The organism is Chromobacterium sp. Panama (assembly GCF_003052555.1).
Classification (GTDB): domain Bacteria; phylum Pseudomonadota; class Gammaproteobacteria; order Burkholderiales; family Chromobacteriaceae; genus Chromobacterium.
This window is the reverse complement of sequence record NZ_QARX01000001.1, coordinates 702,253-757,184: the sequence shown is the minus strand read 5'-3', so window position 1 is coordinate 757,184 and position 54,932 is coordinate 702,253. Positions and strand designations below refer to the sequence as shown.

Annotated in this window: 56 protein-coding genes and 1 tRNA gene (2 of these 57 only partly in view); 29 read left to right on the top strand and 28 right to left on the bottom strand. The window is 66.4% G+C overall.

The annotated features are described in order from the left end of the window. The 9 genes in view from DB032_RS03605 to gspG are tightly spaced (at most 49 nt apart) and all read right to left on the bottom strand, a layout consistent with a single transcriptional unit that may run on beyond the window. Positions 1-1,628: the 5' portion of a secretin N-terminal domain-containing protein gene (locus DB032_RS03605; RefSeq protein WP_146176571.1), read on the bottom strand. Its footprint begins 211 nt before the window's first position; only the first 1,628 of its 1,839 coding nucleotides appear in the window; it begins with the start codon at positions 1,626-1,628; its stop codon lies beyond the left edge, outside the window. Positions 1,629-1,677: 49 nt separating this feature from the next. Next, complete coding sequence (locus DB032_RS03600; protein WP_107798283.1) at positions 1,678-2,121, bottom strand: hypothetical protein; 444 nt, start codon at positions 2,119-2,121, stop codon at positions 1,678-1,680. Beyond that, positions 2,118-2,708 carry a GspMb/PilO family protein gene (locus DB032_RS03595; protein ID WP_146176570.1) on the bottom strand — a complete coding sequence of 197 codons (591 nt, stop codon included), beginning with the start codon at positions 2,706-2,708 and terminating at the stop codon, positions 2,118-2,120. The genes DB032_RS03600 and DB032_RS03595 overlap by 4 nt, the downstream gene beginning before the upstream one ends. Then, positions 2,705-3,238 carry a hypothetical protein gene (locus tag DB032_RS03590; protein ID WP_107798281.1) on the bottom strand — a complete coding sequence of 178 codons (534 nt, stop codon included), beginning with the start codon at positions 3,236-3,238 and terminating at the stop codon, positions 2,705-2,707. The genes DB032_RS03595 and DB032_RS03590 overlap by 4 nt, the downstream gene beginning before the upstream one ends. Beyond that, positions 3,226-3,948, bottom strand: coding sequence for a hypothetical protein (locus tag DB032_RS03585; protein ID WP_146176569.1), 723 nt, complete (start codon positions 3,946-3,948; stop codon positions 3,226-3,228). Before DB032_RS03585 ends, DB032_RS03590 begins: the two co-directional genes overlap by 13 nt. Positions 3,949-3,955: 7 nt before the next feature. After that, on the bottom strand, positions 3,956-5,536 hold the full coding sequence (locus tag DB032_RS03580) for a GspE/PulE family protein (RefSeq protein ID WP_199225802.1): 1,581 nt from the start codon (positions 5,534-5,536) through the stop codon (positions 3,956-3,958). A 9-nt stretch (positions 5,537-5,545) separates the two neighbouring features. Then, positions 5,546-6,727, bottom strand: coding sequence for a type II secretion system F family protein (locus DB032_RS03575; protein ID WP_107798279.1), 1,182 nt, complete (start codon positions 6,725-6,727; stop codon positions 5,546-5,548). A gap of 1 nt (position 6,728) precedes the next feature. Next, positions 6,729-7,196, bottom strand: coding sequence for a transglycosylase SLT domain-containing protein (locus DB032_RS03570; protein WP_107798278.1), 468 nt, complete (start codon positions 7,194-7,196; stop codon positions 6,729-6,731). Further along, entirely contained in the window at positions 7,186-7,614 is a 429-nt protein-coding gene (gspG, locus tag DB032_RS03565) for a type II secretion system major pseudopilin GspG (RefSeq protein WP_107798277.1), read from the bottom strand. The genes DB032_RS03570 and gspG overlap by 11 nt, the downstream gene beginning before the upstream one ends. A 337-nt stretch (positions 7,615-7,951) precedes the next feature. On the opposite strand from gspG, the gene DB032_RS03560 reads away from it, so the two are divergent. From DB032_RS03560 to DB032_RS03550, 3 genes are all read left to right on the top strand, one after another. Continuing rightward, complete coding sequence (locus DB032_RS03560) at positions 7,952-8,614, top strand: cytochrome b (RefSeq protein ID WP_107798276.1); 663 nt, start codon at positions 7,952-7,954, stop codon at positions 8,612-8,614. A gap of 99 nt (positions 8,615-8,713) precedes the next feature. After that, positions 8,714-9,226 (top strand): superoxide dismutase family protein, encoded by a 513-nt coding sequence (gene sodC / locus DB032_RS03555; protein WP_107798275.1) that lies wholly within the window; start codon positions 8,714-8,716, stop codon positions 9,224-9,226. Positions 9,227-9,315: 89 nt separating this feature from the next. After that, positions 9,316-9,768 carry a DUF4442 domain-containing protein gene (locus DB032_RS03550; protein WP_107798274.1) on the top strand — a complete coding sequence of 151 codons (453 nt, stop codon included), beginning with the start codon at positions 9,316-9,318 and terminating at the stop codon, positions 9,766-9,768. 11 nt (positions 9,769-9,779) lie between these two features. Here DB032_RS03550 and DB032_RS03545 read toward each other — a convergent pair whose 3' ends face one another. The 3 genes from DB032_RS03545 to DB032_RS03535 all read right to left on the bottom strand — a co-directional run bounded on the left by DB032_RS03545 (position 9,780) and on the right by DB032_RS03535 (position 11,472). Next, a complete protein-coding gene (locus DB032_RS03545) occupies positions 9,780-10,208 on the bottom strand; it encodes a hypothetical protein (protein ID WP_107798273.1) in 429 nt (142 codons plus the stop codon). Further along, positions 10,205-11,143, bottom strand: a complete 939-nt coding sequence (locus DB032_RS03540) for a Nudix family hydrolase (RefSeq protein ID WP_107798272.1) — start codon at positions 11,141-11,143, stop codon at positions 10,205-10,207. Before DB032_RS03540 ends, DB032_RS03545 begins: the two co-directional genes overlap by 4 nt. A 125-nt stretch (positions 11,144-11,268) precedes the next feature. Then, the gene (locus DB032_RS03535; protein WP_107798271.1) at positions 11,269-11,472 is read right to left on the bottom strand and encodes a hypothetical protein; all 204 of its coding nucleotides are present in this window, start codon (positions 11,470-11,472) and stop codon (positions 11,269-11,271) included. A 513-nt stretch (positions 11,473-11,985) separates the two neighbouring features. Here DB032_RS03535 and DB032_RS03530 point away from each other — a divergent pair. Beyond that, on the top strand, positions 11,986-13,695 hold the full coding sequence (locus DB032_RS03530) for a potassium/proton antiporter (protein WP_107798270.1): 1,710 nt from the start codon (positions 11,986-11,988) through the stop codon (positions 13,693-13,695). Here the strand turns inward: DB032_RS03530 and DB032_RS03525 are convergent. Continuing rightward, positions 13,687-14,559, bottom strand: a complete 873-nt coding sequence (locus tag DB032_RS03525; RefSeq protein ID WP_107798269.1) for an ATP-binding protein — start codon at positions 14,557-14,559, stop codon at positions 13,687-13,689. The genes DB032_RS03530 and DB032_RS03525 overlap by 9 nt on opposite strands. Positions 14,560-14,649: 90 nt before the next feature. Beyond that, positions 14,650-15,585 carry a cysteine synthase A gene (cysK, locus tag DB032_RS03520; protein WP_107798268.1) on the bottom strand — a complete coding sequence of 312 codons (936 nt, stop codon included), beginning with the start codon at positions 15,583-15,585 and terminating at the stop codon, positions 14,650-14,652. Positions 15,586-15,779: 194 nt separating this feature from the next. Here cysK and DB032_RS03515 point away from each other — a divergent pair, with 194 nt between their 5' ends. After that, positions 15,780-16,655, top strand: coding sequence for an ion transporter (locus DB032_RS03515; protein ID WP_107798267.1), 876 nt, complete (start codon positions 15,780-15,782; stop codon positions 16,653-16,655). On the opposite strand, the gene DB032_RS03510 is transcribed toward DB032_RS03515, so the two are convergent. The 4 genes from DB032_RS03510 to DB032_RS03495 all read right to left on the bottom strand — a co-directional run bounded on the left by DB032_RS03510 (position 16,648) and on the right by DB032_RS03495 (position 20,331). Then, entirely contained in the window at positions 16,648-17,172 is a 525-nt protein-coding gene (locus tag DB032_RS03510) for an O-acetyl-ADP-ribose deacetylase (RefSeq protein ID WP_107798266.1), read from the bottom strand. The genes DB032_RS03515 and DB032_RS03510 overlap by 8 nt on opposite strands. 93 nt (positions 17,173-17,265) lie before the next feature. Then, positions 17,266-18,630 (bottom strand): amino acid permease, encoded by a 1,365-nt coding sequence (locus DB032_RS03505; RefSeq protein ID WP_269326035.1) that lies wholly within the window; start codon positions 18,628-18,630, stop codon positions 17,266-17,268. 344 nt (positions 18,631-18,974) lie between these two features. Next, the gene (locus DB032_RS03500) at positions 18,975-19,436 is read right to left on the bottom strand and encodes a DUF4136 domain-containing protein (protein WP_146176568.1); all 462 of its coding nucleotides are present in this window, start codon (positions 19,434-19,436) and stop codon (positions 18,975-18,977) included. A gap of 4 nt (positions 19,437-19,440) precedes the next feature. Further along, positions 19,441-20,331 (bottom strand): LysR family transcriptional regulator, encoded by an 891-nt coding sequence (locus DB032_RS03495; RefSeq protein ID WP_107798264.1) that lies wholly within the window; start codon positions 20,329-20,331, stop codon positions 19,441-19,443. A 185-nt stretch (positions 20,332-20,516) separates the two neighbouring features. On the opposite strand from DB032_RS03495, the gene aceB reads away from it, so the two are divergent. From aceB to DB032_RS03475, 4 genes are all read left to right on the top strand, one after another. After that, a complete protein-coding gene (gene aceB / locus DB032_RS03490) occupies positions 20,517-22,112 on the top strand; it encodes a malate synthase A (RefSeq protein WP_107798263.1) in 1,596 nt (531 codons plus the stop codon). Between the two features lie 235 nt (positions 22,113-22,347). Next, on the top strand, positions 22,348-23,541 hold the full coding sequence (locus DB032_RS03485; RefSeq protein ID WP_107798262.1) for a GGDEF domain-containing protein: 1,194 nt from the start codon (positions 22,348-22,350) through the stop codon (positions 23,539-23,541). 63 nt (positions 23,542-23,604) lie between these two features. Continuing rightward, a complete protein-coding gene (locus DB032_RS03480; RefSeq protein WP_107798261.1) occupies positions 23,605-24,294 on the top strand; it encodes an SIMPL domain-containing protein in 690 nt (229 codons plus the stop codon). 97 nt (positions 24,295-24,391) lie between these two features. After that, positions 24,392-25,003 carry a glutathione S-transferase gene (locus DB032_RS03475; RefSeq protein WP_048415078.1) on the top strand — a complete coding sequence of 204 codons (612 nt, stop codon included), beginning with the start codon at positions 24,392-24,394 and terminating at the stop codon, positions 25,001-25,003. Between the two features lie 225 nt (positions 25,004-25,228). Here DB032_RS03475 and DB032_RS03470 read toward each other — a convergent pair whose 3' ends face one another. The 7 genes from DB032_RS03470 to treR all read right to left on the bottom strand — a co-directional run bounded on the left by DB032_RS03470 (position 25,229) and on the right by treR (position 32,618). Further along, the gene (locus DB032_RS03470; RefSeq protein WP_368651267.1) at positions 25,229-25,561 is read right to left on the bottom strand and encodes a YnfA family protein; all 333 of its coding nucleotides are present in this window, start codon (positions 25,559-25,561) and stop codon (positions 25,229-25,231) included. Positions 25,562-25,586: 25 nt separating this feature from the next. Beyond that, positions 25,587-26,273, bottom strand: a complete 687-nt coding sequence (locus DB032_RS03465; protein WP_233246644.1) for a DUF1345 domain-containing protein — start codon at positions 26,271-26,273, stop codon at positions 25,587-25,589. A 73-nt stretch (positions 26,274-26,346) separates the two neighbouring features. Then, the gene (locus tag DB032_RS03460) at positions 26,347-27,138 is read right to left on the bottom strand and encodes an arylamine N-acetyltransferase (protein ID WP_107798260.1); all 792 of its coding nucleotides are present in this window, start codon (positions 27,136-27,138) and stop codon (positions 26,347-26,349) included. Between the two features lie 122 nt (positions 27,139-27,260). Further along, the gene (locus DB032_RS03455) at positions 27,261-28,481 is read right to left on the bottom strand and encodes a carbohydrate porin (RefSeq protein ID WP_199225801.1); all 1,221 of its coding nucleotides are present in this window, start codon (positions 28,479-28,481) and stop codon (positions 27,261-27,263) included. Between the two features lie 96 nt (positions 28,482-28,577). Beyond that, complete coding sequence (gene treC / locus DB032_RS03450; RefSeq protein WP_107798258.1) at positions 28,578-30,230, bottom strand: alpha,alpha-phosphotrehalase; 1,653 nt, start codon at positions 30,228-30,230, stop codon at positions 28,578-28,580. Between the two features lie 16 nt (positions 30,231-30,246). Then, complete coding sequence (treP, locus tag DB032_RS03445; protein WP_107798257.1) at positions 30,247-31,677, bottom strand: PTS system trehalose-specific EIIBC component; 1,431 nt, start codon at positions 31,675-31,677, stop codon at positions 30,247-30,249. Between the two features lie 233 nt (positions 31,678-31,910). Continuing rightward, positions 31,911-32,618: a trehalose operon repressor gene (gene treR / locus DB032_RS03440; RefSeq protein ID WP_199225800.1), complete on the bottom strand. Its 708-nt coding sequence runs from the start codon at positions 32,616-32,618 to the stop codon at positions 31,911-31,913. A gap of 190 nt (positions 32,619-32,808) precedes the next feature. On the opposite strand from treR, the gene DB032_RS03435 reads away from it, so the two are divergent. Then, the gene (locus DB032_RS03435) at positions 32,809-33,285 is read left to right on the top strand and encodes a nuclear transport factor 2 family protein (RefSeq protein WP_107798255.1); all 477 of its coding nucleotides are present in this window, start codon (positions 32,809-32,811) and stop codon (positions 33,283-33,285) included. Between the two features lie 161 nt (positions 33,286-33,446). On the opposite strand, the gene DB032_RS03430 is transcribed toward DB032_RS03435, so the two are convergent. Next, complete coding sequence (locus DB032_RS03430) at positions 33,447-34,139, bottom strand: M24 family metallopeptidase (RefSeq protein WP_107798254.1); 693 nt, start codon at positions 34,137-34,139, stop codon at positions 33,447-33,449. Positions 34,140-34,176: 37 nt separating this feature from the next. Then, positions 34,177-35,241, bottom strand: a complete 1,065-nt coding sequence (locus DB032_RS03425) for an FAD-binding oxidoreductase (protein ID WP_107798253.1) — start codon at positions 35,239-35,241, stop codon at positions 34,177-34,179. Positions 35,242-35,364: 123 nt separating this feature from the next. On the opposite strand from DB032_RS03425, the gene DB032_RS03420 reads away from it, so the two are divergent. The 4 genes from DB032_RS03420 (at position 35,365) to DB032_RS03405 (ending at position 39,745) form a co-directional block, all read left to right on the top strand. After that, positions 35,365-36,813: a PLP-dependent aminotransferase family protein gene (locus DB032_RS03420; protein WP_107798252.1), complete on the top strand. Its 1,449-nt coding sequence runs from the start codon at positions 35,365-35,367 to the stop codon at positions 36,811-36,813. A 44-nt stretch (positions 36,814-36,857) separates the two neighbouring features. After that, a complete protein-coding gene (locus DB032_RS03415) occupies positions 36,858-37,337 on the top strand; it encodes an SRPBCC family protein (protein ID WP_107798251.1) in 480 nt (159 codons plus the stop codon). A 120-nt stretch (positions 37,338-37,457) separates the two neighbouring features. Then, positions 37,458-37,531, top strand: a tRNA-Gly gene (locus DB032_RS03410). A 63-nt stretch (positions 37,532-37,594) separates the two neighbouring features. Next, on the top strand, positions 37,595-39,745 hold the full coding sequence (locus tag DB032_RS03405; RefSeq protein ID WP_107798250.1) for an AsmA family protein: 2,151 nt from the start codon (positions 37,595-37,597) through the stop codon (positions 39,743-39,745). 78 nt (positions 39,746-39,823) lie between these two features. On the opposite strand, the gene DB032_RS03400 is transcribed toward DB032_RS03405, so the two are convergent. After that, the gene (locus tag DB032_RS03400; protein WP_107798249.1) at positions 39,824-41,797 is read right to left on the bottom strand and encodes a cation:proton antiporter; all 1,974 of its coding nucleotides are present in this window, start codon (positions 41,795-41,797) and stop codon (positions 39,824-39,826) included. A 119-nt stretch (positions 41,798-41,916) separates the two neighbouring features. Here DB032_RS03400 and DB032_RS03395 point away from each other — a divergent pair, with 119 nt between their 5' ends. From DB032_RS03395 to DB032_RS03325, 15 genes are all read left to right on the top strand, one after another. Next, complete coding sequence (locus DB032_RS03395) at positions 41,917-42,897, top strand: KpsF/GutQ family sugar-phosphate isomerase (RefSeq protein ID WP_107798248.1); 981 nt, start codon at positions 41,917-41,919, stop codon at positions 42,895-42,897. A gap of 25 nt (positions 42,898-42,922) precedes the next feature. Next, positions 42,923-43,447 (top strand): HAD family hydrolase, encoded by a 525-nt coding sequence (locus DB032_RS03390; protein ID WP_107798247.1) that lies wholly within the window; start codon positions 42,923-42,925, stop codon positions 43,445-43,447. Next, positions 43,444-44,013, top strand: a complete 570-nt coding sequence (gene lptC, locus DB032_RS03385) for an LPS export ABC transporter periplasmic protein LptC (protein ID WP_107798246.1) — start codon at positions 43,444-43,446, stop codon at positions 44,011-44,013. Before DB032_RS03390 ends, lptC begins: the two co-directional genes overlap by 4 nt. Further along, positions 44,003-44,557: a lipopolysaccharide transport periplasmic protein LptA gene (lptA, locus tag DB032_RS03380; protein WP_107798245.1), complete on the top strand. Its 555-nt coding sequence runs from the start codon at positions 44,003-44,005 to the stop codon at positions 44,555-44,557. Before lptC ends, lptA begins: the two co-directional genes overlap by 11 nt. Continuing rightward, complete coding sequence (gene lptB, locus DB032_RS03375; protein WP_107798244.1) at positions 44,554-45,282, top strand: LPS export ABC transporter ATP-binding protein; 729 nt, start codon at positions 44,554-44,556, stop codon at positions 45,280-45,282. Before lptA ends, lptB begins: the two co-directional genes overlap by 4 nt. A gap of 3 nt (positions 45,283-45,285) precedes the next feature. Beyond that, a complete protein-coding gene (locus DB032_RS03370) occupies positions 45,286-46,707 on the top strand; it encodes an RNA polymerase factor sigma-54 (protein WP_107798243.1) in 1,422 nt (473 codons plus the stop codon). A 67-nt stretch (positions 46,708-46,774) separates the two neighbouring features. Further along, positions 46,775-47,089 (top strand): ribosome hibernation-promoting factor, HPF/YfiA family, encoded by a 315-nt coding sequence (gene hpf, locus DB032_RS03365; RefSeq protein WP_019104259.1) that lies wholly within the window; start codon positions 46,775-46,777, stop codon positions 47,087-47,089. A 121-nt stretch (positions 47,090-47,210) separates the two neighbouring features. Further along, positions 47,211-47,672, top strand: a complete 462-nt coding sequence (gene ptsN, locus DB032_RS03360) for a PTS IIA-like nitrogen regulatory protein PtsN (protein ID WP_107798242.1) — start codon at positions 47,211-47,213, stop codon at positions 47,670-47,672. After that, the gene (hprK, locus tag DB032_RS03355) at positions 47,665-48,621 is read left to right on the top strand and encodes an HPr(Ser) kinase/phosphatase (RefSeq protein WP_019104261.1); all 957 of its coding nucleotides are present in this window, start codon (positions 47,665-47,667) and stop codon (positions 48,619-48,621) included. The genes ptsN and hprK overlap by 8 nt, the downstream gene beginning before the upstream one ends. Next, entirely contained in the window at positions 48,602-49,444 is an 843-nt protein-coding gene (rapZ, locus tag DB032_RS03350; protein WP_107798241.1) for an RNase adapter RapZ, read from the top strand. The genes hprK and rapZ overlap by 20 nt, the downstream gene beginning before the upstream one ends. Before the next feature lie 34 nt (positions 49,445-49,478). Next, on the top strand, positions 49,479-50,114 hold the full coding sequence (locus DB032_RS03345) for a flavin prenyltransferase UbiX (protein ID WP_107798240.1): 636 nt from the start codon (positions 49,479-49,481) through the stop codon (positions 50,112-50,114). Between the two features lie 45 nt (positions 50,115-50,159). Then, positions 50,160-51,650: an NAD(P)H-hydrate dehydratase gene (locus DB032_RS03340; RefSeq protein WP_107798239.1), complete on the top strand. Its 1,491-nt coding sequence runs from the start codon at positions 50,160-50,162 to the stop codon at positions 51,648-51,650. Positions 51,651-51,765: 115 nt separating this feature from the next. After that, positions 51,766-52,683, top strand: coding sequence for a DMT family transporter (locus tag DB032_RS03335; RefSeq protein ID WP_107798238.1), 918 nt, complete (start codon positions 51,766-51,768; stop codon positions 52,681-52,683). Positions 52,684-52,760: 77 nt separating this feature from the next. Then, complete coding sequence (locus DB032_RS03330; RefSeq protein ID WP_107798237.1) at positions 52,761-54,305, top strand: sensor histidine kinase; 1,545 nt, start codon at positions 52,761-52,763, stop codon at positions 54,303-54,305. Next, on the top strand, positions 54,302-54,932 hold the 5' portion of the coding sequence (locus DB032_RS03325) for a DUF3369 domain-containing protein (RefSeq protein ID WP_107798236.1). The gene runs 968 nt beyond the window's last position; 631 of the gene's 1,599 nt are visible here — the first part of the coding sequence; it begins with the start codon at positions 54,302-54,304; its stop codon lies beyond the right edge, outside the window. Before DB032_RS03330 ends, DB032_RS03325 begins: the two co-directional genes overlap by 4 nt.

The window sequence follows — 54,932 nt, the reverse complement described above, 5'->3', positions numbered from 1 at the left end:
CGCTTCTGGCTGCCGAACAGGCCGCCCAGCCAGCTCAGGGTGCTGAGACCGGGCAGGCCGCTGCTGCTGCGGTCGTGCTGCTGTTTGACCAGGCCGGCCAGCACCTGGGTTTCGCCATCGCGCGCGGTCATCACGGTTTCGGCGTTGCGGGTGCTCATCGGGTAGACGGTGCCGCCGCCGGCGGTCTTGACTTCGCTCTTGAGATTGCTGACTTCCATATTGACCTTGACGCTGACCTCGTTGCTGAGGCTGATCCGCGGCTCCACTTGCAGGATCAGGCCGACGTCCTGGTAGTTGACCGATTCCGTCACCACGCCGTTGGCGTTGGTGGTGGTGACCACCGGCACTTTCTCGCCTATCTTGATGCTGGCCTTTTCCATATTGCGCACGCGGATCTTGGGGTTGGCCAGCACCTTGGTCTTGCCCTGTCTTTGCAGCAGTTTGATCGCCGCGCCCAGATCGCCGCCGTTGCTGCCGCCGACGCCGACGCCGTCGCGGTTCAGGCCCAGCAGATCGCCCACCGTCACCCTGTCCGAGCCCTCTTTCGGCAGCACCGAAAACCGCAGTTCCGCCGGATAGTCGACGCCGACGTCGAGCACGTCGTTGGTGTTCACTTCCAGCACTTGCACGTCCATGGTGACTTCGGACTGGGCGATGTCCAGGCTGGCCACCAGCCGCTCTATCACCGCCATCACTTCCGGCGTGTCGCGCACGATCACCGCATTGGTGCGCTCGTCCAGATGCACGTTCTTGGGCGAGCTGATCTGGCGCAGTGCGGCCAGCACCTGGCTGGCGTTGGCCTGGCTCAGGTAGAAGGCGCGGGTCATGAGCTCCCGGTATTCCTTGGCTTTTTCCGAGCGCGCCGGATAAATCAGCATGCTGTGCCGGCTGAGCACTTTTTTCTCCAGCTGATGGGTGCGCAGCAGCAGATTGATGGCGTCTTCCGCCGTGGTCCGGCTGGCGACGATGCTGGCCGGGGCGGCGACGGGCACTTCCGGATCGAACACGAAATCGATGCCGGCCAATTGCGAGATGGCGTCGAAGATGCTGGAAATCGGCTGAACCTTGAAGTTCAGCGTCACCGGCTGGCGCAACGCCTCGGCCAGGCTGGGACGCGCGTCGCGGCGGGCGGCCTCCCGGCTTTGCAGCTCGTCGCGCAAGGCTTGCGCCTGCCGGTAACCGGGCTGCTCCTGCAGGATGCGGCCCAGCCGCTCCAAAGCCTCTTGCGGGCGCTGCGCGCCGATTTCGGCGGCGGCGTCCAGCTCCAGTTTCAGCCGCAGCCGGCGCTCCAACTGCCGTTTCAGCTGCTGGGCGCGCATGTGCTCCGGCGCCAGCGCCAGCAGCCGGCTCACCTCCGCCAGCGCGGCCGCGTCGTCGCCGGCGTCCATCTTGGTCTTGGCCGCCCGCAAGGCCTCCTCCGCCAGCGCCGCGCTCTTGGCCACGACGTTTTTGCGGCGTTCCACATCGTCGGGCTTCTGCCGCAAGGCGGTTTCGGCCGCGCGCAATTGTTCTTCCGCGCCGGGCTGATCGGCCGGGCCGAAGATTTTCTTGACCGGTCCGGGCAGCGCGCATCCGCCCAGGGTCAAACCGAGGGCGAGGGCCAGCAGTGTGGGTTTGCAATGTTTCATGATGCCTAATGCCTGGTGAAAACGGCGTCGTCGCGGTGGCGGCGACGCCTCAGTGAGCCAATGGAGTCAGCGGGATCGAGTGCTCCCGCCCTTCGGCGTCCAGCAGCAGCGCGCGCTCCGCCTCCAGGGCCTTGAACGTGTATTGCTCCGTCAGCCGGGCGCCCGGCTGCAGCGCATTGGGCGTCTTGCAGCCGACGCAGAGCAGGTAGCTGCGCGCCCGGCCTTCCAGCACCACCACGCGCTGGCCGTCCTGCCGCCATTCGCCCACGGCGCTGAACGGCGGCGGCGCGGCTTCCAGCGGCGGCGGCGGCAAGGGCGCCGCCAAGACCGGAGCGGCGTCCGCCGCCGGGACGACGGGCTTGGCCTCTTCGCGCAGCGACGCCCAGCTCTGGACCGGAAACAGGTCGACGCCGTCGGCCCGCGGCTCTTGCGCCTGGGTCAAGGCCGCCCAGGCCAGCGCGAGGCCGCTCAGCCAATGGGCCCGCCGCCTCATTGTCCGGCTCCCAGCAGGCTGAAGCGCATGCGCATGCTCAAGGTCGCGGTATCGGTTCGCGCCCGGTCCAGCGTCAGCGCCTCCAAGCGCAACAGAGGCTGCGCCGTCAGCGCGCCCAGCGCCGCCGTCAGTTCCGGATAGCGCCCGCTGGCGCTCAGCTCCACCGAGACGCGGCGCAACGCGCCGCCGGCTTCCGCCTCTTCGCGATAACTGGCCTCATGCACGCTCAGGCCGGACTGGCGCAGCTGCTCCAGCAAGGCCAGCTTGCGCGGGGCCAGCGCCAGCCGCAGCTGGGCCTGCCATTGCCGCTCGCGCCCCGCCGTCGCCGGCAAGGCGGGCGTCGGCGCGCTCAATTGCTGGCGGCGCTGTTGCAGATCCGCCTGCCGCGTCTCTTGCTCCAGCGCGCCAAAGACCAACAGCAGGCCGCAGGCCGCCAGCGACAGCCGGCCGCCGCGCCCCAGCCGGCAGGCCAGCGTCTGCCGATGCCAGCGCAGCCGGGCCCGCCAATGACTTCCGCCGCCGGCCGGCCGGCCGCCGCGTTTAAAGGCCGCCAGCCGGCGGCCGGCGTCTCGCATCCAGGCCCTCATCGCTCAGCCACCTGCACCGTGGCCAGCACCGCCTGATTGGGATCGCCGGGCTTAAGCCCGTGCCGCAGCAGCCGCGCCCGACCATGGCCGGACGGCTGGTTCAGCCTCTCGACGAAATGGAACACTTCCCGCACGTCCGCCGCGCTCAGTTCCAGCCGGGCCTGCTTGCCCCCGCCCTCAAGATGCAGGGACAAGATGCCCAGCCGCGGCGACCAGGCTTGTTCTATCGCCCGCAGCAGCGCCGGGCGCAGCCGGGTTTGATCGTCGCCCTGGACCAGCAGCAACGCCTGGGCCTTGCGCGCCTCCGGCGAGGCGGCCTGGGCGCGGCGCTGTTCGCGCTCGCGCAGAAACCGCTGTTGCTCCTGCCGCCGCTCCCAGGCCGCGGTGTCCTCCGCCAACCGTTCCAACTCCCACTGCCGCCAGCCCAGCGCCGCCAGCAGCATCAACAAAAGCATGGCGGCGACGCCGGCCAGCGGCGCGCTCGCCTCGGGGCGGCTGAAGTCCAGACCGCGGGCGTTCAGGCGGCGCATGGCTGGCTCGCAAGCAGGGGATGGGCAAAGCCCAGCCAACGCGCCCGCGCCGCCGGCGGCTGTGCCTCCGGGCCATGGGTCGCGCACCAATCGTAGTCGCCGCCGGGCTCGCGGCCGCACAGCGCCTCCGCCGCCGCCACGCCCTCGGCCGCGCTCTGTCCCGGCGCCAGCGCCAGGGTGATCAGATCCTCCCAGCCGCGCTCGCCGCGCCACAGACAGGTGACGGCCCCGGCCTCCGCCAACACCAGCGCGTCCGACGCCAACGCGCGCGGATGGGCTTGCAGGCAGGACGACAGCAGATCGCGGCAGCCGGCCAAGCGCCAGCCGGCCGCCCGCGCCGCCGCGCTCAAATCGGCCAGCAGCGGGGCCTGGGCGGCGAAAGCCAGCCGCGCCGCGCCGTAAGCCCCCGCCGCCAGGCGGATGTCCAGTTCGCCCGCGACGCCGCGCTCGCGCAGCAGACCCCGCGCATAGGCGCGCCACTGGGCGCGCTGCCCGGACAAGCCGTCTTGCCACGGCAAGAGCTGGCTGTGCGCCCACGGATAGCCCAAGAGCAGCCGCACGCGGTTGCGCCAGGCCGGACGCCGGCGCGCGGCCCCGCCCAGCAGCATGGCCAGCGCCTCCGCCGGTTTGCCGTGATGGCGGCAACGCCGCGGCTGGGCCGGGGCGCCGGCCGGCGGCAGCAAGGTCGCCAGTTCGGCGTCGATCAACACGGTTCTGTCATTCCATGGCCACGGCACGGCTGACCTCCTGATAGGTGGTGAGTCCGCGCGCCACCGCCTCGAGGGCGGCGTCGCGCAGCGATTGATAATCGGCGCATTGCGCCAGCGCCTGCAGGCGCTTCTGCGGCGAGCGCTCCAGCAGCGCTTCCTTGAGCCGGCTGTCCAGGCGCAGCACTTCCGCCAGCGCGATGCGGCCGTGGAAGCCGCCGCCGCGGCAGTGCTCGCAACCGGCGCAGGCGCAGGCGACGCACAACCGGCGCACCAGGCGCTGCGACACCACGCCGTTGAGCGCTTCCAGGAAAGTGGCCGCTTCCACGCCCATGTAGAGAAAGCGGTCTATCACGCTGAAGGCGTCGTTGGCGTGCACCGAGGACAGCACGCGGTGGCCGGTCAGCGCGGACTGCACCGCGATGGCCGCGGTTTCGGCGTCGCGGATCTCGCCCACCAGAATGGTGTCCGGATCGTGGCGCAGGATGGAGCGCAGGCCGCGGGCGAAGGTCAGGCCCTTTTTCTCGTTGACCGGGATTTGCAGAATGCCGGCCATCTCGTACTCCACCGGGTCTTCGATGGTGATGATCTTTTCCTCGCCGGTATTGATCTCCGCCAGCGCGCCGTACAAGGTGGTGGATTTGCCGCTGCCGGTGGGCCCGGTGATCAGGGTCAGGCCATAGGGCAGTTGCGCCAGCGCGCGCACGCGGCGCGCGGTTTCGCCGTGAAAGCCCAGGCTGTCCAGGTTCAGGCTGTCGCCGCGCTGGGATTTGTCCAGCAGGCGCAGCACCGCGTTTTCGCCGTGGGCGCCCGGCATGATGGACACGCGGAAGTCCACTTCGCGGCCTTGCAGCGCCACCTTGAAGCGGCCGTCCTGCGGCACGCGCTTTTCCGCGATGTCCAGGCTGGACAGCACTTTCAGCCGCGACATGGTCTGGCTGGCCGCCAACTGCCCCGGCACCTTGCGTATGGCCTGCATCACGCCGTCGATGCGGTAGCGTATCTGCAGCCCGTCGTCGCGGGACTCCAGGTGGATGTCGCTGGCGCGGCTTTGCAGCGCGTCGTACAAGGTCATGTTGACCAGGCGGATCACCGGGCTTTCGTCCTTGGCCAGGCTGGTCAGCGAGATAGACTCCACCGCCTTGGCCAGGCTGTCCTCGGCCAGGTCCACCGCCGCGCCGTCCATCACCCGCTCGCGGGCCTCGGCCTGTTTCAGCCAGGCGTCGGCCACGCCGGGCAGGCTGAGGGCGAAGCGCTGGCCGCGGCCCAGCAGCCGGTTTTGCAGGCCGAGACGCGCGTCCAGCCGCAGCGGTTCGGCCAGCAGCAGGTACAATTCGCCCCGCCACTCCAGCGGCGCCGCCCGGCAGGACAGCGCTTCCGGCAGCGGCAGCAGATCGAAGCGCGCCGCCGCCTCCCCCACCTGGGCCTCGCTCAGCGCGGCCAGGCCCAGCAGCCGCGCCGCCTGCGGCAGGCTGGCCGGCTCGCGCTCCAGCTGCCGGTTCAGCAGCTCGGCCATCGGCAGGTCTTCCTCTCCGCTCTCGCGCCGCCATTGCCAGCCGGCCGTCGTCGTCGGGTCCATCAATGCTCGCATCACGTCTCCTCAGCCCATGCCGCCGGCCAGTTCGAATATCGGCATATACAGCAGGGCGACGATCAGGCCGACCAGGCCGCCCACCGCCAACATCAGAATCGGCTCGAACACTTTGCTGAACACCTCGATCGCCTGATCCAGCGCGCCGTCGTGGAACTGGGCGATGCGCTCGCACATGCCGCCCAGATCGCCGCTTTGTTCGCCGACGCGCAATAAGCGCTCCGCCACCGCCGTGGTCAGTTGGTGGCGCGCCAGGGTGTCCGCCACCGGCCGGCCGGCGCGCAACTCCTCCAGCGCGCGCGCCAAGCGCTGCGCGTAGGCGTCCGGCAACAGCCCCGCGGACAAGTCGAAAGCCTGCAAGGCCGGCGTGCCGCCGGCGATCAATAAGCCGGCGGTGCGGTAAAAGCGCGCCAGCACGAACAGGCGCGCGACATCCCGCAGCCGGGGCAGCGTCCACAACAAGCTCAGCAGCGCGCGCTGGGTTCGCCGGGCGCGCAGCAGCAGGCACAGCGCCGTCAGGCCGACGGCCAGGCCCGCGCCCAGCAAGCCGCCGTGAGCCTGGACCAGGCGCGCCCACCACAGCATGGCGGCGGCGCTGGCCGGCAGTTCGCGCAGCGATTCGAACACCACGGCGAAACGGGGAATCACGAAGAACAGCATGAACAGCAGAATGCCGAAGCCGACGGAGAGCACCAGCGCCGGATAAACCAGGGCGCCGGTCACCCGCTTGCGGATGGCGACGATGCGCAGCTCGTAATACTGATAGCGCTTGAGCGCCGCCGGCAGCTGGCCGCTGCCTTCGGACGCGGCCACGGTGGCCGCCAGCAAGGCCGGGAAGGCTTCCGGCTGGGCCTCCATCGCGCGCGACAGCGGCTGGCCCTGGTACAGCGCTTGCAATAGCCGGTCCAGCACGCCCTGCAAGGCCTTGTCGCCGCCGCCGGCCTTGTCGCGCAGCGCTTCCAGCGCCTCGATCAGCGCCAGGCCGGCCTCCAGCAGCGCCGACAGCTCCTGCAGCAGCAAGCCCAGCGCCGCGCCCTTGAGCGCGCCCTCCGCGCCGGCCTCGCGCCTCGCCTCCAGCACCAGGCCGTCGTCCGCGCCCAGCTGGGCCCGCGCGGCGGCCTCGTTGTCCGCCCGCACCAGGCGCGTCCTCACCTCGCCCTGAGCCAGGACGCTGATCCGGTAGGCCGCCATCTCAGCCCCTCGCCTCGCGCTCGGCGCGCAATTGCAGATACTGCCGCCACACCTTGTCCACATAGCGCTTGCGCGCGCCTTCGCGCGTCGCCGCGCCGCCGGCGTTGTAAGCGCCCACCGCGCGCCAGGTGTAGCCGTAGCGTGCGATGAAGTCCGCCAGGATGGACGCGCCCACCTGTATGCTCAGACAGGGCTCGTCCAGCAGGCGCTGACGCGTGATGCCGCGCTTGGCCAGCCCCGGCAGATGAAGGCTGTTGATCTGCATCAGGCCGATGTCGTGGCTGCCGTCCTTGTTGTAATTGACGGCGCGCGGATTCAGCGCCGATTCCACCTTGGCGATGGAATACAGCAGCAGCGGATCCACCCGGTGGCGCGCGCCGGCCTCGCGCCAGCAATTGGCCGCCGCCTGCGCGCCGTCGGCCAGCGCGGCGCAGGCGGCCAGCAGCGGCAGCAGTCCCTTACAGCGCATGGACCAGTTCACCGTCGCCTCCCGCCCGCCCGGCCTCGCCCAGGGATACGATCTCAGCCTCGCTCTCGCCGCCGGGCACCCGCCATTGATACGGCCGGCCCCAGGCGTCCATCGGCACATCCTTGGCCAGATAGGGCCCATGCCAGCCGGCCACGCCCGGCGGCGCCTTCAGCAGCGCGCCCAGCCCCTGTTCCGCGCTGGGATAGCCGCCGACGTCCAGCCGGTATTGCGCCAAGGCGTCGCCCAGGGTTTTCATTTGCGCCTGGGTGGCCTTGACCTTGGCCTTGTCCACCTGGGAAAACAGCTTGGGCCCGACATAACCGGCCAAGAGGGCGATGATCAGCAGCACCACCAGCAATTCCAGCAGCGTGAAGCCGCCTTGTCCGGCGGAGCGCCGTCTAGCGTTCATCGTCGTCATAAGATTCGCTTGTCCAAAAAACCGCGCCGCAAGAGCGTGCGCTGGAAGATATAAGCGGCGTCCGCGCCGGACCCCGGCAGGGACGGCGACGGTTCCGCCCCTTGCCAGCGCATGCTCACACGGGGCTTTCGCCGTTCTCAATATTTCTGAAAGGAATCTAAAACGGCCGCGGCGGGGCCCGACGGCCGGCGCCGGGAAGGGCGTTCGGCGGCGCGGACGGGCGACTTGAGAATGGTTTCAGAATCATGGCGCCGTCGCCGGCGGCGGCGCTTGAATAGCGTTTTTAATCGAACGCGCCGCGGGCATCCGTCCCAGCGGCCGCGCCTTGGAGAAACGCATGCCCTCTTCCGCCCCGGCCGCCAACCCTGGCTATCCGCGTCTGCAAATCCTGTTTCACTGGCTGAGCGTGCTCTTGATGGCCGCCCTGGCGCTGGCCGGCGGCTTGCGTCACCTGCTGGCCGGCCACGCCGTCGCCGACATGCGCAGCGTGATGATCGTGCACATAGGCTGCGGCATGGCCCTGCTGTTCCTGACCCTGCTGCGCGCCGCCACGCGGCTGGCCGGTCCGGCGCTGCCGCCGCTGGCCGGCAGCAGCCGCGCGCAGCGCGCTTGCGCCCATGCCGCCCATCTGGCCATCTACGGCCTCATTCTGGCGTCCTGCCTGCTGGGCTGGATCATCGTCAACGCCAAGGGGCTGGCGATCCCGATGCCGCTGCTGGGCTTCGACTTCCCGCGCCTGGTCGCGGCCGACCCGGCCCTGGTCGCCGCGACGGTGGGCCTGCACGAATGGCTGGGCTGGATCTTCTACGGTCTGCTCGCCGTCCACATCGCCGCCGCCGTCTGGCACCATGTCGCGCTGAAGGACGACACGCTGCGGCGCATGAGCTGGCGGCGGCCGGCGCCGGCGGCGGCTCCCGCCGCGGCCGACTGCCACCGTTGCTCGCCGGACACCCTGGCGCAGAACGAGGAACTGACGTCCGCGGACCGGCTGGCCTCCTGACGCGCGCGCGCCCCACCCGAACAGCCAGGCTCCGGCCTGGAACCGGGATGGCACAATCGAGGTCTTGACTGTTCCCCCGCCTATACGGAGAACCTACCCATGTTACGTCCCCTATCCGCCGTCTTGTGCTGTCTGCCCGCCCTGGCCCTGGCGCAAAGCGTGGAGCTGTCCTTCGTCGACGCCAAGGGCGACGCCGGCCCGGCCGGCAGCGTCCTGATCGAGGACACGCCCTACGGCGCGCTGTTGACGCCCAAGCTTGAAAAACTGCCGCCCGGCGTGCACGGTTTCCACGTCCATGAAAAACCCTCTTGCGCGCCGTCCGTCGGCGCCAACGGCGCGGTCACGCCGGCCGGCGCCGCCGGCGGCCACTGGGACCCGGACAAGACCGGCGCGCACGCCGGCCCTTACGGCCGCGGCCACAAGGGCGATCTGCCGGCGCTGTACGTGGGCGCCGACGGCAAGGCGAGTTATCCGGTGCTGGCGCCGCGGCTGAAAGCGGCGGACTTCTCCGGCCGCGCGCTGATGGTGCACGCCGGCGGCGACAATCACAGCGATCATCCGCAGCCCTTGGGCGGCGGCGGCGCGCGCATGGCCTGCGGCGTGGTCGAATAAACCGTACTCGGCAAGGAAAAACCGGCGCGATTGACAAGGCCGGTTTTTTTATTGACGATGACAGAATTCAAACGACCGTTTCAACAGAGATGAAACCACCCGCCTGGCTGTTCCGATTCCTGCTCAATCTGTGGCCGCCCTTCCTGGGCGCCGGCATCCGCGTCAAACGGCTGGCCGCCGATTTCAGCGATATCGAAGTGCGGCTGAAACTGGGCTTCAGCAACCGCAACTATGTCGGCACCCATTTCGGCGGCAGCCTGTACGCGATGACCGATCCCTTCTTCATGCTGATGCTGATGCACCAACTGGGGCGGGACTACTATGTGTGGGACAAGAGCGGCAGCATCGACTACGTCAAGCCGGGCCGCGGCACGGTGAGCGCGCGCTTCCGGCTGGCGCCGGGCATGCTGGAGGACATCAGGCTGCGCACCGCCTCGGGCGACAAATACCTGCCGCAATTGCAGGTGGACATCGTCGATCAACAGAACGAGCTGGTGGCGAGGGTGTTCAAGACGCTGTACATCAAACGCAAGAAGAAATGAGGCGCCGCGCTTCAGCGCGCGGAAAACGCCAGCAGGTAGCGCTTGCCGTCCAGACTCAGGACGGCCAGCCAGTCGCGGCTGCCGCTGACGCACAGCGGCAGCGTCACCGTCGCCTTCCAGTCCGCGCCGTCGCGCACAAAGGTGTAACGGTTGAAGCCCATGTCCATGTCGGCCATATTGAACTCCACCTGCGGCGCTTCCCGCGCCGCGACGCCCTGCAAGCGGATTTCAAACGGTCTGCCGTGCTGCGGCGGCGAGGCGAAACGCCAGACGCCGCCGCCCGGCAGGGCGCAGCTCGCCTGGCCGGCGACGCAGGCCAAGGGCGACGGCTTGACCGCTTGCCGCTCGCTGTACCAGCGGTAAATCAGGCCGAACTTGATACAGGCCAGCAGCAGCAAAACGCCGCCCAGCGCCAGCCATTTACGCTGTTTGGCCGTCATCGCCAAGCCCCCCGCATCAGCGCCACCCCATGCGCGCCGTGGCGGCGGGCGGCCTCCAGATCATCCATGCTCATGCCGCCCAGCGCGTAGACCGGCGTCGGCGCGCCGTCCGCCAGACAAAGCCGGAAACCGTCCCAGCCCAAGGGCGCCGCGCCGGGATGGCTGGCGGTGGCGGCCACATGGCCGAGCAAGGCGTAATCCAGGCCCAGTTCGCCTATCCGCGCCACCTGCGCCGCCTCGTGCGCCGAGGCGCCCACCCAGGCGAACGCCGGGCGCTCCTTCAGCGAGGCCAGCCGCGCCGCGTTCAGATGCACGCCGTCCACCGGCCATTCCGCCGCCCAGGCCGGATCGGCGTTGACCATCAGCTTGCCGCCGCGCTCATGGACGATGGCCGCCGCCTTGGCGACGAAATCGGCGAGCTCGGCGCGCGCCATCTGCGGCTCGCGCACCTGCACCATGCCCCAGGCCGGCCCCTGCTCCAGCCGCCGCAATTGGGCGTCCACGCCGATTTCGTGCGCGCAGGTGATCGCGTAGGCCGCCGGCAATTCCAGCGATTTGAGAATGGGCCCGTTGGCCGGCAACATGGGCTGCACCGTGCAAGCGCCTGGCTTCTGCCAGGCGAAGCTTTGGCCTTCCCGCGGCTGCGGCTCGCCGCGCCAGGACCAGACCCGGAAGAAACGCAGCCGCACCGAGGCGTGCTCATAATGATGGACCTTGCTCAGCCACGGCGTCGCGGCCAGCGTTTCAATGCCCATTTCCTCGTAGAGTTCGCGCGCCAGCGCCTGTTCTCCGCTTTCGCCCAGCTCCACCTTGCCGCCGGGAAACTCCCAGTAACCGGCGTAAGGCTTGCCCTCCGGCCGGCTGCCCAGCATGAAACTGCCGTCCGGCCGCATCAGCGCGCCGGCCACTACCTCGATGATCTTGCTGTCGCTCATTGCTTGGTCTTGCCCGGTGAATATCGTTCCGGCTCTCCGCGGCCGGCAGCGCATTCTACCGCAAGCGCTCCCCAGCAATAAGGGCGCCGCGGCGCCCTTATTGACTCAACCAACTGTCTAAGACCTCAACCCGGGCGGCCCGGCTTGGTGCAGCCGGCGTCCTTATAAGGCTGGGAGCTGAACTGCGTCCAGCCCGGACCCAGGGAGAATTGCGAGCAAGCGAGCTTGCCGTCGAGCTTGCTTTGCCACAGATACCAGGGCGCCGGCGCGGCCAGGGTCATCAAGGGGAAGGACAAGGCCGCCAGGGCCAGAATGATTTTGCGAGTCATTGCGCATACCTCAGACAAAGTGAAGGAGAACATGGTCCGAATCTGCCGTGACCATGCGCATAAAATGCCAAACAAATATACAACACAATACTGTTGGCATAAAGCGCGATTTGCCGCCGGCATAAAGTCGCCTGACACGACGTTTTTTGCAAAAAATGCGTCCAGCGGGCAGATCCATCCCGGCCAATCGGTAACAAAGTGTTACCATTAGCCCTGTAAGGCAGCGAATTCAACACATTTGTCCCCATTGTCATGAACCCTCCGCCATGAGAAGGCGTTCAAGGACGCGCGCACGGAACAGAGACAAGACGAGAACGGCCTGAGACGAGGGAATGTTCAACAAGAGCATTCCGCAGGCCTTCCGCCATGTCGGCTTTGGCTCCGCGCAGCGGACTTTGAACCCCGTCTTGCGGCGCGGCAGTCGGCTTCATCTCGCCCCGGCAAGTCCCGATTCGCAGCATCCCCCGCTCGCATCATCGATGCGGCCCCGCCACCGCCAGAAGGAGATTTTGCTTGGACACCCTGAATTCACTCATTCTGGCCGGCTCGCTGGTATTCCTCGCCAGCCTGGTGGTGTCCTCCATCGCCTCCCGCTTCGGCGCGCCCCTGCTGCTGGTCTTCCTCGCGCTGGGCATGCTGGCCGGCGAGGACGGCCCCGGCAAGATCGTATTCAGTAATTACCAGCTCAGCTATGTGGTCGGCACCATCGCCCTGGTGGTGATCCTGTTCGACGGCGGCCTGCGCACGCGCCAGGACAGCTTCCGCATCAGCCTGAAGCCGGCCGGAGTGCTGGCCACGCTGGGCGTCTTGATCACCACCGGCGTGACCGGCCTGTTCGCCGCCTGGGTGCTGAATCTAAGCTGGCTGGAGGGCTTGCTGATCGGCGCCATCGTCGGCTCCACCGACGCCGCCGCGGTGTTCGCCCTCCTGTCCGGCCGCGGCCTGGAGATCAACCGCCGCGTCGGCAGCGCGCTGGAGATAGAATCCGGCAGCAACGATCCGATGGCGGTGTTCCTGACCTCGGCGCTGATCGGGGTCTTGGGCCAGCAGGGCCAGGACGCCGGCGTCGCCGCCATGCTGTGGCTGTTCGTCAAACAGATGGGCCTGGGCGCCTTGGCCGGCTGGGCCGGCGGCAAGGCCATGGTCTGGCTGTTCCAGCGCCTGGGGCCGCGCGGCGCGATGTTGGCCCTGTTCAGCCTGGGCACCGCCGGCGCGCTGTTCAGCCTGACCACGGCGGCCGGCGGCAGCGGCTTCCTCGCCATCTATCTGGCCGGCATCGTGGTGGGCAACGCCCGGGTGGCGGACTTGCCCAATCTATTGAATATCCACGACGGCTACGCCTGGCTGGCGCAAGTGACCATGTTCCTGGTGCTGGGCCTCTTGGTGACGCCGTCCAATCTGCTGCCGGTGGCGCCCTACGCGCTGGCGATCTCCATCGTGCTGATGCTGGTGGCGCGGCCGCTGGCGGTCTGGCTGTGCATGCTGCCCTTCCCGGTGCCCAAGGCGGAAAAGCTGTTCATGAGCTGGGTGGGCCTGCGCGGCGCGGTGCCGGTGATTCTGGCCATCTTCCCGCTGATGGCGGGGCTGCCCAATAGCCAGCTCTTCTTCAACGTGGCCTTCTTCGTGGTGATGATGTCGCTGCTGTTCCAGGGCTGGACCATCGCGCCGCTGGCTGAAAGGCTGAAGTTGAAACTGCCGGCGCGGCCGGACGTGGAGCACCGGGTGCCGGTGGTCAGCGGCCAGGAAGCCCGCTATGAGGCGGCCTCCTGCCAGGTGCGCGCCGACAGCCCGGCCGAAGGCCAGCTGGCCGGCGAGCTGGCCTTGCCCAGCGGCGTGCGGCTGGCGGCGCTGTACCGCGACGAACAAGCGCTGGAACCGACGGCGAGCCAGACGCTGCGCGCCGGCGACTGGGCCTGCCTGATCGGCCCCGGCCCGGCGCTGGAAACGGCCGGCGAAGCCTTCCACCCGCCCGGCGAAGACCCCTATTACGGCTACTTCACCGTGTCCGGCCTGGCGCGGCTGGCCGATCTGGCCGACAGCTACGGCCTGAATCTGAGCGACCGCGACCGCGCCGACAGCATCGCCGACTACTGCAAGCGCGCTTGCGGCTACCCGCTGGTGGCCGGCGACGTGCTGCGGCTGGACCGGCTGGAGATGGTGATACGCGCGGCCGCCGACGGCCAGGTCAAGAGCGTGGGCCTGCGCTATTTGAAATCACAATAAGGCTTTGCGCTCCTTGGCGCCGCGCCCGGCCCAGTCGCAGGCGAACTGCCAGGCGACGCGGCCGGAGCGGCTGCCGCGCAGATGGCTCCAATGCAGCGCCGCCTTTTCCGCCTCCGCGTCCAGCTTCAGGCCGAAATGCGCCAGCCACTCCGCCGCCGCCGCCAGATAGGCGTCCTGATCGAAGGGATAGAAGGACAGCCACAGCCCGAAACGGTCGGACAGCGACACCTTTTCCTCTATCGCCTCGCCCGGATGGATTTCGCCGTCCTGCACCCAGCCTTCGCGGTTTTCGCTCATTTTTTCCGGCATCAGATGACGGCGGTTGGACGTCGCGTACACCAGCACATTGTCGACGCGGCGCGCCAGGCCGCCGTCCAGCGCGGTCTTCAGCGCCTTGTAGGCGTCGTCGCCCTGCTCGAAGGACAGATCGTCGCAGAACAGGATGAAACGCTCCTTGCGTCCGGCCACCATCTCGACGATGCGGTTCAGATCGCCCAGCTGCGCCTTGTCCACCTCGATGATGCGCAGGCCCTTGGCGGCGAAGGCCGGCAACAGCGCCTTGACCAGCGAGGACTTGCCGGTGCCGCGCGCGCCGGTGAGCAGCACATTGTTGGCCGGCCGCCCCTTGACGAACTGGCGGGTGTTGCGCAGCAATTGCGCGCGTTGAGCGTCGATATGGGTCAGCCGCTCCAGTTCCGGCGCGTGCGGCTCCGCCACCGCCTCCAGCCAGCCGGCCATGCCCTGGCGCTGCCAGCGGAAAGCCAATGCGCTCCAATCCGGCTCCGGCCGCGCCGGCGGCAGCAAGGGCTCCAGGCGCGCCAGCATGGCTTCGGCCCGGGCCAGGAAGGCTTGCAACTGCTCCATGATTTCCCCTCGATGCGAAACGACAAAAACAAACAGCCTGGCAGAAAGCCGCCAGGCTGTCGATATTCGCGGCCGCGGCCGCGGCCGAACTCAGTCCGCCAGATGTTGGAACAAGGGCGTGGACAGATAGCGCTCGCCAAAGGAGGGAATCACCACCACGATCAGCTTGCCGGCGTTTTCCGGACGCTTGGCCAGTTCCAGCGCCGCCCACACCGCCGCGCCGGAAGAGATGCCCACCAGCAGGCCTTCGCGCGCGGCCACCGCGCGCGCGGTCTCCATCGCGTCCTCGTTCTTCACGCGGATGATTTCATCGTAAATGCCGGTGTTGAGGATGGCCGGCACAAAACCGGCGCCGATGCCCTGGATCGGGTGCGGGCCCTTGGCGCCGCCGGACAGCACCGGCGAGGCGTCCGGCTCCACCGCCACGATCTGCACGCCGGGCTTGCGCGCCTTCAGCACTTCGCCCACGCCGGTGATGGTGCCGCCGGTGCCCACGCCGGCGACGAAGATGTCGACCTGGCCGTCGGTGTCGTTCCACACTTCTTCGGCGGTGGTGTTGCGGTGGATGGCCGGGTTGGCCGGGTTCTCAAACTGCTGCGGCATGAAATGGCTGTCCGGATTCTGCTCCACCAGCTCGCGCGCCTTGGCGATGGCGCCGCCCATGCCGTCCGGCCCCGGGGTCAGGATCAGCTCGGCGCCGTAGGCGCGCAGCAGCTGGCGGCGTTCGCGGCTCATGGTTTCCGGCATGGTGATCACCAGCTTGTAACCCCGCGCGGCGCAGACCATGGCCAGGCCGATGCCGGTATTGCCGGAAGTGGGTTCGACGATGGTGGTGTCCGGGCCGATTTTGCCGGCCTGCTCGGCGGCGTCTATCATCGCCACCGCGATGCGGTCCTTGACGCTGTGAGCCGGGTTGAAGAACTCCAGCTTGGCCGCCACGGTGGCGCCGCAGCCGTCGGTCACCCGGTTAAGCCGCACCAGCGGGGTGTTGCCGATCAAATCCGTCACTGCATTGGCAATTCGCATCTTTATTCTCCACAGACAGTTTTGAAGAAAACCATATTACCCAGCATCATAAACAAGCCGAGCGACGATCCAAAATATTGTTTGCTTATAATCGACAAACTTGGCAGTCTCAGCCGGCCACGCGCTCTCCGCGGCCCGGCGGCTACACTGAAACCATCGCCCATCACCCGCAGACCAAGGTCCATTCCCCGCCTATGCCCACACAGGAAACCCTGATCCCGCTCACCGGCTGGCGCCGCAAGCTCTACATCATCATTTACGAGGCAGACACCCGGCCCGGCCGCATCTTCGACCTGGCGCTGATCGTCGCCATCCTGCTGTCGGTGCTGACGGTGATTCTGGAGAGCGTGCAAAGCATACAAGCGGCCTGGGGCGTCCAGCTCAAGATTCTAGACTGGTGTTTCACCATTCTGTTCACTATTGAATACGCCTTGCGGCTGATCTGCATCCATAAACCGATGCGCTATGTGAAAAGCTTCTTCGGCGTCATCGATCTGATGGCGGTGCTGCCGATGTATCTGGGTCTGTTCATCCCGGAAAGCCGCTTCCTGGCGGATATCCGCATCCTGCGGCTGCTGCGCATGTTCCGCATCCTCAAGCTGACGCGCTATATCGGCGAGGCCAGCGAACTGAAACGGGCGATGCTGGCCAGCCGCCGCAAGATCACGGTCTTCCTGGTCACCGTGGTCTTGCTGGTGGTGATTCTGGGCACGCTGATGTTCGTGATCGAAGGACCGGAGCACGGCTACACCAGCATCCCGGTCAGCATTTACTGGGCCATCGTCACCCTGACCACGGTGGGCTTCGGCGACATCACGCCCAAGACGCCGCTGGGCCAGGCGCTGGCCAGCGTGGTGATGATCACCGGCTACGGCATCATCGCGGTGCCCACCGGCATCGTCACCGCCGAAATCGCGCGCGGCAGCGGCGCCAAGAGCAAGACCGCGGAGGCGGTGTCCGGCACCCGGTTGTGCCCGCACTGCTTCACCGAGGGCCACGACTGGGACGCGCGCTTCTGCAAGCACTGCGGCGGACAGTTGCCGCGTCCGTCCAAGGGCGAGGTCAGCTAACGCCGGCCAGCAACTGCCGGTAGCGGCCGGCCATCGCGTCGTCGAAGGCCACCAGCAACACCCGCCGCAGGCCATGCGGCTCGCGCGCCAGCCAAGCGCGCACCGTCTCCACCGCGATGGCGGCGGCCTGCTGCTGCGGATAGCCGTAAACGCCGCAGCTGATCGCCGGGAAGGCGATGCCGTCCAAACCATGCCGCGCCGCCAGTGCCAGGCTGTTGCGGTAGCAAGCGGCCAGCAGCTCCGCCTCGCCGTGAGCGCCGCCCTGCCACACCGGGCCCACGGTGTGGATCACATGCCGCGCCGGCAGCCGGTAGCCGGCGGTGAGCTTGGCCTCGCCGACGCGGCAACCGTGCAAGCTCCGGCATTCCGCCAGCAGTTCCGGTCCGGCGGCCCGGTGGATGGCGCCGTCCACGCCGCCGCCGCCCAGCAAGCGGGTGTTGGCGGCGTTGACGATGGCGTCCAGCGCCAGCGTGGTGATGTCGCCCTGCCATGCCGTCAATTCGGTCTTCGCTTCCATTGCGTCCCCTCCTTCGTCCAAGCCGCCATTATCCGCCCGCCGGCGCCGGGCGCAAAAAAAGCCGGCTGACGCCGGCTTTTTCCTTTTTCCGCCTTAAGCAGGATTGTTCAACAGCGAATTGCGCCGCGAATAGCCAAAGTACACCACCAGGCCGATCAACAGCCAGGCCATGAAGCACAGCCAGGTCAGCAGCGACAGCTGAGTCATCAGGAAGCCGCAGCACAGGATGGCCAGCGTCGGGATGTAGGGCACGCCCGGGCAGACGAATTTGCGCGGCAGATCGGGCTCGCGCTTGCGCAGCACGATCACCGACAGCGCGATCAGGGTGAAGGCGGCCAGGGTGCCGATGTTCACCAGCTCGGCCAGGGTGTGCAGCGGCACGAAGCCGGCCAGCAAGGCGATGATGGTGCCGATCAGCCAGGTGGCCTTGTACGGGGTGCCGTACTTGGGGTTCACCTCGGAGAAGATCTTGGGCAGCAGGCCGTCGCGCGACATCGCGAACAGGATGCGGGTCTGGCCGTAAGTCATCACCAGGATCACCGTCATCATGCCGAGGATGGCGCCCAGGTCGACGAAGCCGGCGAACCAGTCCAGCTTGGCCACTTGCAAGGCCAGCGACACCGGGTGGTCGACGCCGGCGAACTGCATATAAGGCACGATGCCGGTCATGATGGCGGCCACCACCACATAGAGCAGCGAACACACGCCCAGCGACCAGATCACCCCGCGCGGGATGTCCTTGGCCGGGTTCTTCACTTCCTCGGCGGCGCAGGTCACCGCGTCGAAGCCGATGAAGCTGAAGAACACGATGGCGGCGCCGTGGAACACGCCGGAGAAGCCGAAGGGCAGCGCCGGCTGCCAGTTCACCGGCTTGACGTGCCACACGCCGATGCCGATGAACAACAACACCACGCCCACCTTGATCAGCACCACCACATTGTTGACGCGCTTGGATTCCTTGATGCCGAAGGCCAGCAAGGCGGTAATCACCATCGCCACGCAGAAGGCCGGCAGATTGAACAGCGTCTGCTTGCCCGGCAGCGAGCCGGCGGCGGCGGTCAGGTATTCAGGCAGGGTCACGCCGAAACCGGACAACAGGCTCTGGAAATAACCGGACCAGCCCACCGACACCGCCGACGAGGCCAGCAGGTATTCCAGCAGCAAGTCCCAGCCTATGATCCAGGCGATCATCTCGCCCAGCGTGGCGTAAGCGTAAGTGTAAGTGGAGCCGGAAACCGGCAGCATGGAAGCGAACTCGGCGTAGCACAGCGCGGCGAAGCCGCAGGCGAAGGCGCTGATCACGAAGGAAAGCACCAGTCCGGGGCCGGCCACCGTGGCGCCGGTGCCGGTCAGCACGAAGATGCCGGTGCCGATGATGGCGCCGATGCCGAGCATGGTAAGGTCGAAAGCGGAAAGCTCCTTGCGAAGCCCACGCGAGGTCTGAGCGGTAGCCAGCATTCCCTGGACGCTCTTTTTGCGCATCAAACTCATTTGTTTCACTGTCCCGTAACGGCCGTCCGGTACAACGACAAAGCGCCCGCTGTCCCGGCGGGCGCTTCATACTCGGATAGGGCCTGTATGATCTGTTGTGTCCTCTCCCCGCTGCTCTGTCTGTCGTTGGCTTTAAATAAACGCGATAACAAGGGCTTGCCGTTGTCGAGCGTGGTGCTTAAGCCGCCGATCCACGCAGTTCATGCCGGGGAAGAATGCGATAGTACCGCAGGGCCGGCCGCCGGCAATACGGGAAACCCCATATAGCCCGCGGCCATCAAACCCTGCGTGTCATCATAGCGCAAAACAAATCATGGCAATGGCATTAAATCTATCAATTTGCGCGCGGCGTTCTCCAATTGCTGACGGCCGTTGTCGCCGTCGCCCAATTCCTGCTGGCCCTGCCACAGCACGGCGCCGTCGGCGCTGTTGACCACTTCCAGCGCCAGCGTGCGCACCGTGCGCACCTGATAGTCCGGCGACCAATACATGCCGCCGCCGTAACGCCAATCGCGCCAGCCGCCGGCGTACCAGCCGTCCGCCGGCCAATACACCTGGCGCTGCTGGCTTTGCTTGAAGCACAGCTTCCATTGCGGACGCGCCTCGTCCACCGCCGCCCCCTTCAACACCAAGCGGTCCAGCAGCCACTCGCGCATGTCCACGCCGGCGCCGGCCGACGGCAGGCAGCTCAGTCCCACCGTGCCCGCGCCGGCCCAGGACGGGCCGGCCGCCAGCAGCGCCAAGAGCGCCGCCATCGCTGTTTTCATCTTCATCGCCTCAATTCCAATAAGCCGCGTCAGCATACACTGACCGCAAATAGTCGACGAAGTGCCGCACCCGCGCCGGCAGCAGGCGGCGCTGCGGCACCACCGCGCACACCGGATAGTCCGGCGCGGAGAATTCATCCAGCACCGTCACCAGCCGGCCGTCGGACAAATCGTCCTTCACCTCCCACAGCGAACGCCATGCCAGGCCCAGGCCCTGCAAGGCCCAGTCGTGCAGCACCGCGCCGTCGTTGCACTCCAGCCGGCCGCTCACGCGCAGGTTCACCGCCTCGCCGTCGCGACGGAACGCCCAGCCTCGGCTCTGGCTCTCGCCCAGCGACAGGCAGTTGTGCCCGGCCAGATCCTCCAAACGGCGCGGCAAGCCGTGACGCGCCAGATAGGCAGGCGCCGCCACCACCACGCGGCGGTTTTCCGCCAGCCGGATCGCCACCAGCGAGGAATCGGCCAGGTCGGAGATGCGGATCGCGCAATCGACGCGGTCGCGCTGCAGATCCACCAGCCGGTCCGACAGATCCAGCGTCACCTTGACGTCCGGATGGCGTAGCTGGAAACCGGCGATGTGCGGCGCCACATGCTTGCGGCCGAAGCCGGCCGGCGCCGACACCCGCAGATGGCCGCGCGCGCGGCCGCTGCCGGAAGCCACCGCCGCTTCGGCGTCCTCCAGGTCGGCGAGGATGCGCTGACAGTCTTCGAAAAAGGCCGCGCCCTCCTGAGTGAGCGCCAGGCTGCGCGTGCTGCGGGTCAGCAGCTTGACGCCCAGCCTCTCCTCCAGCGCGTCTATGCGCCGGCCGATGATGGCCGGCACCACGCCCTCCTGGCGCGCGGCGGCCGACAAACTGCCCTGCGACACCACGGCGACAAAGGTCTCCAATTGTTTCAACATCCGGGCCGCCCCACGATTAGCTAACAAAAAGTAAAAGATGATATGTCTATATATGCATTTTTTTTTACGCTTTGCCTAGATAGACTAGCCAGGTCCCGTTTCACTGTCCCAGGTCCGGACGCGGGCGCCGCCCGTCCCGGCGCGTCCGCTCGCCGCCCCGTCCAACGATGCAAAGGAGTCCCAGCATGGCAGCCGCGCTTCCCCAGGGGATGGAAATCCTCGCTACGCTCACCCCGGCCTACGCCGACATCCTCAGCCACGACGCGCTGGCCTTCGTCGCCAAGCTGCACCGCCGCTTCGAGCCGCGCCGCCGCGAGCTGATGGCCGCCCGCGCCGCGCGCCAGGCGGAACTGGACGCCGGCAAGCTGCCGGACTTCCTGCCCGACACCGCCGCCATCCGCGCCGGCGACTGGAAGATCGCTCCGCTGCCGGACGACTTGCTGGACCGCCGCGTGGAAATCACCGGCCCGGTGGACCGCAAGATGATGATCAACGCGCTCAATTCCGGCGCCAAGAGCTTCATGGCGGATTTCGAGGACTCCAACTGCCCAAGCTGGGACAACCAGATCAACGGCCAGATCAATGTCCGCGACGCCTACCGCAAGACCATTTCCTTCGCCAACCCGGACGGCAAGCAATACCGGCTCAACGCCGACACCGCCACCTTGCTGCTGCGGCCGCGCGGCTGGCATTTGATGGAAAAGCACGTCAAGGTGGACGGCGACATCGTCTCCGGCGCGCTGTTCGACTTCGCCCTGTCCTTCTTCCACAACATCGAATTCTTGCGCGGCTCGGGCAGCGCCACTTATTACTACCTGCCCAAGATGGAAAGCCATCTGGAAGCGCGGCTGTGGAACGAGGTGTTCGTCTTCGCCCAACAGGAGCTGTCCATCCCCCAGGGCACGATCAAGGCCACGGTGCTGATCGAAACCATACTCGCCGCCTTCGAAATGGACGAAATCCTGTACGAATTGCGCGAGCACAGCGCCGGCCTCAACGCCGGCCGCTGGGACTACATCTTCAGCTGCATCAAGAAATTCCGCCAGAACCGCGACTTCTGCCTGGCCAACCGCGCCCAGATCACCATGACGGTGCCCTTCATGCGCGCCTACGCGCTGCTGCTGCTGAAAACCTGCCATCGCCGCGCGGCGCCGGCGATAGGCGGCATGGCGGCGCTGATTCCGATCAAGAACGATCCGGAGGCCAACGAGAAGGCGCTGGCCGGCGTCCGGGCGGACAAGGAACGCGACGCCGCCGACGGCTACGACGGCGGCTGGGTGGCCCACCCCGGCCTGGTGCCCATCGCCGCCGAGGCCTTCGGCAAGGTGCTGGGCGACGCGCCCAACCAGATCGCCAAGCAGCGGCCGGACGTTCAGGTCGGCGCCGCCGACTTGCTCAACTTCCAGCCGGAAGCGCCGATCACCGAAGCCGGGCTGGCGATGAACATCAATGTCGGCATCCAGTACCTGGGCGCCTGGATTTCCGGCAACGGCTGCGTGCCCATCCACAATCTGATGGAAGACGCCGCCACCGCCGAGATCTCCCGCTCTCAGATCTGGCAATGGATGCGCAGCCCCAAGGGCGTGCTGGACGATGGCCGCAAAGTCACCGTCGAGCTGTTCCGCCAGCTGCACGCGGCGGAGACGGCCAAGCTCAAGGCCGAGTACGGCGCGCGCTGGACCCGCCAGTACGACGACGCGGCGGCGATGTTCGATCTGCTGACCACCTCGGACGATTTCGTCGAGTTCCTGACGCTGCCGGGATACGAATACCTGGCCTGACAGGACAAATGAATCCCGGCGGCCTCATTGTCGGGATTTGTCAGCCCGGCTGCGTAGCTTTGCGGATTGAAGAGCATGGACAAGGGCCCTATGATGGGCCGCTTGTCATAATTCACCTTGCAAAGCGCGCCCGCCTCGGAGCCTGTTCAAGCTCTGGCGCCCGCCCGCGACACAGGGCGCCGCGCTCGCCGCGCGAGCTTTCATCGCGCGCAGCGGACTTTGAACAGACTCCTACATGCAAAGCATCCTCGACTTCCAGGCCACCGTGCTCAGCACCACCGGTTACGGCCTGGTGCTGACCGCCGTCATCACGATGTTCTGGCTGCGCAACCGCGACGAGCGGGCCTTTCTGTATTTCTGCGCGGCCGGCGTCTGCGTCAGCCTGGGCGGTGTGTTCAGCCTCTTGCCCATCGGCCTGCCGCCGTGGCCACAACTGGTGTTCAACAATCTGCTGTGGATGCTGTTCCATCCCATCGCGCTCTGCGGCATCCGCCATCTGAACGGCAAGCGTCCGCGCGTCTGGCAAAGCCTGCTGCTGACGGCCGCCGGCATGAGCGCCTATATACTGGCCGGCCCGGCCGATATGGGACGCCGCACCGCCGCGGTCTGCCTGGTTTATCTGATCGCCTGGCTGCTGGCCGCGCGCGAGCTGTGGCCCGGACATTCGCGCATCGGCGGCGCCGGCCGCAAGATGGCGCTGACGGTCTGCCTGCTGTACGCCTTGCTGGCGCTGGCGCGCATCGTCCACGCCGGCTGGACCGGCGAGGTCTACGACGCCGACGCGATGCGCTTCACCATGCTCAGCTCGCTGGGCATGCACTGGCTCAGCTTCAGCTTCATCCTGTGCGCGCTGTACATCTGCTACGAGCGCGCGCTGGAGCGGACCCAGCACCAGGCCAGCCACGACGGCCTGACCAATCTGCTCAACCAGCGCCGCTTCCGCGAGCTGGCCGAGGCCGCCTGCCGCCGCGCCTGGCGCGAGCGCAAACCGCTGGCGCTGCTGCTCTTGGACGTGGACCACTTCAAAAGCATCAACGACCGCTACGGCCACCAGTGCGGCGACCTGGTGCTGCAGCAACTGGCCGCCTGCCTGCGCGCGGAGGCGGGCCGCGACGACATCGTCGGCCGTTACGGCGGCGAGGAGTTCGTGATGCTGCTGCCGCGCACCGGCCTGGAGGACGCGCACGCGGCCGCGCAACGCATCCTGCGCGCGGTGGACGCGCTGCGGCCGCAACCGGCCGCCGCCGCCCCGCCCTTGCGCGTCAGCGTCAGCATCGGGGTGGCCAGCACCAGCCAGCAGCCTTACGACGGCCTCTCCAGCCTGTTCCGCGCCGCGGACGGCCAGCTCTACCGGGCCAAGCGCAACGGCCGCAACCGGATAGAACTGGCCGAAGGGCAGTATGCCGTCGGAAACTTTTCTCGGGCATGATGGGCCTACACACTGCAAATCGGACTTTTCCGATCAAGACAACAATGTCATGGGAATCGACACATGAACAAACCAACTCTCTTGCTTGCCAGCCTCGGAACCCTGTTCGCCGTCAGCGCCGCCCCGGCGCTGGCCGAAAGCACCCAGCTCAATCTGTCCGCCAGCGCGCAGCGCGAAGTGGCCAACGACCAGATCAGCGCCACCTTCTACCAGCAAATGAGCAACGCCCAGCCGGCGGTGCTGGCCGATAGGCTTAACAAGGCCGCCGCCCAGGGCATTGCGCTGGGCCGCAACTACTCCAAGGTGCAGCTGTCCAGCGGCGGCTACAACACCTGGCCCAATTACGACAAAAACGGCAAGATTCAGGGCTGGCAAGGCCGGGTGGAAATCCAGCTGAAGAGCCGCGACTTCACCCAGGCCGCCGAACTGATGGCCAAACTGCAACAGAACCTGTTGCTGCAAGGACTGCAATTCAGCGTGTCCGACCAGGCGCGCAAGGAAGCCGAGCAGAGCATGCTGCCGGAGGCCATCGCCAATCTGGAAGCCCAGGCCAAGATCGCCGCCAAGGCGATTGGCAAAAACGTCAGCAATATCAAGGAACTGGACATAGGCAGCCAGTCGCCCATCTTCCGCCCGCCGATGATGATGAAGGCCGCCGGCATGGCAGCCAACGCGGAAGTGGCCCAACCGGACCTGCAGCCAGGACAATCGCAACTGCAACTGCAAGTCAGCGGCAAGGTGGAGTTGAAGTAAGCCTTCCAGCCGCCACGGCATTGCGCTAAAGTAGTCGCTCGCCAGGCCTCGCGTCCGGCGAGCACTTCGCCAGCCATCATCCAGAACGACCCGAAACATGAAACTGATCGCCTCGTTGACCAGCCCCTACGCCCGCAAGGTGCGCATCGTGCTGGCCGAAAAGAAAATAGACTGCCCGCTGGAGGAGGACGTGCCGTGGAACGCGGATACCCGCGTCGGCGACTACAATCCTCTGGGCAAGGTGCCGGTTCTGGAACTGGATGACGGCTCGACGCTGTACGACTCGCGCGTCATCGCCGAGTATCTGGACAATATCTCCCCGGTGTCGCGCATCCTGCCGCAGGAAAACCGCCTGCTGATCGCCACCCGCCGCTGGGAAGCGCTGGCCGACGGCATCGTCGACGCCGCGGTGGCCATCGTGCTGGAAAAACGGCGCCCGGACGACAAGCAGATGCCGGAAGCGATCGCGCGCCAACGCGGCAAGATAGACCGCGGCCTGGCCGCGCTCGCCGCCGATCTGGCCGACCGCCAATGGTGCAACGGCGTGAGCTACAGCCTGGCCGATATCGCCGTCGGCGCCTGCCTGGGCTATCTGGATTTCCGCTTCCCGGAAATAGACTGGCGCGACAGCCATCCCAATCTGGCCAGCCTGCTGGAGCGGCTGATGACGCGGCCGTCCTTCGCCGACACCCTGCCGCCGGCCGCCTGAGCCGCGCCGCCGTCAAAAAAAACCGGGCCCAAGCCCGGTTTTTTCATGTCGCTTCGCCGCGCGCTGGATCGGCAATCCGCTCTCAGAGCCTGTTCAAAGTCTCGCGAGCAAGAGCGAGACAAGGCGAAAACGGCTGAGAAAGCGGAGTGTACATTCGGTACATGAGCATTTCGAAGCGGTTTTCAACGCCGTATCGCCGAAGCGCAGCAGACTTTGAACAGGTTCTCAGACCGGCCGCGGCGCCAGCATGATGATGGCCATCCCGCACAAGGCCACCGCCGCGCCGGCCATGTCCCAAACACTGGGCCGCACGCCGTCCACCAGCCACAGCCACAACAGCGCCACCGCCACGTAGACGCCGCCGTAGGCGGCATAGACCCGGCCCGCCGCCGCCGGATGCAGGCTGAGCAACCAGACGAAGAGCATCAAGGCCAGCGCCGCCGGCAGCAACAGCCACCACGGCCCCTCCTTGCGCAGCCACAGCCAGGGCAAGTAACAGCCGACGATTTCCGCCACCGCGGTCAGGCCGAACAAGAGCAATAATTTCAAAGCATTCAACATGGGGTCTCGCTGCGCGCCGGCATCAGATCAGGCCGGCGGCGATATTGATCATCAAGGCCAACACCGTGGCGTTGAAAAAGAAGGACAGCACGCAATGCAGCGTGCCCACCTTGCGCATGGCGCTGGTGGTGTAGCTGACGTCGGCCGTCTGTCCGGACGTGCCTATGATGCAGGCGAAATAGAGGAAGTCGCCGTAATCCGGCTCCTCCTTGCCGGGAAACTCCAGGCCCGGCACCAGGCCGCGCGCGTGGGCGGCGTAGTAGGCGCGCGCGTAATGCAGCGCGAACATCACGTGAATGAAGGCCCAGGAGGAAAAAATGGTCAGGATGGCCAGCGCGACGTGGACGGCGCGCGGCCAGCCGTGCAGGTCCTTGACCGCCGCCAGCTCCAGCACGATGGCGGCCAGGCTGGCCAGCGCCGCCAAAACGGCCAGCGTCATCACCAGCGTCTGCCCCTCGTCCTCCAGCCTGGCCCAATGGCGGATGTGCTGACGGCCCTCGCTGAACATCATCCAGGCCACCAGCGCCAGATAGAGCGCGGCGCCGGCGTTCCAGCCGACGATGTAGCGGGTGATCTCCCGCATCGGCAACAGCCAGGGCAGCGCCAGCACGGTCAGCAGGCCGACGGCGGCGGCGATCACCAGCCGCGGACGGGCCAGCAGCATGCGCGCCGGCGCGAACCGGCGGACGGAGCGAAACAGGGCGGACATGGCGGCGAAACTCCCGGCAATGGATCAGGGCCTCAGTGTACCTGTCCCGGCGCGGGCGGCAAGCCCTCGCCGCTCAGCCCGGCGACGCGCTAAAGCGCCGGGTGAACAGCCGGCGGAAGGTCTCGAACTCGCCCGGCGCCAGCGTCAGCCTGCATTGCCTGCCGTTGCGGGTCTCGGTCAGCGCGTCCTCGGTCAGCACCCGGCTGCCTTCGGCGGTCAGCAAGGCCATCAGCCGGCTCTTGTTGAACGGCGAGCGCGGATCCTCGGCGATGCGGCGCTGGATCTCGCTCAGCGCGCCGCAATCGGCGATCTCGTCGTCCAGATCGAAACCGTAGGCGATGCGCCAGCTCTCGCCCTCCCCCGGCGGCCGCCGTTCCAGTTGCGCGAAGCCGGCGCCGGCCGGCCAGGCCACCCGGTAGTCGCCGTTGGCGGAGCGCGCCACTTCGCCGCACAGCGGCACCATGCGCAGCGGCTGCTTGAGGCCGTAGCCGCAATCCAGCAGATAGCCCTGGCCTTGATGCCACAGCAGAATGGCGACATGGGTGCCACCCAGCGGCAACCAGTCCTGGCTGTCTTCATCGAAGATCGTCGCGCGGATCAGGCTGGCTTCCAGGCCGTTGCGGCGCAGGAAGAGATAAAGCAAGGGATTGAGTTCGTAACACAGGCCGCCTTCGTCGCGCAGCGCGATTTTTTCCAGCAGGCTGTGCTCGCTGATGGGCTCGGGCCCGCCCTGGAACAGGCTCAGGTTTTCAAACGGCAGGCTCAAGGCCGTCTCGCGCAGCAAGGCGTCGATGTCCTCGAAAGCCAGCGGCCGCTGCGCGTCCCAGCCGACGCGGGCCCGAAAAAGAGCGTTGATGTCCGGCATAATCCCTCCCGTCTAGCGTCAGACAGGCAATCTAACAGCCGCCGGACGGGATCGACAGATCAATTATCCGGGCGAGACGTTCAAAAAATTTGATGGTCCGCCCCCTTGCGCTCAAACGCCGCTCACCACCAATGCTCCAGCTGCACCCCGAAGGTGGAGCCGCTCAGCGCGTTGCCGAAGGCGCCGCCTTCGGCCAGCGTCGAGCCGGGCGCGGCCGCCTGCTGGGCGGCGCGGTTCCAGCGCGCGTAGGTATAGAAGAAACGCAGTTCCGGCCGGCTCCAGAACGCCTTGTCCAGCGCCAGCGTCGGCGCGATGGTGAACTTGCTCAGGGTGCGGACCTGTCCGTCGGCGGCCTTGACCCGGTCGAAACCCAGCTCGGCCGCCAGCTTGAAGCGCTCGCCGAAAGCGTAGACCGGCCGCGCGCCGGCCGACCACCAGGTCTGCCCGCCGTCCGGCCGCGCGTCGCGCTGCCAGGCCAGCATCAGCTGGCCGCCGAACTCGCGCGTGGCCTGCCAGTCCAGCGCCTCCACCAGGCGGCTGCGGCGCGCGCCGCTGTCGCTGACGAGGCTGCCGGTGCCGCCCAGGCCGGTGCCCGGTCCCACCCCGTATTGCAGCGAGAACAGATTGCGGCCGCCCAACACGCCTTTTTGCTCGTGCAGCGCGCTGAGCGACCAGCCGCTGTTCGCGCCCGCCACCTGTCCGGCGCGCTGGATGTAGCTGAGGCCCAGGCTCAGTTCGCCGCCGGGATTGACGGCGATGCCGCCCAATTGCAGATCATGCTTATTGGCCTGGTCCGCCTGCCACCAATTGTCGTTGCGCGAGAAGGCGTAGCTGAGCTTGAGCGCTTGGCCCAATTTGAAATCCTCCAGGCCGAAACCGGTGCCGCTGGGGTTCCAGAAATAAAAGTCGGCGATATGCACGTCGTGACGCTTGTAGTAGCGCCGGCCGGCCCACAGCGTGGCGCCGTTCAGCTGCGGGATGTCGCTCCATTTGGCGTAGGCCTGCGGTAGCCGGACATTGCCGTTGTCGCCCTGGAAGGTCAGCGAATGGCCGTTGCGGTTGTACAAGCTGGCCATGCCCACCACGCTGAGCTTGCTGCCGTTGTCGGCCTGGAACAGCTGCTGGCCCAGTTCCAGTTCGGCGTACTGCTCGCATTCGTTGCCGAGCCGGTACTTGGTTTCGGCGCCGGCCAGCTGGAAGCAGCTCTGTTTGCCGCCGCCGTCCGATCCGCCGGCGCCCAGGCGGGCGTAGCCGTGAAAGTCTAGCGCCTGGGCGGCGGCGGGCAGCAGCAAGGGGGCGGACAAGGCCAGCAAGGCCAAGCCGCGGGGTGCGAATTGAGTCATTGTTCTCTCCATTTCCCTTAGTTTTGGGCACAGCGCGGCCTGCCGGCCGGGAATGCCGGCAGCTCGCAGAGGATTAACTCCTCGAAAATCTGAGGCTCAGTTCAGAACGGCGCGGTACATCAACGATTCGTAAGGCCGCAGCCGCGCCCGGGCGGGATGCGCCGCCGCGTCGGCGTAATTGGCGCACAGCAGCTGCCAGGCGTGATCCGGGCCCAGGTAGTCGGCCGGCGGCGAATAGTCGCGCTCCTCGGCGCTGAAATTGCTGATCACCAGCAGCTTCTCGCGCGCTCCGGTCCGCGCGTAGACCCATAGCGCCGTATCGTCCGGCGTCAGGCAGCGGTAATCGCCGTCGCTGAAGATCGGGTACTGCTTGCGCAGCGCGATCAAACGCCGGTAATGCTGCAGCACCGAGTCCGGATCGCGGCGCGCGGCGGCGACGTTCACCGTCTCCGCGTCCGGCGCCAGCCCTATCCACGGCTCGCGCCGCGAGAAGCCGGCGAAGCGGCCGTCGTCCCATTGCATAGGCGTGCGCGAGTTGTCGCGCGACTTCTGCCGGATCGCCGCCATCGCCTCTTCCCGCCCCAGGCCGTCGGCCAGCAGCTGGCGATAGGCGTTGCGGGTTTCCACGTCGCGGTAGTCGTCGATATCGGCGAAGCCGGGGTTGGCCATGCCGATTTCCTCGCCCTGATAGATGTAGGGCGTGCCTTGCAGGCCGTGCAGCGTGGTCGCCAGCATCTTGGCGGACTCCAGCCGGTAGCGGCCGGCGTCGCCGAAGCGCGACACCACTCGCGGCTGATCGTGGTTGCACCAGAACAGCGCGTTCCAGCCGCCGCCCTCGTGCATGCCGCGCTGCCAATCAGACAGGATGCGTTTGAGCGCGATGAAGTCGAAGGGCGCCGCGCGCCATTTCTCGCCGTCCGGGTAATCCACTTTCAAATGGTGGAAGTTGAAGGTCATCGACAACTCGCGCCGCTCGGGATGCGAATAGGCGACGCAGTGCTCCAGCGAGGTGGACGACATCTCCCCCACCGTCATCAGATCGCGGCCGGCGAACACCTCGCGGTGCATCTGCTGCAGGTATTCGTGCACCCGCGGGCCGTCGGTGTAGAAATGGCGGCCGTCGCTGTCGTCCTCGGAAAAGGCCGGGTCCTTGGAAATCAGATTGATCACGTCCAGCCGGAAACCGGACACACCCTTGTCCGCCCAGAAGTTCATCATGTCGAACACCGCGCGCCGCACTGCCGGGTTGTCCCAGTTCAGATCCGCCTGGGTCTTATCGAACAGGTGCAGATAATACTGGCCGCTGGCCTCGTCCCACTCCCAGGCCGACCCGCCGAACTTGGAGCGCCAGTTATTGGGCCGGTCGCGCCAGATGTAGAAATCCCGATAGGGATTGTCCCGGCCCTGCAAGGCCTGACGGAACCACGGATGCTCGGTGGAAGTGTGGTTGACCACGATGTCCAGCATCACCCCGATGCCGCGCAGCCGCGCCTCGGCCAGCAGCAGTTCGAAATCGGCCATGCTGCCGTAAGCCGGGTCTATGGCGTAGTAATCGCTGACGTCGTAGCCGTTGTCGCGCTGCGGCGAGCGGTAGAACGGCGTCAGCCACAAATAATCCACCCCCAGCCAGGCCAGGTAGTCCAGCTTGTCCGCCACCCCCAGCAGATCGCCGGTGGCCGTGCCGTGGTGGCTGTAAAAGCTCTTGGGGTAAATCTGGTACACCACCGCGGATTTCAAATTCTTGTTCATCGGAACGGCTTTCGTATCAGGACTGCGGCAACTGACGGCGCGCCAATACCCAGGTCAGCGCGAACGGCGTCACCAGGGCCACCACCATGCCCACCAGGAACATCGGAATCTGCTGCGGAATGATGGAGATGAAGGCCGGCAGGCCGCCGACGCCTATCGCCGAAGCGCGCACATGGCTGAGGGTGATGGTGGCCGCCGCCAGCGCGGAACCGGCCAGCGCCGCGTAGAACGGCAGCTTGTAGCGCAGGTTGACGCCGAACATCGCCGGCTCGGTGATGCCGAAGAAGGCGGAAATCGCCGAGGTGGACGCCATGCTCCTCTCATTGCTGGCGCGCGCCAGCCAGAACATCGCCAGCGCGGCGCTGCCCTGGGCGATATTGGACAAGGCGATCATCGGCCAGATGAAGGTGCCGCCCTGGTTGGCGATCAGCTGCAGATCCACCGCGATGAACATATGGTGCATGCCGGTCAACACCAGCGGCGCGTACAAGGCGCCGAACAGCATCGCGCCCAGCACGGGCGCCAGGTTGAACACATAGACCAGCGCGTCGGTGATGGCGATGCCCAGGTGGCGCGCCACCGGACCGATCACCGCCAGCGCCAGCACCCCGCTGACTACGATGGTGACGATGGGCACCACCAGCAGCTGGACGGAATTGGGCACCCGCGGCCGCAGCCACAGCTCCACCCTGCACATCACCCAGGTGGCGGCCAGGATGGGCAGAATCTGCCCCTGGTAGCCCACTTTCTCGATGCGGAACCAGCCCAGCACGTCGAAATACGGCAGCGCCGCGCCGTCCAGGCCGGCGGCGGCCTTGCCGTAGTTCCAGGCGTTGAGCAGGTCCGGATGCACCAGCAGCAGGCCCAGCACGATGCCCAGCACCTCGCTGCCGCCAAAGCGCTTGGCCGCCGACCAGCCCACCAGCGCCGGCAGGAAAACGAAGGAGGTGTTGGCCATCATATTGATCAGCCCCCACACCCCGTCCAGGCCCGGGTAGGCGTCCAGCAGGCTCTTGCCGTCGATGAACATGCCCTTGGCGCCCAGCAGATTGTTCAAGCCCATCAGCAGGCCGGCCACGATGATGGCGGGCAGGATGGGCATGAACACGTCGGAGAACACCTTGACCAGCTGTTGCAAGCGGCCCTGCTTCTGATCGCCGCTGGCCTTGACCTCGGCCACGGTGGCGCGCTGCAGCGCCGCCAGTTCGATCAAGGGCTGGTAGACCCGGTCCACGTCGCCGGAGCCGATCACGATCTGAAACACGCCGCCGTGACTGAACTGACCCTTGATCAGGTCCACCTGGCGCAAGGCCTCCTGGTCCACCCGGCTTTCGTCCTTCAAGGACAGGCGCAGCCGGGTAATGCAGTGCGCGGCCTGCTGGAGGTTGTCGCGGCCGCCCACCGCTTCGAGTATCCGCGCGGCTATTTTCTGGTAATCGTGGCTCATCTGAGGGTCCCTGTATCTCTCGGCCGACGGTCTGCGCCGTCTAGCCCGTTATCAAACCTGGCGGCGATATTGGCAAGCGCCGCCGATGCTGATGGCACGCTAACTGGTACAGATGAGTTGTGTCAACACTCGTATAGACGAGTTTGCGCAAAATCAAACGCCCCCGTGCGTGAACGCAACAGGCGCGATGGATCGCTTCAGATCAAGGAATGACGGCGCGCGCCGCCGCGCCGCTATTTGCGGCGGGCGACGTCGGAGAAGAAGAATTTGTCCAGCCGGTGGCGGGACTCGGTGTATTCGAACTGACGGCCGTCGTAGAGATGGGTGTGGTTCTTGACCACGATCACGTGGTCCATGCCATTCAGATCCAGATAGCGGCGATCGTCGTCGCCGCAGGCCTGCGCCTCTATCACCCGGCGCGCGTAACTGATGTTCAGGCCCAGCCGCTGTTCGATGAATTCGTAGATGGAGCCGGCGGCGGCCTCCCGGTCCAGGCCCGGCACCAGGCTGGCCACGAAGTAATTGATGTCCAGGATCACGTTTTCATTATCGATATTGCGCACCCGCTTGATCTTGAGCAGCGGGGTTTTCTCGCGCACGTCCAGCAGGCGCGCCAGTTGCGCGTCCGCCGGCACCGTCTCCATCTCCGCCACCCGGGAGCTGACGCGGCGGCCCAGATGCTGATGCGCCTCCTTGAAGCTGACGATGCCGCTGAGCTGGAACTCGATATTGCCGGAGCGCAGCACGAACACGCCCTTGCCGTGAATCTTCTGCACATAGCCGCGCTCCTGCAACATGTCCACCGCCTTGCGCACGGTGCCGCGGCTGGCCTCGTAGCCCTGCATCAGCTCGGTTTCGGAAGGAATGCGGTCGCCTTGCTGGTAACGCTGGTTGTCGATGTCGGCGACGATGTCGGAAAAGATTTGGCTGTATTTGTTCACGGCGTGGATTCGGCAAGATCTGGCGGAGCGCCCCAGTCCGGCAGTCTGCCTCAAGCGCGGGCGACGCGCCAGTCCGCGCCGGACGCGTTCTTCCGCTCCGCGCAACACTGCATTGTCCGCCGCGGATATTCCGCCGGCCGTCGGCCCGGCGCACACTGGGCGCCTTCCCTCACCAGACAGGAACGTCGTCATGCACGCACCAGAACTCCGCCCGCCGCTGCCGCCCTTCGATCGCGACAGCGCCATCCTCAAGGTCCGCCTGGCCGAAGACGGCTGGAACAGCCGCAATCCGGAACGCGTGGCCCAGGCCTATACCGAAGACAGCCAGTGGCGCAACCGCGCCGAATTCCCGCGCGGCCGCGCGCAGATCATCGACTTCCTCGCCGGCAAATGGCGGCGCGAACACGAGTACCGGCTGATCAAGGAACTATGGGCCCACGACGGCGAGCGCATCGCGGTGCGCTTCGCCTACGAATGGCGGGACGAGGCCGGCCAGTGGTTCCGTTCCTACGGCAACGAAAACTGGGAGTTCGCCGCCGACGGCCTGATGCAACGCCGCTACGCCTGCATCAACGATCTAGCCATCCGCGAGGACGAGCGCCTGTTCCACTGGCCGCTGGGGCGCAGGCCGGACGATCATCCCGGTCTGAGCGAACTGGGCTTGTAAGAACCTATTCAAAGCCTGCTGCGCTTCAGCGATACGGCGTTGAAAACGAGCTCAAAATGCTCATGTACCACGAGTACATTCCGCTTTTTCGCTCGTTTTCGCCTTGTCTCGCTCTCGCTCGCGAGACTTTGAACAGGCCCTAAACCAGACCTAGGCGGCCCTCACTCCGCAAAGCAGGCATCCTCCAGCAACATGTCCTCGAAGAAGGCGCCGAAGGGCCGGGACGGATGGCGGATGTGGATCTCCAACACCCACAGCATGCGCGCCGGCGTGAAGTCCACCTCCGCCAGCGGCCCCTCGTGGATGGCCGCGTGCGGGAAGTCCGCCAGCCGGTGGCCGGACAGATCCAGGTTCAAGGCCCAGCCGCGGCCGGCGGCGCAGTCCTCGGCGAAGCGGTACAGCTCGCGCCCGCTACAGCCCTCGCTCGCCCATTTGCGCCTCACCTCGTGGAAGATGGCGCGGGCGTCGGCGGCGCAGCGCGCCATCTCGGGATCGGCGCCGGTGACGAAGCTGTCGCCGCCGTCGCCCTCCCACTGTTTCCACACCGGGCCGATGTCGATGAAGAAAATATCGTCCTCGCCCAGACGCACGCCGGGATCGGAGGCCGCGCCGAAAGTCTTCAGCGTGTTGCGGCCGAAACGCACGTAGACGTCGTGCCAGCCGCGCAGCATGCCGCGCTCGGCCAGGATGTCCTTGGCCTGTTCCACCGCGTCCTCCTCCAGCATGCCCGGCCGCATCGCCGCGGCGATCAGGGCAATCGCCTGCCGGGTTTTGTCCCGCACCGCCATCAATTGCTGCGGATCGAAGGCCGGGCCCACGCCCTCCAGCGCCGATTGTTCAATACTTGCTTCCATTTCATGCTCCTTTGCTTGAGTGCGGGCAGGCGGTCGCCTACCCGGGTATGGCTATCTGTAAACCGTGCAAGCACGGCTGCAGGGCGATCTGGCAGGCCAGCCGGCAGCGGCCCTCGTCCGCCTCCGACAGCTCCAGCGCCGCCAGCAGCCGACGCTCCGCGCGCTCCATCGCCGGCAAACGCGGCAGCCAGTCCGGCTCGACGCGCACCAGGCAAGTGCCGCAGGCGGCCTGCCCGCCGCAGACGCCGCGCATCAGGCCGGCGGCGGCCAGCGCCTGCATCAGGCTGCCGGCGGCGGGCGCTTCCAGCCGCCGCTCCCCGCCGTCCGCGGCGCGAACGCTCACCGCCATGAGGGCCGCGCTCGGCGCGGCCGACGCCGCAGGCTGGAAGGCGTCGGCCAGGAAACGCTCTTCCGGCAAGCCGCGCTGCCGCGTCAGCAATCGGCGCGCCGCGTCCACCATCGCCGGCGCGCCGCAGGCGTAGACCTCCGCGGTGCGCAAACAGGGAAAATCCTCGGCCGCCGCCTGCTGGACGAAACCGCGCCGGCCGTCCCAGCCCGGATCGGGCTCGGACAGCACCGGCTCGAAGCGGAATCCCGGCCGCTCGCGCTCCCAGGCTCGCAGCTCCTCGAGCAAATACAGGTCGTCCGCGTTGCGGCCGCCCCAGTACAGGGTCACCGGCCGCCGCCCGGCCGCGCCCAGGCCCTGCTGCAGCATCGCCCGCAGCGGCGCGATCCCGGTGCCGGTGGCCAGCATCACGGCCTGATCGACGCCGGAGTCCTCCCGCCACACGCAATCGCCATAGGGCCCTTGCAGCCAAAGCGCGTCGCCCGGCCGCGCCTGCCGGCGCAGCCATTCCGAAAACGCCCCGCCCGGCTGCAGCCGCACGTGCAACTCCACGCCGCCGTCGGCGCGCGGCGGCGCCGCCATCGAGTAACTGCGCGTCAGCCCGCCCGGAGCCGTCACCGAAACGAATTGCCCGCTGCGGAAAAACAGCGGCGCCGCATCGGCGCACTCCAGCCGCAGCCCGCAGACCTCGCGCCCCAGCCTCTCTATCGCCGCCAGCCGGTAGCGGCCTGCGCCGCTGTCTGCCTCTTGTGTCATTTGCCACTCCTTGAATGTCCATCCCGATCACTTTAAGCTGCCTCTGGACCAGCAAAAACATCCAGTTTTGATAAGATTGATGGTCCAGAAACGGGAACGAGAGCCAGGAAAGGAGTCCGCGGCATGCTGCGAAAATGGGATTTGCAACTGAGCCTGGATAGAGACGGCGGGCTGCCGGTGCATCTGCAAATCGCCCAGCAGATCAGCGCCGACATCCAACGCGGCCGGCTGCGGCCGGGCGCGCCGCTGCCGGGCAGCCGCGAACTGGCGGCGCAGCTGGGCATCAACCGCAAGACCGCGGTGCTGGCCTATGAGGAACTGGCGGCGCAAGGCTGGCTGCTGACCCAGGGCCGGCGCGGCACCTTCGTCGCGCCCAGCCTGCCGCTGCTGTCGCCGCGGTCCGCGCCGGCCGCCGCGCGGACGCCCGCAAGCGTCCCCGCGCACGACGACATCGACTTTGGCGACGGCGTGCCGGATTCGCGGCTGATTCCCTTCGACGTGCTGGGCCGCGCCTACCGCCGCGCGCTGATCGCCGCGGCCCGCGCCGGGCGGCTGGCCTACGGCGACCCGCGCGGCGAACTGCCCTTGCGCCAGGCCTTGGCGGAGATGCTGGACATGGAGCGCGGGCTCAACGCCGACGCCGAACGCATCTGCCTGGTGCGCGGCAGCCAGATGGGCATCTATCTGGCCGGCCGGGCGCTGCTGCGGACCGGCGACGCGGTGGCGCTGGACGCGCTCAGCTATCCGCCGGCGCGCGAAGCCTTTCGCTCTCTGGGCGCGCGGCCGTTGGACGTGGAACAGGACGCCGCCGGCATGCGTGCGGACGCGCTGGAGCGGCTGTGCCGGAGCCAGCCGGTCAAGGCCGTCTACCTGACCCCTCACCACCAGTATCCGACCACGCGGATGATGCCGGCCGAACGCCGGCTGCAATTGCTGGCCCTGTCGCGACGCTACGGCTTCGCCATCATCGAGGACGACTACGACCACGAATTCCACTACAGCCGCAGCCCGGTGCTGCCCATGGCCAGCCTGGACGCCGCCGAGCGCATCGTTTACGTCGGCTCCCTGTCCAAAGTGCTGGCGCCGGGGCTGCGCGTCGGCTACCTGGTGGCCGAGCCCACCCTCATCCAGCGCTGCGCCGCCGACATCATGCTGATAGACCGCCAAGGCAACGCCGTCACCGAACTGGCGGTGGCCGAACTGATGCACAGCGGCGAACTGAAACGCCATCTCCGCCGCGCGCTGCGCATCTACCGCGCGCGCCGCCAGGCGCTGGCCGACGCGATAGACCGCCATCTGGCCGGCCTGGCCGAATACGAGCTGCCGGAAGGCGGGCTGGCGCTTTGGCTGCGGCTGCCGTCCTGGGTGGACATGCCGCGGCTGAGCGCGGACGCGCGCAGCGCGGGCGTACGCTTCCTGCCCGGCGGCGCCTTCGCCGACGACGGCCGCGACATCCCGGCGCTGCGCCTGGGCTTCGGCGCGCTGGAAGCGGAGCAACTGGAGCAAGGCGTCGCTCGCCTGGCGCAGGCGCTGCGCCGGCAAATTCCGGCAACGGGATTGCGGAGCTCATGACAAAGAACTAATCTGAGCCGACACCCTCACCCTAAAGGCCGCGCATGAGCCAAGCCCACGCCCCCTACCGGCTAACGCTGGAACGCCTGATCGACGCTCCGCCGGAACAGGTTTACCGCGCCTGGACCGACCCCGAACTGCTATGCCAATGGTTCACCCCGCGGCCGTGGACGGTGGCCTCGGCCGAACTGGACGTCCGGCCCGGCGGCTCCAGCCTGGTGGTGATGCGCAGTCCGGAAGGACAGGACTTCCCCAATCGCGGCGTCTATCTGGAAGTGCAGCCCGGGCGCCGCCTGGTGTTCACCGACGCTTACACCGAAGCCTGGCTGCCTTCGGCCAAGCCCTTCATGACCGTGACGCTGGAATTCCAGCCCCGCGACGGCAAGACGCATTACCGCGCGGACGTCTTGCACTGGACCGAGGCCGACCTGCGCGAACACGAGGCGATGGGCTTCGCCAGCGGCTGGGGCCAGGCCACCGATCAATTGGAAGACCTGCTGGCCGGGCTGGGCGGAGGCGCTTGAGCGTGTGCTTTTTTATCAATCGCTTAGCGCCCGCGCCGTCGCCGGAACCGCCCACAGCGGCGGCGCGCCTTGCCAAAACAGGCAAAAAACGCTACATTCGGGCGCTCTAGCCGAAAACGCGCGGGTGTAGCTCAATGGTAGAGCAGAAGCTTCCCAAGCTTACGACGAGGGTTCGATTCCCTTCACCCGCTCCAGTCCGATTTCCCAACCCGTAACCTAGATCAAACCGCTGGCATGGCCCATCCGAGCATCCACCCATGAAATTGAACTCCGGCCGGCTGTGGCTTCGCATCGCTGTTTACAGCCTCACCGCGCTAGTGGCGGTCGTCGTGCTGGTGCAATCGCTGATCTACTGGCAATTTAATGAAGCTCAGGTGCGCGGCACCCTGTCGCACGCCTTGCAGGACACCGGCCGCGTCATCAGCATCGAAGGCCGCGTCACCCCGATATTGTTCCCCTCTCCCGGCATCCAGATCGAAAAGCTCTCCGTCTCCGAACCGGGCCAGCAAACGCCGTTTGCCCGCGTGGAGGAATTGCGCGTCGGCCTGGCCTGGTGGCCGCTGCTGTTCGGCAACCGCGAAGTGAGCTCGGTGGCGCTGTACGGCCCCAGCGCCAACATCAGCCGCGGCGAAGACGGCCGCCTGTCCATCGCCGATCTGTTTCAGCGCCATAGCCAGAGCAGCTTCTCCATCAAGCTGGACACGCTGAAGATACGCGAGGGCACCCTGGTGCTGTCCGACCAGATGACCCATACCGACAGCCGCGTCGCCAGCATCAGCCTGGACGCGGACGATCTGCGCGGCGGCGCCAGCCTCAGCGCCGGCGCCATCCTGGAACAGGGCTCGCGCCCGGTGCGCTTGGCGGTCAACACGCCGCTGTCCATCCAGGACGATCAGGTCAGCCTGGAAGCGCTGGACGCGGTGGCGATGACCCAGGTTCCCGGCCTGGGCGAAAGCAAACTCACCGTCAGCGGCCAGTACAAACTCAATTTCGCCACCTTGCAGGCCACCGGCAGCAATGTGGCGCTCGCCTTCAGCAGCGAGCGGCCCAGCAGCGAAGTTCACCTGGCGCTGCCGCAGATCAACGCCAGCTTCGACGAGCTGACCATGCCTTCCGGCCAGCTGAGCGCCAAGCTCAGCTACGCGCGCAGCCAGTACCAGCTGGAAGCCGCGCTGGAAAACCTCAAGCTCAACGAAGCCGGCCTGTACGCCGACAAGCTGCACGGCGACTTCAACTGGCTGGCCGGCTCCACCAAGGTCAACGTCAAACTCAACGCGCCGCTGTCCCTGGCCGGCATGAATCAATTGCGGATGCAGCCCTTGGCGCTGACCTCCACCATCACCACCCCGCTGCTGCCGCGCGGCAAGCTGGTGTCCACCATGGACGGCGCGCTGGACGGCGATCTGGACGAGCCGCGCTTCAATCTGCGCGTCGCCGGCAAGATGGACGGCTCCGACCTCGCCGTCACCGTCAGCCAGTACGGCCTGATCAAGCCGCGCCACGAAGCCACGGTGTCGGTGGGCCGTCTGGACCTGAACCGCTACCTGCCGGAAAGCAAGGGCGATCCGGTGGCCATCTTCCAGAACACCGGCGACATCCCGCTGGACTGGCTGGACCTGTTCGACCTCACCGGCAAGGTGGCGGTGGGCGAGCTGGCGGTGGGCCGCTTCCGCATCAAGCAGATCAGCAGCAATGTGCGCATCAACCCGCGCGAGCTGGAGCTGGACCAGATGTCGGCCGACATCTACGAAGGCAGGCTGCAAGGCGACGCCAGCCTCAGCCGCCGCGACGTGCCGCAGCTGAAAGTGAACCAGACGCTGCAGGGCATGAAGATCCGCCCGCTGCTGGTGGACCTGTTCAACTTCAGCCGCCTGGACGGCAAGGGCAACGGCAAGATAGACATCAACGCCGACGGCAAATCCTTCGCCCAGCTGCGCGACACCCTGAGCGGCAATGTGCAGATGAGCCTGAACAACGGCGCGCTGACCGGCATCGACCTGGTGGCGGCGCTGAAGAACCTGCCGGCCGAGCTGAAGGAATGGAATAGCGCCGCGCAGAACGACCAGAAAACCACCTTCGCCACGCTGTCCAGCAGCTTCCGCCTGGACAAGGGCGTGGCGCGCAGCCAGGACCTGAAGCTCGCTTCCCAGCTGATGAATGTGGGCGGCGGCGGCAAGATAGACCTGAAGCAAAGCATCGTCGACTACACCATGGACGTGCAGGCCAACCCGCTGGCCTTTGCCCGCCTCAAGGGCGTCAACGTGCCGCTGAAGATCACCGGCCCGCTGAACGCGCCGGTCTACGCGCTGGACTTCAACGCCATGGTCAAGGGCAAGAAGACCGAGGTGGAAAAACAGCAGGCGCTGAAGCAGCAGTTGCAGAAGCAGATCACCACCATCCTGCCTTAACGCCCGACAAACAGCATCAAGACGAACGGCCCCCGCGGCTCACGCCGCGAGGGCCGTTCGACGTCCTCCCGCCGGTCCTTACTCCCCCTGCAGAATCCGGTACTCGGCCAGCGCCAGCTGCTCCGGCGTGCCCAGCAACACCAGCGCGTCGCCCTGCTCCACCTCGAAACTGTCGTCGAAATCGGTGCGCCGCACCCGCTGACGGCGGATCGCCTTCAATTCCACGCCCAAATCCCTCAGATGCAGATTGGCCAACGGCTGGCCCACCGCCGCCGCTCCGGTGCAGACCTGAATGCTCTGCAGCCGCGGCACCAAGGCCTCGTCCATGCCCTCGCCCTCGTCGCTGACGCCGCGGAAGAAGCCGCGGAACAGGCCGTAGCGCTCCTCGCGCACCGCGCGGATGCGGCGCACCACCCGGCTCGGCGGCACGCCGACCACCAGCAGCGCCTGCGAAGCCAACATCAGGCTGCCCTCCATCACCTCGGCCACCACCTCGTCGGCGCCGGCGTGGCGCAGCTGATCCATATCGCTGTCGTCCACCGTGCGCACGATCACCGGCAGCCCCGGCCGCGCATGCTCCACCGAACTCAAAATGCGCAAGGCCGCGTGGGTGTCGGCGAAGGTCACCACCACCGCCTTGGCGCGCATCAGGCCGGCCGCCACTAGCACTTCGTGCTTGCCGGCGTCGCCGAACACCACCGGATCGCCGGCCTCGCCGGCCTCGCGCACCCGCTCCGGGTCCATGTCCAGCGCGAAGAACGGGATCTCCTCCGCCTCCAGCAAGCGCGCCAGCGCCTGACCGCTGCGGCCGTAGCCGCAGATCACCACGTGGTCGCTCTTGGACATGCTCTCCACCAACATATGGTGCAGGTCCAGCGCCTGGAACATCCAATCCTGCTTGATCAGACGGCGGGTGATCTTGTCCCCGTACAGAATCAGGAAGGGCGCGATCAGCATCGAGATCAGAATCGCGGCGATCGCCGCCTGAGCGGTGCCGGCCGGCACCAGATGCAGGTTCAAGGCCAGCGCCAGCAGCACAAAGCCGAACTCGCCGCCCTGAGCCAGGGCCAGCGCGGCGCGCATGGATTCATTGGACTTGTGGCGGAAGCCGCGCGCCACGCCGAACACCACCGCCACCTTGATCGGCAGCAGCAGGGCCAGCATCAGCAGCACTTCGCCGAAACGCTCGAACAACACCGTCAGTTCCAGCTTCATGCCCACGGTGACGAAGAAGAAGCCCAGCAGGATGTCGCGGAACGGCCGGATGTCCTCCTCCACCTGATAGCGGTATTCGGTTTCCGAAATCAACATGCCGGCGACGAAGGCGCCCAAGGCCAGCGACAGGCCGGACAGCTCGGTCAGCCAGGCCACGCCCAGCGTCACCAGCAGCACATTGATCATGAACAGCTCGCCCGAGCGCTGGCGCGCCACCAGATGGAACCACGGCCGCAGCAGGCGCTGGCCGAAGAACAGCAGCAAGGCCAGCACCACCACCACCTTCAGCGCCGCCAGGCCCAGGTCCATCCACAAGGTGTCGCTGCCGCCGGCGAAGGCCGGGAACAGAATCAGCAAGGGGACCACCGCGATGTCCTGGAACAACAGCACGCCAATGGCCAGCTGGCCATGGGCCTGGTTCAGCTCCAGACGCTCGTTCAGCAATTTGCTGACGATGGCGGTGGACGACATCGCCAGCGCGCCGCCGACGGCGAAACCGGTCAGCGGACTGCCGCTGAGCCAGCCCACCGCCAGGCCCACCAGCAACATGGTGGCCGCCACCTGACCGAAGCCGACGCCGAACACCAGCTGCCGCATCGCGCGCAGCTTGGGCAGAGAAAACTCCAGGCCGATGGAGAACATCATGAAGACAATGCCGATCTCGCCGAGAAAGGCGGTTTCCTCGCCTTGCGGAATCAGATTCATCACGCCGGGGCCGGCCAGAAAGCCCACCACCAGATAACCGAGCATGGCCGGCACTTTCAGGCTGCGGCACAAGGTCACCGACAACACCGCGGCCAGCAGAACCAAGACGATAGGGGCTAGTGACGAATGCATCGCGCGGCGGGGCTCCTGAAGCGAGAGAAAGGAAAAAGACTGCAATTTTTAACACATGCCAAGCAAAAGATGCACCAGCCTGCGTTCAGCGATTATAACCTTTGATATACTTTCGAATTATGGAAAAAGTACAAGCTCCGTCCCGGCTCCAATTGGCCCGGGAAGTCCTGCAGATAGAGTCCGAAGCCCTCACCGCGCTGTCGCGCAGCCTGAATGGCGACTTTCTCGCCGCCGTGGACCTGATCCTGGCCAGCGCCGGCCGTCTGGTGATCACCGGCATGGGCAAGTCCGGCCACGTGGCGCGCAAGATCGCCGCCACGCTGGCCAGCACCGGCACGCCGGCCTTCTTCGTTCACCCGGGCGAGGCCGCCCACGGCGATCTGGGCATGATCACCGCCCAGGACATCGTGCTGGCGCTGTCCAACTCCGGCGAAAGCGACGAAATCATCGCCCTGCTGCCGGCCTTGAAGCGCAAGGGCGTGCGCTTGATCTGCATGACCGGACGCGAAAGCTCCACCATGGCGCAGGAGGCCGACATCCACCTGGACGCCCGCGTGGAGAAGGAAGCCTGCCCGCTGGGCCTGGCCCCCACCACCAGCACCACGGTGCAGATGGCGCTGGGCGACGCGCTGGCGGTCACGCTGATGGACGCGCGCGGCTTCGGCCAGGGCGATTTCGCGCTGTCGCATCCGGGCGGCAGCCTGGGGCGCAAGCTGCTGGTCCACGTTTCCGACATCATGCACAGCGGCGAGGAGTTGCCGCGGGTGGCGCCGGGCACGCCGCTGAAGGACGCCTTGCTGGAACTGTCCCGCAAGCGCCTGGGCATGCTGGCCGTCTGCGCCGCCGACGACGCCCTGCTGGGCGTCTACACCGACGGCGACCTGCGCCGCACGCTGGAACGTTCCGCCAACCTTTACGATCTGACCATCGATCAGGTGATGAGCCGCTCGCCGCGCACCATCAGCCCCAAAAAGCTGGCCACCGAGGCGGTGTTCCTGATGGAGCAGAACAAGATCACCAGCCTGCTGGTCGTAGATGAAAGCAACAAATTGATAGGCGCGCTGCATCTGCACGATCTATTCAGAGCCGGCGTGATCTGAGTCGCCGGCATTAGCAAGGACAAGCATGCAAAGCATTTTTGAGCAGGCCCGCAAGGTCAAGCTGCTGATCATGGACGTGGACGGCGTGATGACCGACGGCCGCATCTACTACAACGCCCACGGCGAAGAAAGCAAATCCTTCAATGTGCAGGACGGCCTGGGCCTGCGCCTGCTGCAATCCACCGGGGTCCAGCTGGCCATCATCTCCGGCCGCGCCGACCGCTGCGTCGAGCATCGCGCCCAGGCGCTGCACATCGACCACTACTACGGCGGCGTGCACGACAAGAAACTGGCCTTGGGCGAACTGCTGGAACTCACCGGCCTGACGGCCGAGGAATGCGCCTTCATCGGCGACGATCTGATCGACCTGCCCATCATCACCCGCGTCGGCCTGGCCGTCGCGGTGCCGGAAGCGCCGGCCCTGGTGCGCCAGCGCGCCCACTACGTGACCGGCTGCTCCGGCGGCAAGGGCGCGGTACGCGAGCTGGCCGAGCTGATCATGCAGGCCCAGGGCTCCTTCGACGCCATCCTGGCCAGGTATCTGGCATGATCCGCCTGCTGCGCTCCCACCGCCTGTTCCCGCTGCTGCTGGTGGGCCTGACCGGCCTGTTGACCGTGTGGCTGGACCAGGTCTCGCGCTGGGACAGCAACCGCCGCGAACTGGACCCGGACAAGCCCGAGTACGTGGCCGAACACCTGATCGCCACCCGCTTCGACCCGCAAGGCAAGCTCTACGAGCGGCTGATCGCCTCGCGCATGTGGCAATACCCGGGCAAGGACGACGCCTTCTTCGAAAACCCCGAGCTCTACCAGTACCAGCAAGGCGCGCTGCAATACCAGTTGATCGGCGACGTCGGCCGTTACAACAACAAAACCCAGCAAGCCTATTTCGACAAGAAGGCGACCATGATCCAGCCCGCCGCCGCGGACAAGCCGGAGACCAAGGTCGTCACCAGCGCCATGCATGTCGACACCGGCAAGAAAATCGCCCGCTCCGCCGCGCCCACCGTATTCTTCCAGGGCAAATCGCACGGCAACTCCGTGGGCTTCGTCTACCAGCAACAGACAGGTTTGTTGAACCTGCTGTCTCACACCAAGATCATTTATGAAAAATAAGCTCCGTCTCCTGCTGGCCGGCCTGGCGCTGGCCGCCGCCTCCGTCGCCCACGCCGAACAGGCCGACCGCACCAAGCCGATGGAAATCACCAGCGACAACGGCTGCACCATGGACCAGATCAAGGGCGTGTCCACTTGCGAAGGCAATGTGGTGATCATCCAGGGCACCTTGCGGCTCAACGCCGACAAAGTCGTCGCCACCCAGGACAAGCAGGGCAACCAGACCCTGGTGGCCACCGGCCGCATCGTCACCTTCCGCCAGAAAATGGACGGCAAGAACGAATGGGTAGAAGGCCAGTCCAGCCGCCTCGACTACAGCAGCGCGGCCAACCTCGCGGTGCTGACCGGCAACGCCCGGGTCAAGCGCGAAGGCGACCTGGTGGTGGGCAATGTGATCACCTACAACACCCAGAACGAAACCTACCAAGTGACCGGCGGCACCGCCACCGGCCCCAACAAGGGCCGCGTCACCGTGATCCTGCAACCCAAGAACACCGCCTCCCAGCCGGCGACGGCCAAACCCGCCAGCGGAGCCGCCAAATGACGCAAAGCGTGCTCAAGGTGGAGCGCCTGCGCAAGCGCTTCAAGAAACGCACCGTGGTCAAGGACGTGGCGCTGGAAATCGCCAGCGGCGAAGTGGTGGGCCTGCTCGGCCCCAACGGCGCCGGCAAGACCACCAGCTTCTACATGATCGTCGGCCTGATCGGCGCCGACGACGGCGAGATTCGCCTGGACGATCAGGTGATCACCCACTACCCCATCCACCAGCGCGCGCGCCTGGGCCTCGGCTATCTGCCGCAGGAGGCCTCCATCTTCCGCCGCATGACGGTGGAGGAGAACATCGCCGCCATCCTGGAAGTGTCCGGCCTCAAAGGCAAGGAACTGGACAAGGAACTGGAGCTGCTGCTGGACGACCTCAATATCGGCCACCTGCGCGACAGCAGCGCGCTGTCGCTGTCCGGCGGCGAACGCCGCCGCGTGGAGATCGCCCGCGTGCTGGCCACCCGGCCGCGCTTCATCTTGCTGGACGAACCCTTCGCCGGCGTCGATCCGATCGCGGTGATCGACATCCAGAAAATCATCTCCTTCCTGAAGGAACGCGGCATCGGCGTGCTGATCACCGACCACAATGTGCGTGAAACCCTGCGCATCTGCGACCGCGCCTACATCATCAGCGAAGGCTCGGTGCTCGCCTCCGGCGAGCCGGAAGAACTGGTCAACAACGAGAAGGTGCGCGAAGTTTACCTTGGCGAACACTTCCACCTGTAAGCGATGAAACAGACACTTCAGCTCAAGGTATCGCAGCAGCTGACCCTGACGCCGCAGCTGCAGCAATCGATCAAGCTGCTGCAGATGTCCACCCTCGACCTGCAGACCGAAGTCGAGCGCTTCTTGCTGGACAATCCCTTGCTGGAGCGCGGCGACGAAGCGCCGCAGGGTGAGGCGCCGGACGCCGCCACCCAGGAGCCGGAGGCCCCGGCGGAAAGCCGCGACGACGCCTCCGGCGACGACGGCGAACGCGGCGCAGAGACCGGCGAACTGAGCGACTGGGGCAGCGGCGGACGCCGCGGCGACGGCGACGACGAACTGGACCCGATGCTGAACGTGCCCTGTCCTATCAGCCTGCGCGAGCACCTGCTGGCGCAGTTGGGCGAAGTGGCGCTGCCTACGCGCGATCAGGCCATCGTCCAGCTGCTGATTGAAGAGCTGGACGACGACGGCTATCTGGGCCAGACGCTGGAAGACATCGCCAGCCACCTGCCGCTGGAACTGGAAATCGAGGCCGACGAACTGATGATAGGCCTGCGCCTGCTGCAGCAGTTCGACCCGCCCGGCGTCGGCGCGCGCTCCTTGCCGGAAGCGCTGGCGCTGCAATTGCAGCGGCTGGATCCGGACGAGCCGCAGCGGGGCCTGGCGCTGGCCATCGTCCGCGACCACCTGGCCTTGCTGGGCAACCGCGACTACACCCGGCTGAAAAAACAGCTGGGCGTGGACGACGCCGCGCTGCGCGCCGCCCAGGCGCTGATCGCCCGCCTCAACCCCCGCCCCACCGCCGGTTTCGGCGCCAGCGACACCCAGTACGTGATCCCCGACGTCTCGGTCAGAAAACGCAAGGGACGCTGGGTGGCCGCCCTCAACGGCGGCGCCGTGCCTCGCTTGCGCGTCAACCAGATGTACGCGCGGCTGCTGGCGGAAAACCGCGGCGGCAACGGCGAAATGTCCTCGCGGCTGCAGGAGGCCAAATGGCTGGTGAAGAACATCCAGCAGCGATTTGACACTATCCTGAAAGTGGCGGAAGCTATCGTTGAACGGCAGCAATCGTTCTTTGAACACGGCGAAGTGGCCATGCGCCCGCTGATTCTGCGCGACATCGCGGACGAGCTGGGCCTGCATGAATCCACGGTGTCCCGGGTCACCACCCAGAAATACCTGCTCTGCCCGCGCGGCCTGTTCGAGCTCAAGTATTTCTTCGGCAGCGCGCTGGAAACCGACAGCGGCGGCGAGTGCTCCGCCACCGCGATCAAGGCCCACATCCGCAGCCTGATCGACGCCGAATCGCCGAGCAAACCGCTGTCCGACAGCGCCCTGGTCGAAGCGCTGGCCAAACAGGGAATACAAGTTGCCAGACGCACGATAGCCAAGTATCGTGAAGCCATGCAGATACCGCCGGTCAACCAGCGCAAGACGCTGTGACCCAGGCGGCGGAATACAGCGATCCGGCCGACCCGACCGGACTGTCAACACCAGAAGGAGCTAGGGTATGAACCTCAAAGTAACTGGACTGCATCTGGAAGTAACTCCCGCCCTGCGCGAATACGTTGAAACCAAAATGGAGCGCGTTACTCGACATGTCGACCATGTGATCGACATTTCCGTTACTCTGTCTGTTGATAAACTGGTGCAAAAGGCCGAAGTCAACGTGCATCTGTCCGGCAAGGACATCCACGTGGAAGCCACCGAATCCGATATGTACGCCGCCATCGATCTGCTGATCGACAAGCTGGACCGTCAAGTGCTGAAACACAAGGAAAAGCAGTCTGAACACCGTGCTCCGGCGCCTGAAGCCAGCCTGTAATCCCTTGAATTGGAAGGCGGGGGCCTGCGGGTTCCCGCTTTTCTTTGCACTTGCCCGTTTTCAGTACTATCAAGGCAACGTAGAATTGCCGGGTTTTTCTCAGCCGCATGCATAATCCAATATGAACCTCATCGGCAAAATCCTGACACCCGAACACGTCCTGCTGGATCTGGACGTCGCCAGCAAGAAGCGCGTGTTCGAGCAAGTCGGCCTCTTGGTTGAAAATACCCGGGGCATCGCGCGCAGCGAAATCTTCGATTGCCTGTTCGCCCGCGAAAAGCTCGGCTCCACCGGCCTTGGCCAGGGAGTGGCGATTCCGCACGGCCGCGCGCGCGGCCTCAAGGACGCGATGGGCGTGTTCATCCGTCTGAAGACCCCGATTCCCTTCGACGCGCCCGACGGCAAGCCGGTGCAGTGCCTGTTCGTGCTGCTGGTGCCGGAACAGGCCACGGACCTGCACCTGCAAGTGCTGTCCGAACTGGCGCAGCTGTTCTCCAGCCGCCAGATGCGCGAGCAGATGCTGGGCATCCCCCTGCGCGACGAGCTCTATCAGCTGCTCAATAATTGGGTGCCCAATGCCTAGCATCAGCGTCCGCCGGCTATACCAGGAAAACCAGCAGAAGCTCAACCTGACCTGGGTCGCAGGCACCGGCGGCGCCGACAATATGATAGGCAACGACGAACAGCGCCCCACGCAGGCGCTGGTCGGCCACCTCAATTTCATCCACCCCAACCGGGTCCAGGTGCTGGGCCTCGCCGAGGTGGACTACCTGAACCGGCTGGAACAGTCCGCCGCCAAGACCGCGCTGGACCAGCTGTTCCACAAGAGCATGTCGGTGGTGATGGTGGCCAACGACCAGCCGGTGCCCAAGTTGCTGCGCGACTACTGCCACACCCACAACGTCCCACTGATGACCACCAAGCTGGAAAGCCCCTACCTGATGGATGTGCTGCGCATCTATCTGGCGCGGGCGCTGGCGGTGTCCACCGTGCTGCACGGCGTCTTCCTCGACGTGTTCGAGATCGGTGTGCTGATCATGGGCGATTCGGCGATGGGCAAGAGCGAGCTGGCGCTGGAACTGATTTCCCGCGGCCACGGCATGGTGGCTGACGACGCGGTGGAGCTGTACCGCATCGGCCCCGACACGCTGGAAGGCCGCTGCCCGCCCTTGCTGCGCGACTTCCTGGAAGTGCGCGGCCTGGGCATCCTCAACATCCGCACCATCTTCGGCGAAACCGCCGTGCGGCCGAAGAAGGTGCTGCGGCTGATCATCCACCTGGTCAAGGCCAACGACCAGGCGATGCAGGCGCTGGACCGCCTCAACATCCAGTCGGAAACCCAGGACATCATCGGCGTCACCATCCGCAAAGTGGTGCTGCCGGTGGCCGCCGGCCGCAACCTGGCGGTGCTGGTGGAGGCCGCGGTGCGCAACTACATCCTGCAGCTGCGCGGCATAGACAGCACCCGCGAATTCATCGAACGCCACACCAACTTCCTCAGAGACCAGGAAAATGCGCCTGATATTGATTAGCGGCCTGTCCGGTTCCGGCAAGTCGGTGGCGCTGCGCGCGCTGGAAGACGCCGGCTTCTACTGCGTGGACAATCTGCCGGCCACCATGCTGCACGAGGCGATGTCACTGTACGCCGACTACGGCTACGAACAGATCGCCATCAGCGTGGACACCCGCTCCGGCCCGTCGCTGGGCGCCTTGCCGGCGGAAATGGAAAAGCTGCGGGCTCAGCATGTGGACGTGCGCCTGCTGTTCCTGGAGGCCACGCCCGCCACCCTGGTCAAGCGCTTCTCCGAAACCCGCCGCCGCCACCCGCTGTCCGGCGCCGACGTCACGGTGGAGGAAAGCATTCTGCTGGAACAGGACATGCTGGCCGAGATCATGGAGCTGGGCACCCGCATCGACACCAGCGAGCTGTCCGCCAACGCGCTGCGCAGCTGGGTGCGCGAGCTGGTGGACGCCGACAGCAGCCGGCTGACCCTGATCTTCGAATCCTTCGGCTTCAAGCACGGCCTGCCGCGGGACGCCGACTTCGTTTTCGACGTCCGCTGCCTGCCCAATCCCTATTACGACCCGCAGCTGCGCCCCTTCACCGGCCGCGACCAGCCCATCATCGACTTCTTCCAGCAAACGCCGGAAGTGCAGCAGATGGTGGACGACATCCAGCAGCTGGTCAGCAAATGGCTGCCCTGTTTCAGCATGGAAAACCGCAGCTATCTGACCGTCGCCGTCGGCTGTACCGGCGGTCAGCACCGCTCGGTCTACATCACGGAACGCCTTGCCCGCCTGTTCGCCGCCGAACAGGTGCTGGTGCGCCATCGCCAGCTCTACCGCCAGAACTGAACGCATTCGGGCCGCCCGCCTACAGGAGACATTCATGCGCCCGATCCAAACCGTCACCGTCGCCCTGACCGGTGCCTCCGGACTGCCCTACGGCCTGCGGCTGATCGATTGCCTGATCGCCGCCGGCGTCCGCGTCTGGGTGCTGTATTCGCAGGCCGCGCAAGTGGTGGCCAAACAGGAAATGGACCTGACCCTGCCCTCGCGCCCGGCCGAAGCCCGGCAATGGCTGATGCAACGCAGCGGCGCGCGCGATGGCCAGCTGGCGGTCTTCGGCCGCGAAGAGTGGTTCGCGCCGGTGGCCTCAGGCTCCAACCCGGCCGACGCCATGGTGGTCTGCCCGTGCTCGATGGGCACGCTGGCCGCCATCGCCCAGGGCAGCAGCGACAATCTGATCGAACGCGCCGCCGACGTCAGCATCAAGGAACAGCGCAAGCTGGTGCTGGTGCCGCGCGAGGCGCCGTTCTCCGCCATCCATCTGGAAAACATGCTCAAGCTGGCTCGTCTCGGCGTTGTCATCCTGCCGCCGTCTCCGGGGTTCTATACTCATCCCAAGACCGTGGACGATATGATCGACTTCGTGGTGGCGCGAATTCTGGATCAGCTCCGCATCGACAATCAATTGACGCCGCGCTGGGGCGAGCCCGCCCCGGACCGCCCCGCGGCCCCCTAGCCAGCCGCCGCGCCGCTTGCGGCCCGGTCAAAGAGGAACCTTGGGATGCCGACACAAGACCAAAGCATTCTCAGCCTGGACGCCTTGCGCCAACTGGAGCGCCAAGCCACCGACGCCGGCTACAACCTGATGCAGCGCGCGGCGATGGCCACCGCGGACTGGGTCAGCCACCACCTGCCCAGCGCGTCCCGGCTGTTGATTTGCGCCGGCCCCGGCAATAACGGCGGCGACGCGCTGTACGCGGCGCTGGAACTGATGCGCCGTCGTTTCCGCGTCGACGTGCTGGTGCCCACCCAGCCCACTAGCCCCGCCACCTCGGAAGCCCTGCATGAGCTGGAGCAAGCCCAGGGCCATGTGATGTTCGATCTGCCGCGCGACTACCGCGCGCCGCAACTGGTCATAGACGGCCTGTTCGGTGTGGGCCTGAGCCGGGACTTCGACCTGGAATGGACCACGCTGATCGACCGCATCAACCAGCTGGGCAGCCCCATCCTGGCGCTGGACTGCCCCAGCGGCCTGGACGCCTATACCGGCGTGCCGGCCAACACCGCGATCCAGGCCAGCCACACCCTGACCTTTTTGTGCCAGAAGCCCGGCCTGTTCAGCGCCTCCGGCGCCGATCTGGCCGGCAATGTGGAACTGGAACTGCTGGACTGCCCGCCCAGGCTGATCCCCGCGGCGGACGGCAGCATCAACCAGCCGGACGTCCGCGCGCTGCTGCGGCCGCGCAATAGCCACAAGGGCCTGTTCGGCACCGTCTGCGTAATAGGCGGCGCGCCGGGCATGCTGGGCGCGGCGCTGCTGGCCGGGCGCAGCGCCTTGGCCTGCGGCGCCGGCAAAGTTCATGTCTGCCCGCTGGACGACCGGCTGCCGGTGGACCCGGTGGTACCGGAACTGATGATTTCCGCGCTGGACGAAGCGGCCGGCCTGCCCGACGCCGACGTGCTGGCCGTCGGCCCCGGCCTGGGCCAGCAAGAACGGGCCGGCCGCCTGCTGGACCAAGTCATCCAGCTGCCGCAGGCGCTGGTATTGGACGCCGACGCGCTGAACCTGCTGGCCAACGACCACGCCGCCGCCGCCCTGATCGCCAAACGCCAGGCCGGCACCGTGCTGACCCCGCATCCGGCGGAAGCCGCTCGCCTGCTGGGACAAAGCACCGAGACGGTGCAAAAGGACAGGCTGATGGCCGCGCGCCGGCTGGCCAACCACTTCAACTGCGTAGTGGTGCTCAAGGGCGCCGGCAGCCTGATCGTCGGCCCGGACGGCTTCTACCATCTGAACACCAGCGGCGGCCCGGCGCTGGCGGTGGCCGGCCAGGGCGACGTCCTGACCGGCATCATCGCCGCGCTGCTGGCCCAGCGCATGGAGCCGTTCGAAGCCGCCAGCCTGGCCGTGCACATCCATGGCCTGGCCGGCGACGATTTCGAAATGGAAACCGGCGGCCCCATCGGTCTGTCCGCCTCCGACACCGCCTGGCGCGCCAGCCTGATGCTGAACCGCCTGATCCAGGAACGCGCGCAGGAACAGGCCACCTAGATCCAAAACCCTGCAAGCCCCCGGGGAAATCCATTTGCATTAGAATGGGTCATCGGCGCGCGGGCCGGCGGCATGGCCGTCCCGCGGCCCCTCATCCGTCACCCTGGGGATTACCTTGCAGTCACAATCTAAAGCTTACGCCTACGGACTCGCCGCCGTCCTGGCCTGGTCCACGGTGGCCAGCGCCTTCAAGATCAGTCTCGCCCACCTCAGCCCGGCCCAGCTGGTGCTCTACGCCAGCGCCGCCTCTCTCTTCTGCCTGCTGGGCTTGCTCGCCGTCCAGGGCAGGCTGCCGGAGCTCGCCCCGGCCCTGCGCCGCCACTGGCGCGCCTCCCTGATCTTCGGCGCCGTCAATCCGGCGCTGTATTATCTGATTCTGTTCCAGGCCTACGCGCTGCTGCCCGCGCAGGAGGCCCAGGCCATCAACTACACCTGGGCCTTGACCATGAGCTTGCTGGCGGTGCCGCTGCTCAAACAAAAGCTGCAACGCCGCGACATCGCCGCCGCGCTGGTCTGCTATCTGGGCGTGCTGGTGATCGGCACCCGCGGCCAGGTGCTGGAACTACGCTTTTCCGACTCGCTGGGCGTGGCGCTGGCGCTGGCCTCCACCCTGCTGTGGGCCGGCTACTGGATTTTCAACGCCCGCGACGCGCGCGAGCCGGTGATAGGCCTGACGCTCAATTTCGCCTTCTCGCTGCCGCTGAGCCTGGCCTGGTGCGCCTATACCGGACAGCTGGGCCCGGTGGCCTGGCAGGGCCTGGCCGGCGCCGCCTATGTCGGCGCCTTCGAGATGGGCTTCACCTTTGTTCTATGGCTGACGGCGATGAAGCTGACGCCGAGCACCGCCCGCATCGCCAACCTGATTTTCCTGTCGCCGCTGCTGTCGCTGGCGCTGATTCATTTCCTGATCGGAGAGGCCATCCTGCCCTCCACCCTGGTCGGTCTGGGCCTGATCCTGAGCGGGCTGGCGCTGCAAAAACTAGCCCCGCGCGCCAAGCCCGCCGCGGCGCTGAGCGCCGACGGCGGCGGCTAGCTCCGCGCGCATCCGGATTTGGTATTCGCGCCAGAACTGCCTAGGATTCAGTGTGGGCACTTGGAACTGTGAACATAATGAAAAGCATAAAAACCAAATTGATGTTCTGGTTGATGGCCTGGATCACCGCCATTCTGGGGACGACGGGCCTGTTTTCCTATTTGCACAACCAGGAACGCAATGAGGCCGATTACCAATCCCAACGCGCCGCGGTCAAAGCCCGCCTGGCGATGTCGCTGCCGCACAGCGTCTGGCAGCTGGACGATGAAAACGTCAGGCTGACGCTGGACAGCGAGCTGAGCTGGCCGTCCATCATCGCCATCAGCGTCAAGGGGGAATCCGGGCTCAGCCTGGGCCGCAGCCATGACAGCGACGGCAGCATCCGCGATATGCCGCCGTCGGAGGAGCCGCGTTCCGACGACATGCTCAACATTCCCATCGTCTACCAGGGCAAGGAGCACTTGGGCAACGCCACCGTCTATCTGTCGCGCCAGGCGCTGGCCAAGCATCAGCGCGACCAGTTGATCGAACTGTCCGCCCAGATCCTGCTGCTGGACGTGATGATCTTCATGATCATGTCCTTCAATCTGCAACGCTTCCTGTTCCAGCCGCTGGCGCGGCTGCAGCAGGCCTTGAACACCGCCATCCGCGCGCCGGACGCCAGCGGTGCCCAAGTCACCCACGTCGCCGACGACGAGATCGGCGGCATCGTCAACGGCTTCAACCGCATCGTGGCGCGCACCGCCGGCGATCTGGCCAAGCGCACCGAGGCCGAAGCGGTGGCCCGCGCCGAGCGCGACCGCGCGGAAGAAGCTTACCGCCAGTTGATGGAAGCGCAGCAAACCCTGGTGGAAACCGAGAAGATGGCCTCGCTGGGCAGCCTGGTGGCCGGCGTCGCCCACGAGATCAACACCCCGGTGGGCATCACCCTGACCACGGCATCCCATCTGGGCACCGCCACCAGCCACATCATAGAAAAGGTGGACGGCGGCACCGTCAAGAAAAGCGACTTCCAGGCTTATCTGGACACCGCCAAGGAATGCAGCGATCTGATCCTGTCCAACGCCGAGCGCGCGGCCAACCTGATCCACAGCTTCAAGCAGGTGGCGGTGGATCAGACCAGCGAGGCGCGGCGCAGCTTCCAGTTGCAGGATTATCTGAACGAGGTGATCACCAGCCTGAAGCCGCGCTTCAAGCACGCCAACACCACCATCAGCGTGCAGTGCGAGGAAGACATCCTGCTGGACAGCTATCCGGGCTCCTTCGCCCAGGTGGTCACCAATCTGATGGTCAACTCCCTGGTGCACGGCTTTGAAAACCGCAGCAGCGGCAAAATCCTGATCGAGGCCAGGCGCAACAATCCGCATTACATCACGCTGACGCTCAGCGACGACGGCAAGGGCATTCCGCCGGAAAACCTGAGCCGCGTGTTCGACCCCTTCTTCACCACCCGCCGCGGCAGCGGCGGCAGCGGTCTTGGGCTCAACATCGTCTACAACATCGTACGGCAACGCCTGGGCGGGTCGATCGAGGTGCACAGCGAAGTGAACAAAGGCACCACCTTCACCATCACCATGCCCTGCTCCGCCCCGGTCAATCAGAGCAAGGAGAACATAGCATGAGCGACATCACCAACCAGGAAGACGACTGGCTGCTGGACGATGATGACGCTCCGTCTGCGTCCTCCCCAGCCTCCGCCGCCGGCGACGGCCGCCACCCGTGGAAAATCCTGATCGTCGACGATGAGAAGGACGTGCACACCGCCACCCGCATCGCGCTGCGCAACATCCGCTACAAAGAGCGGCCGCTGGAACTGCTCAGCGCCCACTCCGGCAAGGAAGCCTACGAAGTGGTACGCCAGCATCCGGACATCGCGCTGATCATGCTGGACGTGGTGATGGAGAGCGAGGACGCCGGCCTGAAGCTGGTGCACCAGATCCGCCAGGACCTGAAGAACGGCCTGGTGCGCATCGTGCTGCGCACCGGTCAGCCCGGACAGGCGCCGGAGCAGGAAGTCATCCTCAACTACGATATCAACGACTACAAGACCAAGACCGAGCTGACGGTGCAAAAGCTGTTCACCACCATCATCTCCTCGCTGCGCGCCTACGAAAACCTGCTGTCGCTGGAGAAGAACCGCCAAGGCCTGTCCAAGATCCTGGAAAGCGCGTCCGACCTGTACCAGCTGTATTCGCTGCGCGAGTTCGCCTCCGGCGTGCTGCGCCAGATCAGCGCGCTGCTGGACATCG

Bases quoted from the DNA above. Each gene is read 5' to 3' on its own strand.
- DB032_RS03420 (WP_107798252.1), top strand. From the start codon at position 35,365: ATGCTGCGAAAATGGGATTTGCAACTGAGCCTGGATAGAGACGGCGGG.
- DB032_RS03545 (WP_107798273.1), bottom strand. From the start codon at position 10,208: ATGACGGCCAAACAGCGTAAATGGCTGGCGCTGGGCGGCGTTTTGCTG.
- DB032_RS03340 (WP_107798239.1), top strand. From the start codon at position 50,160: ATGCCGACACAAGACCAAAGCATTCTCAGCCTGGACGCCTTGCGCCAA.
- DB032_RS03570 (WP_107798278.1), bottom strand. From the start codon at position 7,196: ATGCGCTGTAAGGGACTGCTGCCGCTGCTGGCCGCCTGCGCCGCGCTG.
- DB032_RS03580 (WP_199225802.1), bottom strand. From the start codon at position 5,536: ATGCGAGCATTGATGGACCCGACGACGACGGCCGGCTGGCAATGGCGG.
- DB032_RS03465 (WP_233246644.1), bottom strand. From the start codon at position 26,273: ATGTCCGCCCTGTTTCGCTCCGTCCGCCGGTTCGCGCCGGCGCGCATG.
- DB032_RS03390 (WP_107798247.1), top strand. From the start codon at position 42,923: ATGCAAAGCATTTTTGAGCAGGCCCGCAAGGTCAAGCTGCTGATCATG.
- DB032_RS03525 (WP_107798269.1), bottom strand. From the start codon at position 14,559: ATGGAGCAGTTGCAAGCCTTCCTGGCCCGGGCCGAAGCCATGCTGGCG.
- DB032_RS03430 (WP_107798254.1), bottom strand. From the start codon at position 34,139: ATGGAAGCAAGTATTGAACAATCGGCGCTGGAGGGCGTGGGCCCGGCC.
- DB032_RS03540 (WP_107798272.1), bottom strand. From the start codon at position 11,143: ATGAGCGACAGCAAGATCATCGAGGTAGTGGCCGGCGCGCTGATGCGG.
- treP (WP_107798257.1), bottom strand. From the start codon at position 31,677: ATGAGCCACGATTACCAGAAAATAGCCGCGCGGATACTCGAAGCGGTG.
- DB032_RS03400 (WP_107798249.1), bottom strand. From the start codon at position 41,797: ATGCATTCGTCACTAGCCCCTATCGTCTTGGTTCTGCTGGCCGCGGTG.
- DB032_RS03435 (WP_107798255.1), top strand. From the start codon at position 32,809: ATGCACGCACCAGAACTCCGCCCGCCGCTGCCGCCCTTCGATCGCGAC.
- DB032_RS03550 (WP_107798274.1), top strand. From the start codon at position 9,316: ATGAAACCACCCGCCTGGCTGTTCCGATTCCTGCTCAATCTGTGGCCG.
- DB032_RS03600 (WP_107798283.1), bottom strand. From the start codon at position 2,121: ATGAGGCGGCGGGCCCATTGGCTGAGCGGCCTCGCGCTGGCCTGGGCG.
- lptB (WP_107798244.1), top strand. From the start codon at position 44,554: ATGACGCAAAGCGTGCTCAAGGTGGAGCGCCTGCGCAAGCGCTTCAAG.
- DB032_RS03455 (WP_199225801.1), bottom strand. From the start codon at position 28,481: ATGACTCAATTCGCACCCCGCGGCTTGGCCTTGCTGGCCTTGTCCGCC.
- hpf (WP_019104259.1), top strand. From the start codon at position 46,775: ATGAACCTCAAAGTAACTGGACTGCATCTGGAAGTAACTCCCGCCCTG.
- sodC (WP_107798275.1), top strand. From the start codon at position 8,714: ATGTTACGTCCCCTATCCGCCGTCTTGTGCTGTCTGCCCGCCCTGGCC.
- treC (WP_107798258.1), bottom strand. From the start codon at position 30,230: ATGAACAAGAATTTGAAATCCGCGGTGGTGTACCAGATTTACCCCAAG.
- DB032_RS03515 (WP_107798267.1), top strand. From the start codon at position 15,780: ATGCCCACACAGGAAACCCTGATCCCGCTCACCGGCTGGCGCCGCAAG.
- rapZ (WP_107798241.1), top strand. From the start codon at position 48,602: ATGCGCCTGATATTGATTAGCGGCCTGTCCGGTTCCGGCAAGTCGGTG.
- lptC (WP_107798246.1), top strand. From the start codon at position 43,444: ATGATCCGCCTGCTGCGCTCCCACCGCCTGTTCCCGCTGCTGCTGGTG.
- DB032_RS03415 (WP_107798251.1), top strand. From the start codon at position 36,858: ATGAGCCAAGCCCACGCCCCCTACCGGCTAACGCTGGAACGCCTGATC.
- DB032_RS03370 (WP_107798243.1), top strand. From the start codon at position 45,286: ATGAAACAGACACTTCAGCTCAAGGTATCGCAGCAGCTGACCCTGACG.
- ptsN (WP_107798242.1), top strand. From the start codon at position 47,211: ATGAACCTCATCGGCAAAATCCTGACACCCGAACACGTCCTGCTGGAT.
- DB032_RS03590 (WP_107798281.1), bottom strand. From the start codon at position 3,238: ATGCGCCGCCTGAACGCCCGCGGTCTGGACTTCAGCCGCCCCGAGGCG.
- DB032_RS03595 (WP_146176570.1), bottom strand. From the start codon at position 2,708: ATGAGGGCCTGGATGCGAGACGCCGGCCGCCGGCTGGCGGCCTTTAAA.
- aceB (WP_107798263.1), top strand. From the start codon at position 20,517: ATGGCAGCCGCGCTTCCCCAGGGGATGGAAATCCTCGCTACGCTCACC.
- DB032_RS03460 (WP_107798260.1), bottom strand. From the start codon at position 27,138: ATGCCGGACATCAACGCTCTTTTTCGGGCCCGCGTCGGCTGGGACGCG.
- DB032_RS03330 (WP_107798237.1), top strand. From the start codon at position 52,761: ATGAAAAGCATAAAAACCAAATTGATGTTCTGGTTGATGGCCTGGATC.
- DB032_RS03425 (WP_107798253.1), bottom strand. From the start codon at position 35,241: ATGACACAAGAGGCAGACAGCGGCGCAGGCCGCTACCGGCTGGCGGCG.
- DB032_RS03405 (WP_107798250.1), top strand. From the start codon at position 37,595: ATGAAATTGAACTCCGGCCGGCTGTGGCTTCGCATCGCTGTTTACAGC.
- cysK (WP_107798268.1), bottom strand. From the start codon at position 15,585: ATGCGAATTGCCAATGCAGTGACGGATTTGATCGGCAACACCCCGCTG.
- DB032_RS03510 (WP_107798266.1), bottom strand. From the start codon at position 17,172: ATGGAAGCGAAGACCGAATTGACGGCATGGCAGGGCGACATCACCACG.
- DB032_RS03500 (WP_146176568.1), bottom strand. From the start codon at position 19,436: ATGAAGATGAAAACAGCGATGGCGGCGCTCTTGGCGCTGCTGGCGGCC.
- DB032_RS03575 (WP_107798279.1), bottom strand. From the start codon at position 6,727: ATGGCGGCCTACCGGATCAGCGTCCTGGCTCAGGGCGAGGTGAGGACG.
- DB032_RS03560 (WP_107798276.1), top strand. From the start codon at position 7,952: ATGCCCTCTTCCGCCCCGGCCGCCAACCCTGGCTATCCGCGTCTGCAA.
- DB032_RS03345 (WP_107798240.1), top strand. From the start codon at position 49,479: ATGCGCCCGATCCAAACCGTCACCGTCGCCCTGACCGGTGCCTCCGGA.
- DB032_RS03480 (WP_107798261.1), top strand. From the start codon at position 23,605: ATGAACAAACCAACTCTCTTGCTTGCCAGCCTCGGAACCCTGTTCGCC.
- DB032_RS03485 (WP_107798262.1), top strand. From the start codon at position 22,348: ATGCAAAGCATCCTCGACTTCCAGGCCACCGTGCTCAGCACCACCGGT.
- lptA (WP_107798245.1), top strand. From the start codon at position 44,003: ATGAAAAATAAGCTCCGTCTCCTGCTGGCCGGCCTGGCGCTGGCCGCC.
- DB032_RS03505 (WP_269326035.1), bottom strand. From the start codon at position 18,630: ATGCTGGCTACCGCTCAGACCTCGCGTGGGCTTCGCAAGGAGCTTTCC.
- DB032_RS03495 (WP_107798264.1), bottom strand. From the start codon at position 20,331: ATGTTGAAACAATTGGAGACCTTTGTCGCCGTGGTGTCGCAGGGCAGT.
- DB032_RS03395 (WP_107798248.1), top strand. From the start codon at position 41,917: ATGGAAAAAGTACAAGCTCCGTCCCGGCTCCAATTGGCCCGGGAAGTC.
- gspG (WP_107798277.1), bottom strand. From the start codon at position 7,614: ATGACGACGATGAACGCTAGACGGCGCTCCGCCGGACAAGGCGGCTTC.
- DB032_RS03535 (WP_107798271.1), bottom strand. From the start codon at position 11,472: ATGACTCGCAAAATCATTCTGGCCCTGGCGGCCTTGTCCTTCCCCTTG.
- hprK (WP_019104261.1), top strand. From the start codon at position 47,665: ATGCCTAGCATCAGCGTCCGCCGGCTATACCAGGAAAACCAGCAGAAG.
- DB032_RS03475 (WP_048415078.1), top strand. From the start codon at position 24,392: ATGAAACTGATCGCCTCGTTGACCAGCCCCTACGCCCGCAAGGTGCGC.